The following is a 57671-nucleotide window of genomic DNA, read 5'->3' on the forward strand; positions in this document are numbered from 1 at the left end:
CCCCAGCACAAAGTTGATCACAATCGAATTCGTCAACTGCTCCACCGGGGCCACGTCGTCGGTGAAGATGGTTGTGGCGTAAAGGGTGGGTTGAAGTGTGCTGACAGCGCGCTGGAGGGCGAAGCGCAGGAGCGGGTGGGCGGTGGCGGGCAGGGCGGCCAGGTTGGCTGAAAGGTTGTCGGCGGTGGTCGGTTGAACGGTGGCGACGACGATGCTGTTGAACGTGTCGGGCACGTCCATGACGTGGACGGACGGGAAGACGGCGCGCAGGGTGGCGGCCATCGCCTCAATCAGTCGCCGGTCACTTGGGGTGCGCCCAACGTTGATCACCAGCGCCCCGTTTTCTGCCAGATGGGCGCGGGCTTCTTGAAAGAACTCGACGGTGGTGAGTTGGGGCGGGATGTAAGGCAAACGGTAGGCGTCCACGCCGACGACGGTGTAAGTGTTCGGGCTGTGGGCCAGCGCCCAGCGCCCGTCTTCGATGATGACATTCAGGTTCGGCTCGTTCATGGCAAAGTAGTCGCGCCCGGCTTGAACGATGGCCGGATCAATTTCAATGCCGTCAATTGGAATCGGGCCGAAGACGATGGTGTACTGTTTTGGAATCGTTCCGGCGGCCAGTCCGACCAGGCCCAGACTTTTCACGTCGGCGGGCGTGAAGGGCGGGGCGTTGAAGAACGGGGCGGCGAGAAAATAATCCCACGTTCCGTTGGTCGCCAAATTGTTCGGGTTGTAAACCGAGTGCAAGCCCTGGCCTTCGTTGAGCAACAGGTAGCGCGTGTTGTCTCGCTCCACGACTTGGATGAAATTGTAGGCCGACTCGGTTTCGTAGATGAGGCCGGCGATGGGTTTGATGGGGCCGGACGAGGCCACGACGGCCAACCCGGCGAGAATCAGCGGCATCCACAAGTATATCAGCGCTCGCTTGCGATCCACGCGCCAGAGTCCGATCAGGGCAATCAACAACAACAGTCCGGCAAAGAACAAATAGGTGCGCGTTGTGCCAATCGAAGGGATGAGGATGAGCACGGGCAGGAAAGTGCCGACGAGCGAGCCGAGGGTGGAGATGGCGTAGATGCGGCCCGCCGATGCGCCGACGCCGCTGAGCATTTTGGCCGAGAGACGGATGGCGAATGGTGAGACACAGCCGAGCAGGGTGATGGGGACGACAAAAAGCAGGAGCGTGGCGGCGAATGAGCCACCGGCCACCGGAGCGTTGAGCGTTTCGACGCCTTTGGCCGCCCATAACAAAATGGGGCGTGAGGCGGCAGGGATGAGGCCGACGGTGAAGGCGGCCCAGCACAACAGTTGGTAGAAGGTGCGTTCGCGCGGAGACTTGTCGGCCCAGCGCCCACCGAGGAAGTAGCCGGCGGTGAGGTAGAGCAGGATGAGGCCGATGATGTTGGCCCAGACGAGGTTGCTGGTGCCGAAGACGTTGCCCAGCAGGCGCGAGGCGGCCAGTTCGACGGCAAGGGTGGTCATGCCGGAGATGAAGACGGAGAAGAGGAGCATGGGGGTTAGAGTGAACAGTGGTCAGTGATCAGTGAAAGGCTGGCGGGATTATATCATTCTGATGTGGGCGAGGATTTTTGAGACGCCGGCCTGGAAGATGGCGGGCGGGGTGAGCAGGCTGAGGACGAGGATGCCGTCCTGGTCGAAGTCGTAGAAGTAGCCGGGGTGGACGAAGATGTTGTCCTGTTCGAGTAGTTGTTGGACTCTTTCGTCGTCGGACACTTGCGCGCCGTCATCGTCAATTTCGAGCACGGCGTACCAGCCGCCTTCGCGGAGCAGGGGGCGGCAGTTTGGAAGTTTAGCGCATTGAGCTTCAAGGAAGCGGTGGTTGTCGTCGAGGCGGGCGATGATTTGCTTTTGCATTGCTTGGCGTTGGGCCAATAACCGCTCTGCCGCGTGCTGGACGGGCGTGGCAACCGAGAGGTAGGTGTCGGCGATGAACTCGAGGCGGCTTTGGGTTTCGGCCACCAGTGAGGCCGGGCCGCTCACCTGAATCCAGCCCAGCTTGACTTGTGGCAGGCCGATAATTTTGGAGAGGCCGCTCAACACGAAGGTGAGCGCCCCCTCGTTGCCAACGGCGGTTTCGACTTGGTCTGCCGCGCTTTGATAACGGTAGTCCGAGAACACTTCGTCTACGATCAGGGCCAGGTTGTTTTTGGCGCAGAGGGCATTGAGCTGGGCAAGCTCGTTTGTTTTGAGGTAGGAGCCGGTTGGGTTGTTGGGGCTGACGACGACGATGGCTTTGGTCTTGTCAGTGATCAAATCGGGCAGAGTCTCAGTGTCAATCCGCCAGCCGAGTTTGGAGTTATAGGTTGTTGGATATTGAATGGGCCGGACGGAGTCGAGAGCCGTCAGGAAGTCGAGGAGCGGGTAACTGGGTTTAGGAACGAGAACTTCGTCGCCGGGATCGGCCAGCAGTTTGAAGAGGTGGCCGTAGGCTTCGCTGGTGCTGGCGGTGAGGAAAAGAGAATCGGGGTGGATTGTTTTGTTGCGTTGCAAGTAGTAATTGGTAATTGCCAGGCGGGCGACGGGCAGGCCGCGGGGCGTTGGCTCGTACAGCATAGCTTGCGGCTGGGTCAGGGCGCTGAGGATGTCGGCGGCGGCGTAGTCGAACCCGGCGCGGGTGGGGTTGGACTCGGCGAGGTCGAGCACTTCAACTCCGGCGGCCCTTTTGGCCTGGAGTGTTTCCATCAGGCGGTTGAGGGTGAGGTCGAAGTGGAAGCGGGAGGAGAACATGAGGGGGATTATAACCGGAGCAAACAAAAGGCCGCCGAGTTTCAGTCCGGCGGCCTAAATTAATTGGGTTGCTCAGCAACCGAATTGCCAGGCTATGGAATACACAACGCCGTGCCCGGATGTATCAGGCTGGGATCGGCGATGCGGTTAGCCCCCTGCAATTCCCGCACAGTAACCCCAAAGCGGAGAGCAATACGGAATAGCGTATCTCCGGATTGAACGGTGTAGCGCGAGACGCATGCGCCAGATGCAGTTGGCGGATCACTAAAAACGGGCAGGTTATCCGGCTGGCGATTGTAGAAAGTAAATACTGAACAGGTCCCGTTAGCTATCAGGGTGATAGCGGACGAGGCTGGACTTACCGGCACCCAGCCCACCTGCGGGGTTTCCGAGACTATATAATCGCCAGAGGCAAGTTCGTTGAAGCGCACCCAGCCAGTGCCGTCGGTGAGACCTGTTAGCGCGACCCCGCCATAAGCTGGCTTGAGAGTGATGAGCCAACTGGGCAGGCCGGCGTTATCGTAACTGTCCTTTTTGTAAACATCCAGACAGGCGAAATTGGTGCGATTCTTGAAGCGCACGTGCTCACATTCGAAAGGCCGGGTGACGGTCACGGTGAACTCGGCGGGCGTGACAGCCGTCCAGCCATCCTGCATTACTTCTGACATTACCCAGGTGCCGAGACTTAGAACGAACTGGAAGTAGCCGTTCGAATTGGTGACCTGCGTAAGTTCCTCGCCGGTGCTTGCATTGCGCGCTATGATCTGCCAGCCGCCCAGGCCCTCTTCCAGATGGTTGATTTTGTAACCATCTATACAGCCCAGCGGCTCGTTGACGAAGGTCACCTGCTTGCCAGCGCCGGGTTGGTCTAGCACGATAATCTCCTCCGTGGGGCTGATCAGTTTCCACCAAGGGTCCCGGGTCTCTTCGATAACTTTCCATTCGCCCAACGTCAGATTCAGGAAGTAAAGCTGGCCTAGGTTGTTAGTGATCCCTCTCTTGCTTGGCTGCGTTCCGTCTGGGCGAACAAGTAAGAAGCTCCAGTCTGGCACCGGCGCGCCGCGGATATCCTCTTTCTTGACCAGGATAAAACCATCGTCGCCTATCTGATGGTTGACGAAAGTCAGGCTTTGACAAGTGCCAGGCATGCGGGGCGACTCAAGCTCGATGGCTACCCTGTCGGGATAGCCCAGCGACGGTGCCCAACCAACTCTTACCTCTTCCTGGACAATCCAATCGCCAGGGGGCAGGTTGGGGAAAAACGCCACTCCTTTGCCATCGGTCACTTGCTCCCGGCTGACATTTTCTTTGGCATTGGAGGCGGTTATTTTCCAGCCAGGGAGGCCTATCTTCGTCCTGAAGTCCTGGTTACCTCCATTATCCAGCTTGGTTACGATCAGGCAGGCCAGCGCCTCCTTCTTAAAGCGTACCTGAGCGCAGTCAGAACCAATGCCGCTTAGAGTGACCTCGAACTTGTCAGGGGTATATGGTCGCCAGCCCTCAGGCTCTATAAGCTCTACAGTGTAAGTGCCCGCACTGAGGTTACTGAACAGGAATTGCCCATTTGCGCCGGCTGTTGTTGTAATGGGGTTTTCCACGGTGGGTCTGATCTTCTTAATGGTTATCACCCACGTGGCACCGCCTCGCGGCTGTTCATATTTGTCAATGATTGACCCTGAGATGCAGGTCCCGCCCTGACCGACAATTGGTGGGTTGAAGGCACTGTTTGCATCACTGCCGGTAATGCCATCCGAGTTTACAGATGTGTCGGCGGTAAGATTTGCTTGATCTGGCTTGGCGAGTGTTTGGTCGCTGGATGGACTCAATGCCACATCCAGCAATGTGCTCGATTCGGTGGATTGTTGTGGAATCTGCGTTGGCGGTGGGGCCACCGTTGCTGCCCGGATAGTGCCTGGCGACACAACAATAAACGCGCCGGCGACCAGAGCCGCTATGGTGATAGCCCCAAGAAGGAGATGAAGCGAAGACGGTTTTTTGGAACGCCTTGTGGTTTGATTCGAGCTATGTGCTCTGGACTGCCAGTTACAGCCGCATTTCCAGCACGCAGTTCGTCGAGGATGATTGAAAGCGGCACAGTTGAGGCATTTCCAGTTTTCGATGGCCATGACGGACCCCTCCCACAGGATTGACGGTTTCCCCCCTGTTTCAGAGACCTACTCATGCATTCTTATTCTATGAGTTTTCTCCACCTTCAATTGTTTCAAGATAGAAACAAGTTCTCAATATTTGGAAGGCTGTGGCAACCGAAGTCTGAATAGTCACCTGCGCCGTAGAGGAGAGCGAATAAAAAAGCTATCAGCTCTTAGTCTGATAGCTTGAAGGTGGGAAGCTGGTACCAGGCAACATCAGCTGTTCAAGCCTTTCCCCTGTTGCGCGATGATGATGTCCAGCGTGGAATTGAACATCTCCGGCGACATGTCTTCCATATCGAAAGCGTTGTAGAGAATTCTCTTGAGCTTGCAGAGCGGGCACTCTACGTTAGCCCGGTGGGCGATGTCGCATTGCTCGCAAATCACCCATGCGTTATCCAGCTTCGTATTCATTGAAACCCTCCTTGTGCCTGGTCAACAGTTTACGACAGATCGGTGTCTGTTGTTCATAGGCGAATGTCACGAGTCGGATTAAAGAATTCGCCGATGTTATAATCGCGCTCATGCCTGCCAATAAACCGCTGCCCCGCAACTGGTGGGCTTTCTTTTTGGATTATGTGACTTTCGGCGTCGGGCTGACGTTTGCCAGCCAAAACACGGTGCTTCCGGCCTTCGCCGCCACGCTCACTGACTCCAAAGTGCTCATCGGCTCGGTGAGCGCCGTCTGGCTGGGCGCATGGCTCCTGCCGCAGTTGTTCGCCGCCAACTTTCTGGCCGGCAAACCCCGGAAGTACGGTTACATGGTCTGGGGGTCGTTCATCAGCCGCCCGATCTTCTTTCTGTTTGCCCTGCTTCTGGTTTGGGGCGGGTTGGCAAAGTGGCCCTTGCTGGTGCTGGCGATTTTTCTCGTCGGCCTGGGCGTGTTTGCCGCCATTGATGCCTTCGTGGCCATTGCCTGGTTCGACCTGTTTGGCAAGGCGATGGGTTCAGCCGAACGCGGCAAGTTGATCGGCCTGGGGCAGGTGGTGGACGGCCTGGGGGCGATTGGGGCTGGGTGGCTGGTGGGTTACCTTCTTTCGGAACGCGGCCCGGCCTATCCGCTGAATTACGCCGCCATCTTTGGCCTGGGCGGCCTCTGTTTTTTCATCTCCGCCGCCGCCATCGCTTTAATTGTCGAAGTCCCCGAAGCCGTGCCCGAACACCTGCCCGTCGCCGGTTGGCGCGACTACTGGGGGCGCTTGGCCGATTTGTGGCGCGACGATCCAAGTTTTGCGCGGGTGAACATTGTGCGCCTGCTCAGCGGCCTGAGCGGGCTGGCCACGCCCTTCTACATCCTGCACGCCACCCAGCAGGCCGGCATCAACCCCGAAGCCATCGGCGCCTTCGCCGCCACTGCCCCCATCGGCTCTATGCTGGCCGGCCTCATCCTGGGCCGCGTTGTCGCCACACGCGGCAGTCACCGCGTCATTCAAATCGTCTCCTGGCTGGCCTTCGTCCCGCCGCTGTTGGGGCTGGGTCTCACCTTCATTCGGGCCACGGCGGCCCACACCTGGGTTTACGTCTTGTGCTACCTTGTCATCGGCATGATCGAAGGCTCGATCATGCTCGGCTTCTTCAACTACATTCTCGACCTGGCCCCGCCCGGCAAGAGGCCGATCTACATGGGCGTCGCCAACACCCTGGGCAGTTTGTTGGTGATCGCGCCCATCCTCGGCGGCTGGATTTTGGATGTGTCGTCTTACGGCGTCTTGTTTGGGCTGACTCTGGTCGGGGTGGCCGCCTCGGCGGTGGCCGCCATCGGCCTGCCCAAAGTCCAGCATCACGTTGAGGCTGAGATCGAGGCGGCGGAGTTGTCGGCTATCAGCGAACGGGTGTAGTCAAGGCGGCCTAAAACATCAACGCCGCCATCGTCACCCACTTCATCGTCGCATCAAAGGCCCGGTCGCGGCCCAGATAGCTGATCTCTTCGGCCAGCAGGCGCTCGAGCGGCGCGAGGTCAATTCGGGCTGTGCGCGCCACAGACTCGCCATCCACTGCCGCCCGCGCTTCGACGGACTCGGGGCTGAGGCGGGCAACGGCAAATTCGCCGCCGGCGCATTTCATCGTCAGCGATCTCAGGGCCGGGCCGTCGCTGTCGGCGACCTTCAACTCCACTTTGCTCATCGGGCAGTCGTCGCCCAGCCGCGAGAACAGCCAGCCGGCCATGAGCAAGCCTGCCTCCTCCTGAGCCTCAATCGTCACCTTTTCAATGTTATTCAGCAGGGCGCGATGTTTGGCGGCGTCGAAGAACTGGGCGAACAACTGGCGGTAGGGCGTAAGCCGCGACCAGTTGAGATCGCTCACCGAGGTTCGCGTCTTGCGCGAGCTTTCGATGTACTCGCCCAGCGCGATCAGCCCAGCGCGGCCCATCGAGGCCGAGTCCAGGATCAGCCGGTCGGCGTCGGCGGCCAGGCGGGCAAAGTCGTCGCGTTTGAAGGGCGGGCGCGGCCACCACAAAACGATGGGCAGGTCGGAGGAACACTTCAGAGGCGGCTTTGGCTTCGTCATCGGTGCTGGCCGCGGCCACCACATTGGCCACGCCGGTTCCGCCGGCAAATAGATCGGCTCCCTCATCTCGTGAAGCCGAGGCCAGCGACTTCCATAATGCTTCAAGTTCAGATTCAACTTTGAGGACTTCGGTGAGATTCGGCCCGGCCAGCGTTGCAATGGTCATAGCCGTCTCCAGCTTCGCCCGTCACGGCCCAGCATCTCGTCGGCGATCTTTGGCCCCCACGTGCCTGCTTCGTAGTTTGGCAAATCGGTCGGCGGCGAGGCGGCCCAGCCATCAATGATGGGCGTGATGAGCGACCAGGCGGCTTCGACTTCGTCGGCGCGGGTGAACAGGGTGGCATCGCCCAACATGCAATCGAGTTGCAGGCGTTCGTAAGCCTCGGGCGGCTCGGCGCCGAAGGCCGCGCCATAGCGAAAGTCCATCTTCACCGGGCGAATGTTGAACGACTGCCCCGGCACTTTGGAGCCAAACTTGAGGTCTATGCCCTCGTTGGGCTGGACGCGAATGGCCAGCATGTTCGGCTCGTGATGGTCGGCCATCCGGCCGAACAGTTGCAGGGGCGGCTGGCGGAATTGAATGGCGATCTCGGTGGCGCGCTTGGGCAGGCGCTTGCCCGACCGCAAATAAAACGGCACGCCCGACCAGCGCCAGTTGTCCACGAAGAACTTGAAGGCGGCGAAGGTGTCGGTGTTCGACGTTGGCGAGACGCTCGGCTCGTCGCGGTAGCGCGGCGCGGGTTTGCCGCCACTGCTCCCGAAATCGTACTGCCCGCGCACGGTGAACTCGCCGACTTTGTCGGGCGGGATGGGGCGCATGGACTGCAAGACCTTGAGCTTCTCGTCGCGCACGGCGTCGGCAGACATGTTGGCCGGCGGCTCCATCGCCACCAGCGTCATGAGTTGCAGGATGTGGTTCTGGATCATGTCGCGGATGACGCCGGCGGTTTCGTAATAGCCGCCCCGGCCTTCCACGCCCACGGCCTCGGCCACCGTGATTTGAACGTGGTCTACGTAGTTCCGATTCCACAGCGGCTCGAAGATGCCGTTGGCAAAGCGGAAGACCAAAATGTTCTGCACCGTCTCTTTGCCCAGATAGTGATCAATGCGATAAATCTGGCTCTCGTCGAAGACGGAGTGAACGGTCTGGTTGAGTTCGACGGCGGTGTCCAGAGTCCGGCCAAACGGTTTTTCGATGATGACCCGCACCCAACCGCCGTTCGGACTCTTGTTCAATCCCGCCATGCCAAGTTGTTTGACGATGACCGGGAAATACTCCGGGGCGGTCGCCAGGTAAAAGAGACGGTTGCCCCCGGTGCCACGTTCTTTGTCAATCCGATTCAGCAGATCACTTAATCGCTTGTAGGCTTCAGGCTCGTCAAAGTTCCCGGCGTTGTAAAAGACGCCTTGCGAGAAACTTTCCCACACGGCAGGCTGGGCGGGGCGGTTGCGCGAGAAGCTGTTGACGCCGTCGAGCATCTGCTTGCGGAACTCCTCGTCGGGAATCGGGCGGCGGGCGAAGCCGACGACGGCGAAGCTGTTGGGCAGGAGTCGTTCCAATTCCAAATTGTAGAGCGCCGGGACGAGCTTGCGCTTGGTCAGGTCGCCGGACGCGCCGAAGATGACGACCGTGTTCGGTTCCGGCGTGCGTTGCATGCGCAGTCCTTCGCGAAGTGGATTCGGTGATTGCGGATTCGCCATAGCTAACGTCCTTTTCTCACGAAGACACTAAGTCACAAAGACACAAAGGAAACTTGGTGGCTTCGTGGCTTCGTGTCTTTGTGTTTATATCAACTTTGTGTTTATATCAACTGTTTGTCGCCCACCAGCCTGAAAGATGAACGTGTTCCTGATCCGGCTCGCCTTCGTAGTGTGAGACGTCGTTGAGCAACATTAGGCGGGCGCGGGCCAGGTCACGAAAGTCGAGAATGTTGAGGCAAGCCGGTTGCTGGTCGAGCCGGTCGCGGTAGCCGCGCAGTTCAATGCCCAGATAATGCCCAATGATAAGCCGGTTGGTCGCTTTGTGCGAGATGACGAAAATTGACTGATTCGGATGGGACATGACGATCTCGCGGATGGCCGGGATGGCGCGAGCCAGCACCGCCGCGCCGGTTTCGCCGCCGGGCGGGGCGTAACCGAACGGGTCGGAGTCCCAGGCCTCCATCTCGCCGGGGTAGCGCGTCTTCACCTCAGCCCGGCTCAGGCCCTCCCAGTGGCCGTGATCGATCTCGCGCAAGCCGTCCACTGATTGCGGCTTGAGGCTGTGCGGCGCGCCAAGAATCGTCGCCGTCTCAACCGTCCGATCCAGCGGACTGCAATAGATCGCCGCCGGCTTTTGCGCCGCCAGCCGTCTAGTCAGATGTTGCGCCTGATTTCGCCCAACGTCAGAAAGTTGCACGTTCGACGCCCCGGCGAATCGATCTTCGGCAGAGGCCGTTGTGGCCGCGTGGCGGATGAGATGAACGCGTGTGGTCATGATGGGGCCTCGCCCCCACCCCCGGCCCCTCCCTCTCTCCTGAGCGAAGCAACACCGCTCAGGAGAGGGGGAGGGGTGGCCGAAGGCCGGGGAGGGGGTGAGGTCAGTTTGCCTTCTTCACCGCATGTCCGCCAAACTGGTTGCGCATGGCGGCCAGCACTTTGGCCGTATAGTCGCCGTTACTGCGGCTGTAGAAGCGGGCGAAGAGCGACAAGGTGATCACTGGCGTTGGCACGTCAAGATCAATCGCGTCCACAATTGTCCAGCGGCCCTCGCCTGAGTCGGAGACGTAAGGCGCAAGGTCGGTAAGCTCGGGATCGTCCTTCAGCGCGGCGGCGGCCAGATCGAGCAACCACGAACGAATGACGGTTCCCACTTGCCACGTCTTGGCGACGTGGGCCATATCAAGGTTGAACTCTTTCTTGGCCCGCAAAATCTCAAAGCCTTCGGCGTAAGCCTGCATCATGCCGTACTCGATGCCGTTGTGCACCATCTTGACGTAGTGGCCCGCGCCGCTCGGCCCCATGTAGCCCCAGCCTTCATCTTTCCCCGGGGCCAGCGTCTCGAAGATGGGCCGCATGTTCTCGACAACTTCCTTCTCGCCGCCGATCATCATGCCGTAACCGTTGGCTAGGCCCCAGATGCCGCCGCTCGTGCCCACGTCCACGAAGTTGAAACCTTTGGCTTTAAGCATGGCGTGACGGCGTTGGGTGTCCTTGAAGTTCGAGTTGCCGCCGTCAATCATCACGTCGCCGGGCGAAAGCAGGCTCATCAGTTCGTTGAGGGCCTTTTCGGTGACTTCGCCTGCCGGAAGCATGAGCCAGACGTGACGCGGCGCTTTGAGAGCCGCCACCACCTCTTTGAGTGAGGCCGCTACTTCGCCGCCGCCTTCCTCTTTCTTGATCCCTTCGGCGACGGTGATGTCGCGGTTGTACAACACCACCCGATGCCCGCCGCGCAACAGCCGCCGCGCCATGTTGCCGCCCATTCGGCCTAAACCGCACATTGCAATGTCCATGAGAGCCTCCAGAAGAATAGTGAGCAGTGAACAGTCAACAGTGTTTGTCACTGTTCACTGTTTACTAACTCTTCGTGTATTTGATTTCCACTTCGTCTTTGTCGCCGAGCGCCTTTTCGATGATGGCCTGCAAGTTCGGGCTAATGCCCTGGTCTTTGAGAAACTCGAAGGTCATCCGGTCTATCGTGTAGTCCTCGTCGGTCAGGCTTTCTTCTTCAAGGTGGCCTATCAGAAAGTTCAGGTCGTCGTCTGAAATGTGGCCGAGGTGAGTATTGTCGGATTTGAGATAGAGTTCAGGCATGTCGGTCTCCAATCAAAAAGGATTGAACCGCGAAGGCGCGAAGAACGCAAAGCTAATTTCCTTATTTTCTTCGTGCCCTTCGCGTCTTTGCGGTGAGATTTTTCTTTGCCTTCTTCGGCGCGAGCAGGGCGGCTACGGCGGCCAGGTCAGCTTCGGGCTTAACGCTGAGTTGAACGCGCAGAGCGCGGCGGTTGCGTGAGCGGAGCGATTGGAAGTCGCCCAGCGCCTGGGCCGCGATGAGTGTGCCAAACGAGAAGGCTTCGCCGGGGACAGCTTCATCTTTCGCAACGTTGGCAGTGAACTGGATGCCGAGGAAGTTGTCCGCGCCGCCCTTGTGCAGTTGGCCGGTGGAGTGCAAAAAGCGCGGGCCGTAACCAACGGTCGTCGCCACCTTGTATTTGTCGCGGATGGCGGCCCGAATGGCGCGCAACGTTTTTTCAGTCTTGGCGGTTCGGGCAACGTAGGCCGTCAGGGCCACATAGTCGCCGGGCTTCGTCTGCTTGAGATGCAGTTTGAGTTGAGTGGCAAAGTCGCGGCGGCCAGCAGGGATGGTCGGATCAGCAGGCGGCCATGCGACGCCGCTGGCGGCGTCATCGAGGAGCCGTTTGGTGTTGTCCTTCGACTCTTGCACGTTGGGCTGATCAAACGGGTCGCTATCCAGAGACAGGCTCGACACGGCAGTGGCGATCTCCCACCGCAAAAATTCGCCGCCCAGGTCGTAGATGTCGCGCAGGTCAAACCGGATCACCGGGTGACCCGCCTCTTCAAGTTTGGCGACGGCGCGATCATATTTGGAGTTGAGCCGCAAATAGATGAACAGCCGATCGTTGCCGTAAGCTTTGGGGTCGCCGACGGGTTCACCCTCAACCGGCACGATACCCCGGCCCTCTTTGCCGGTCGACTCGGCGATCAACTGCTCCGTCCAGTAGCCGAAGGTGGAAATGGGATCGGAGACGATGAAGGTGATCTTGTCGTGGCCGGCTTTGGCGAGCGTGCCCATGACCGCGCCGAGCCACAGGCCGGCGTTGCGGGCTGACGGAATGATATCCGACGAGGCCAGGGCCATTTCTTTGGCGCGAGCGAGAAGTTTGCCTACGTCCATGCCGAGCAGGGCGGCAGGCACGAGGCCGAAGAGCGAGAGGGCCGAGTAGCGTCCGCCGATGTCGGGCGGGTTGATGAAGACGCGGCGGAAGTTATGCTCCTGGGCCAGCTTGCCGAGCGATGTGTCCGGGTCGGTGATGGCGATGAAGTTTTCACCGGCTCGATCTCCTTTGACCGCTTTCACCTGCTCCCAGAAGAATTTGAAGAACGAGGTCACTTCGGTGGTGCCGCCGCTTTTGCTGGAGACGAGATACAACGTTTTAGCAGGACTGCTTCGCGCCAGGGCGGCGCGCACCGCGTCGGGGTGAGTCGAGTCGAGCACGCCCAGGTCAAGGCCGCCACGCGCCACGCCGAACGTCTCGCGCAGAACTTCGGGGCAGAGCGAGGAGCCGCCCATGCCGCACAGAAGCGCGTGAGTGAACCCGGCCTTCTTCGCTTCTTTGGCAAAGGTCATGAGGTCGGGAACGTGCTGGCGCATGTCGTCGGCCAGTGTGAGCCAGCCCATGCGAATTTTGATTTCGGCTTGATGCGCCGGGTCGTCTTTCTTCCACAGCGTCGAGTCTTTTTGCCACAGCCGGGCCGGAACTTTTTGGGCGTCGAGGACGGCGAGGTGAGTTTGCACGTCGGCGGCAAGCTCTGCGCCAAGTGAGACGTGCGTGCGCGCGCCTGCCAGTTCGGCCTGGCGACGAGTCTCGATGACGTTGAGCAGAGATTCGAACGACTTGAAGAAGGCGGCCACCCCGTCGTCTTCCAGTTTTTGCGTCACCCAGTTCATATCCACGCCAGCTTCGGCCAGCTTGTCCAGCAGGTCATTGGCTTCGGGCAAACCTTCGGTGAGCGTGACGCGGGCGAGGCCGTGATCCTTGAAGGCCTTGATCGTGGCCGGTGGCATGGTGTTGACTGTGTCCGGGCCGATCAAGTTGTCAATGTAAATCACGTCAGGATAGTTGGGGTTCTTGGTGCTGGTGCTGGCCCAGAGCGGGCGTTGCACCTGCGCGCCTGCCGCCTTGAGATCGGCGAACTCATCTTTATAATAGCGATTGGCGAAGAGATCGTAAGCGAGCTTGGCGTTGGCGATGGCGGCCTTGCCCTTGAGTGACTCCAGTGAAGCCGCCGTGGACGGGTCGGCTTTGATCTTGTCGTCAAGCATCTTGTCAATCAACGTGTCCACCCGGCTGACAAAGAAGCTGGCGACTGAGGCGATGCCGCTTACTTTCTTGCCAGCAGCCAGGCGGCGCTTGAGTCCGTTCAGATGAGCCGTCATCACTTCGTCGTGGCGCTCAAGCGAGAAGATGAGAGTGACGTTGACGTTGATGCCTGCGGCAATGGTCTCTTCGATGGCAGGCAGACCGGCCTTCGTCGCCGGAATCTTGATCATCACGTTGGGGTGGCCCACCGCTTTCCACAACCGCTTGGCCTCGCTGATCGTCTTCTTCGTATCGTGGGCGTACTTGGGCGAGACTTCGATGCTGACGTAGCCATCCTTGCCGCCGGTGCGCTCGTAGACGGGCCTGAACACGTCGGCGGCATCGCGGATGTCTTCGATGGCAAGCGCGTCGAAGATGCCCTCGGCGTTCTTGCCGTCGCGGGCGAGATCGCGCAGGGTGGCGTCGTAGTCGGTCGAGTTGGCGATGGCCTGCTCAAAGATGGTGGGGTTGGAGGTCAGGCCGGTGATGTCACCGTCGGCCACCATCTTTTGCAGTTCGCCGCTATCCAGCAAACTGCGCCGGATGTTGTCGTGCCAGGGGGATTGGCCGAGGTGTTGGAGGTGGAGGAGGGGAGTGGTCATAGGAATTTTCCTTTCAGCATGAGTTGCTGGCTGGCGGGGCTCTAGCTATCAAGCTAAGTTGCTCGTAGGTGTTTGAAATCTTCCGCTCTCAAAGCGGTTTTTCTCACAGGCTTTCTATTACTCAAGTCTTTGCGTATGGCAAGTATGAACTCCCCAACTGCTTTTTCTTTGTCGGCGTCTGAGAATTCCTGATCTACACCCGTTTGGACCATGTGAAGAAACCTATATGCTTTCAGAATTACATCATCGGGGCAATACAGCCAGCATAAATTCAACTGGATCAAAAAGTCCTCCTTAAGTTCTTTGCTAGCTGACGGAATGTAGAAGCCCTTTAGGCTCTTAATTAGTTCTATGTATCGTTCTTCTTTTCGCTTGTATTCCTCGTCTGTTCTCTTGCTTTTCTCATTTAAGAACCAAGTCAGCAAGCCACTTCCAACGGCGACCAGCGCACCGATAAATGTGAGGAACATACCGGTCACTTGAATTAGAGTGTCAATAGTGGATTGTGCCATAATGCTCCTCGAGATATGCTCTTATTTGAGCTACACAAGGGCGCTCATTCGTTTATCCGTTTCCCCATTCGTTGACAAGTTGCCCGTTTTTAGCCCTCGCAACTACTTTGGCTTCCTCGCCACAAACACATCCCGGCCAAACTGATCGATCACGCTCTCGGCTTGAAATCCGGCCTCGGTCAACCACTGGAGCCAATCAGCGCGGGGGAAGAGGCCGTGCAGGTGCGTCTCATGCTCAAAGTGGACTTCGCCATTTTCCCGCAACAGAAAGGCAAAATGGGTTAAGCAGGTGCTGTCTGTCGGGTCAGGGTCGTACTGCCATTCCAGGACACGCAGGGCGCGCCCATCCTCGCCATCGCGTGCGTCGTGGTCGGTGGTCGCCTTGAAGGTTTCGCGCACGTGGTCGGGAACGAACAAGGCCGCGCCGCCCGGCTTGCAATGGAGGAAGGCCGTCGCGAAGGCCTGACGCAGATCGGCTTCCGTCGTCATGTAATCAATCGCATCGTGGATAAAGACCAGATCGAACTGCCGCCCCAGCCGCGCCGAGCGCATGTCGCCTGCCAGATGTTCGCAATCGGGGTTAATGGCTCGACTGACGGCCAGCATCTCCGGCGAAATGTCCACCAGCGTCAACGTATAGTGTGCCTTGAGGTGAAAAGCGTTACTTCCACCGCCACTGCCAAACTCGACCAGGGTGCGCGCCTGGGGCGCGGCCTCTTTCAACACCTGCGCGAAGAACGTCGCTTCTTCCAGATAATCTTCAGGCGGCGACCACAGGGGCCACCAGGCGGCCAGTTCCTGATAAAGCTTGAGTGGCATGTTGTCTATGATTTGTTTGAGGGATCGTTCTTGTTGTCCTGTTGTGACCACATGGCGCCGATCCCGACGCCGATTGCCAGGCCAATTGCTACGCCAACGGCGACGTTGCCCATCGCCGCGCCAATTCCGGCCCCAATGGCAATGCCGGCGCCCACGCCCAGGCCGATTTTGCTGTTGTTGCGTTTAGGTGCAGTTGAATTATCTGGCTTTTGTTCCATGGTATTTGCCCTCCTATCCTTTTTCTTCCATCGCCTTCACCTTCCCCAGCCGCCGCACGTGTCGTTCCTCGTTGGTGAACTGCGCGCCGAGGAAAGCGTGGATGAGTTCGGCGGCGACTTCGACGCCGACGATGCGCGCCCCGAGGCAGAGCACGTTGATGTCGTCGTGCTCGACGGCTTGGTGGGCCGAGTAGGTGTCGTGGCACAGTCCGGCGCGGATGCCGCGCATTTTGTTGGCGGCCACGCACGCCCCGACCCCACTGCCGCAAATCAAAATCGCCCGGTCAGCCTTGCCTTGCTGAATGGTTTCGCCGACGGCGCGGGCGTAGTCGGGGTAGTCCACCGGGTCGGCGGTGAAAGTGCCGAGGTCGAGAATCTCGTGGTCGGCTTGCATCACAACTTTGAGGGCGCTCTCTTTGAGCGGGAAGCCGCCGTGGTCGCAGGCAATTGCTATTCTCATAACAAGCTTTGCCGCGAATTACGCTAATTTGCGCGAATTATTCCGATCCTAATTCGCGATAATTCGTGAAATTCGCGGCTGAAATTTCTGGCTACTTCTTCCTCTGCCCAGGCTTCAACTTGGCTGTGGTCTCCGCCTTTGCTTTCGCTTTAGGCCTGGCCTTTGCTTTTGCTTTGACCGGGGCAGGCGGGCGATTGGCGGCTAACACAGCCTTAGCTTTTTCAATCACGTTGCGCGGCGTGAAGCCAAACTTTTCAAACAGCACATTCGCTGGAGCCGAAGCACCATAGCCCGTCATGCACACGCAGTCGCCCTTCGAGCCGAGCCACTTGTGCCAGGGCATGGCGATGCCGGCCTCAATCGCCAACCGGGCGGTGATGTTTGGCGGCAGAACCGCGTCACGATAGTCTTGAGATTGCCCCTCGAACAGTTCCATGCTGGGCATGGAAACGAGCCTGACGTTGACGCCGTCGGCGGCCAACCCGATTCCGGCCTCGACCATCAAGCCCACTTCACTACCAGCCGCCATCAGAATAATTTCCGGCTCGCCTTCGCCGATGTCGGCCAGCACGTAAGCGCCCCTGCTCAGTTCGGTTGCGGGCGCGTAGATGCGACGGTCAAGCGTGGGCACGTTCTGGCGGGTGAAGATGAGGAGAGTCGGGCCGTGTTGGGGCGTACGATTGTACGCCCTTACAATGGCGACTCGCCACGCCTCAACCGACTCGTTAGCGTCGCCCGGCCGGATGACGGTGAGGCCGGGGATGGCGCGCAAGGCGGCCACTTGCTCGACGGGCTGATGCGTTGGGCCGTCTTCGCCGAGGCCAATGCTGTCGTGAGTGAAGACGAAGATGGCGTGGAGTTTGGCGAGCGCGGCCAGCCGAATCGCAGGCCGCATGTAATCGGAGAAGGTGAGGAAGGTGGCGGTGTACGGGATGAAGCCGCCGTGCAGGGCCATGCCGTTGACGATTGCGCCCATACCATGCTCACGCACTCCGAAGGCGATGTTGCGCCCGTCGTAGCCCCAGCCGCCGCCGACTAAACCCTGAGCGCCATCGGGCGAGCGAAGCGGCGATTGAAAGTCACCATAGCCTTTGAGCCAGGTGAAGGTTGAAGGGTTGAGGTCGGCAGAGCCACCCATGAGTTCGGGCAGAGTCTTGGCCAGGGCTTGCAGGGCGGCCTCGGAGGCTTTGCGGGTGGCGAGACCTTTGGTGTCAGCGTTGAATGTCGGCAGAGTCGAATCCCAACTGGCAGGTAGTTCGCCATTCAAACGCCGCTTGAGTTCGGCGGCGAGGTCGGGGTAGGCCTCGGCGTATTTGGCAAAGGCGGCTTCCCATTCCGCCTGCCACGTCTTGCCTTGCTTGAGGTCTTGTCGGAAATTCTCCCGCACTTCATCCGGGATCAAGAAGACGGGTTCAGTCGGCCAGCCCAGATTCTTTTTGGCGTTGATGACTTCGTCCGGGCCGAGCGGCGAGCCGTGGGCCTCGAAGGTGTCTTGCTTGTGCGGCGAGCCGTAGCCGATGATGGTGCGGACGCAGATGAGGGATGGGCGAGTCGAGTCGGCGCGGGCGGCGGCGATGGCCGCCGAGACGGCTTCCACGTCGTTGCCGTCGCTCACGTGTTGAACCTGCCAGCCGTAGGCTTCGAATCGTCCGCCGACGTCTTCGGTGAAGGTGATGGACGTTGATCCGGCCAGTGAGATTTTGTTGTCGTCGTAAAGCACGATCAGCTTGCCGAGGGCGAGATGCCCGGCCAGCGAGCAGGCTTCGGAAGTCACGCCTTCCATCAGGTCACCGTCGCTGGCGATGACGTAAGTGGTGTGGTCAATGATGGTGTGGCCGGGTTTGTTGTATCGGGCCGCCAGGTGGGCTTCGGCGATGGCGAAGCCGACGGCGTTGCTGAGGCCCTGGCCGAGCGGGCCGGTGGTGGCCTCGACGCCGGGGGTGAGGTGGCTCTCCGGGTGGCCCGGAGTCTTGCTCTCCCACTGGCGGAAGTTCATCAGGTCTTCCAGCGACAGGTCGTAACCGGCCAGGTGCAGGAGCGAGTAGAGCAACATGGAGCCGTGGCCGCCGGAGAGAATGAAGCGGTCGCGGTTGGGCCAGCGCGGGTCGGCCGGGTTGTGTTTGAGGAAGCGCGACCAGAGAGCGTAGGCCATGGCCGCCGTGCCCATCGGCAGGCCGGGGTGGCCGGAGTTGGCCTTTTGCACGCCGTCCACCGAGAGGAAGCGGATGGTGTTGATGCTGAGGGTGTCGAGGTCGGTTTGGGTCACGAAGCCTCCAGGAAATCATCTGCTCCAGCGGAGCAGTTTGTGATGTTTAGTCTGTGAAGACGGAGATGTGTTTCATCCTAATCGGAACTGAGGGAAATTTCTTTCCCTCAGTTTCCGTGTTTCCCATATTTCCCTGCGAAAATATTACTTCATCTCGCCCTTGTAAATCTTCATCATCGAACCTAGCAGGTCGAGCGCTTCGGGCCGGGGGCGCTGGAAGGAGTTGCGGCCAATGATCGAGCCGAAACCGCCGCCGTCGCGGATGGCGCGGGCCTCGTTGAGCACGGTCTCGGTGTCGCTTTTCGCGCCGCCGGAGAAGATGACGATGCGGCGGCCATTGAACGACGACTGCACCACATGCTTCACCCGGTCGGCCAAAGTGCTGACGGGGATGTTGTACTTCTCGTAGACCTTCTTGGCTTCGGCTTGCTCCACGTGCTCGGTAGAGAGTTTGACTTTGATGATGTGCGCGCCCAACTGGGCCGCGATCTGGGCCGCATAGGCGGTCACGTCAACGCCGGTCTCGCCGGCTTTGCTCAAGTCGCTTCCGCGTGGATACGACCAGACGACGACGGCCAGCCCGGCCTCTTTGGCCTCCAGCGTCAACGCTTGGAGTTGCTCGTAAAGGAAACGGCGGTCGGCAGTGCCAGGGTAAATGGTGTAACCGACGGCCACACAGCCAAGCCGCAGGGCGTCGTCTACGCTGGAGGTGATCGCGCCCATCGGGTCTTTCTCGTCGTACAACACGTCGTGGTTGTTGACTTTGAGGATGAGGGGGATGTCACCGGCATAGTCGGCGGCCACTGCTTCGATGAAGCCGAGCGGGGCGGCGTAGGCGTTGCAGCCAGCTTCAATCGCCAGTTCGACGTGGTAGCGCGGATCGTAACCGCCGGGGTTGGGCGCGAAGCTCCGAGCCGGGCCGTGCTCAAAACCCTGATCCACCGGCAGGATGACGAGCTTGCCCGTGCCGCCCAGCTTGCCGTGATTGAGCAGGCGGGCCAGGTTGGTGAGAGTGCCGGGGTTGTCGCTCCGGTACCACGAGAGAATTTCTTTGACGCGATCGGTTGCCATAGGTCGAGAATCCTTTTCCTGTTGTAGTTTTGATGGTGAGCCAGAGATTTACCGCGAAGACGCTAAGGGCGCTAAGATGATTTGAAAAGAACTTTGCGTTCTTTGCGCCTTCGCGGTGAAGTCTTTTTATTTTTCGATGAGTATCGCCCTAGCCGGAGCGCCGTCGCTGTCCTTCAACTTCAGCGGCAGGCAATAAAATTCGTAGTCGCCCGGCTCGATTGCCGACAGATTCAAGCCTTCGACGATGACGACGCCGGCGTTGAGCAGAATTTCATGTGTGGCCCGCCCCGCGCCCTTCGGCCCCACCGAAAGATAGTCCACGCCGATCAAGCCGATCTTATTCGCCACAATCCATTGTGCGCCATCGTCAGTAATTCCGGCAAAGTCGGCTCGAAATTCGTGCGGGCCAAGTTTCCAGAGATCAGAGTTGCGGGTCTTGAGCAGGACGCGCGGCGTGCCGAACGGGATTCGGGCGCGTTCGAGGCTGTCAGCGGTGATGTTGCCTTCCGGCAAGTTGAGGGCAAAGACTGTGGCCGGGCCGGTGAGCAGTTCGAGCGGCAGTGTATCCACGCCAGACGCGCCGGGGATGAAGTGGACGGGAGCGTCCACGTGCGTGCCGGTGTGACAGCCGAGCGAGAGGCGCGAGACGTTGGACGAGGCCCCAGCCGCCATATCGTTCACACGCACCAGTTCAAAGTCCGGGTTGCCCGGCCAGATGGGAATGCCGGGTTCGAGGGTGACGCTGATGTCGTGGATTTTCATCTCGTCTGCGGCCTCTCGTGCCTCGTCTGCTTCAACCTCCCCACCACCGTCCGCGCCGTCAGCTTGCCGTCGCGCTGCAAATACCAGCCGTCGCCGGGGAAGTCGGGGTTGTTGAGGCCAATGTCGTCGTGGATGGCCAGGCACCAGGGCATCATGGCCTGCAAGGGCGAGTTGGCTTCCAGCCAGTCGAACATCTTCACCATCAGCGCCGCGTGGACATCGTCGTTCGGCAGGCGCTCGTGGCCGCCCATCGAGTGCGACTCGGGCGTGAACACGCCGCTCTCGGTGGACATGATGGCGTAATCCACGCCAGCGGTCAGCCCCAGGTTTTGTTTGATGTAGAACATGGGAATCTCGTAAGCCCGCAAGCACTGATCCCAGCCCCGGCCTTGCGGGAACGGCTCGAAGTCCAACGGAAACTCGTACACAGCCACGTGCACAGCCACCCAGCCGCCACGCTTGAAGATGCTGAGGGCGCGGTTGCGTCGCCCACCGTCGGCGGCGATGTATTGCCAGAACTTCTCGTTGAACTTGGTTCCCGAAAGTTGCGGGTGCGGACGGCCATCGCCCCAGTCCACCGGAGCCATCGCGTAGTAAGCCGGGCGCGCGCCGATGCTCAATGCTTCTTCTGAGTCGGCCAGCCAGGCCTCAGCCAGCACCCGAATGCACTCCGGGTTCTGCCAGTTCACAAAATCCTTCGGGCTACTCCACTCAATATCCAAATTCGGCTCGTTGCCGATCTCGGCCCACAGGATGCCCTCGCGCACGTACTGCTTCATCTTCTCAAAGCGATCGTGGTCGAGCCGGTTGGGGAATTGGTGGCCCATTTGATAGCGGATGACGGGCGTGATTCCGGCGTCACGCAGGGCCAAGGCCCAACGGAAGATGGAACCGTCGCCGGTGTCGTTTGGCCCGGTGCTGTCGCATTGCTTATACCACTTGATGCCCATCGCCTTGAGTTCAGAGAGCCAGAAGTCCCACTTGTCGCGCGGCGGCACAGCCGAGCCAGCCGAGCCGTGCACGCCCCAGATGCGCCCATCAACTTTGCCCTTGCCCGGCGCAGGCGTCGCCGGAAGCGCGAGCGTATCAGGTTTGCTGGCCTCAATGGCGGCCTTTGTCAAATCAGCAGGTGACAGTCGCAGAGCTTCGGCAATGGCGGTCTTGCGGTCGTTGCCAAGACCGGGCAGGGCGGCGATTGCCGGGCCGGAGTAGGCGGCTTTGCGGTTGACGTAGATCGAAGTGAGTCCGGCAGAGCCGATCATGTTCTGCCAGTTGTCGTTGAACTTCGCGGCGGCGACGATGAAGGCGTTGATGACATCCTGATTCGTCGTCGGCGTTGACGACGGGGCGGCGGGCGTTGTTGGGGTGGTTGGTGGTTGTCCAGAACCCTGCGGCCCCTGCAGAGCCAGGCGACGGGCTTCCGAGATCGCCACTGAAGCAGGGACGGCTGACACTGGAACCCAGCGCACCCCGGCAAAAGCCACCGCTTGCGGCGGGCGCTCGTCGCTGAAATCGGTGATGTTCACCCGGCCATCGTCCGCCCGGCGCGGATCGAGATCGAAAACGCCGAGCGACACCCACTCATCCGACTTGGAAGACTGATCGATCTTCACCTGCCGTTCTTTGGGCTGGCCGCCTTCGTAATAGTTCACGTGATAGTCGGCGCGCTTGCTGTCGGCGTTGTCGCGCGGAATGAAAACGTCAACGCTGTAGCGGCCCGGCGCGGGCAGTTGCGGCACGTAGCTCACCGACACGTCGTTGCTGGCCGAGGTGAGCTTCCAGCGCGCGCCCCGTCCAAAAATATCGCGGAAGTCGTGCCAGGGCCGGTCGGGCGCAGACTCATAAACATATTCGGTGTAGCCACGCGGCTCGTCGGGCCAGCGGCCCATCGCGCCCTCGGGCAGTGGCTCTGCCGGGGCGGCGACCTTGCCCTGATGTTGTTGCTTACCTGCCGAAAAGTTGATGGCGGCCACGGCGGCAAATTCGGGCGCGTTCATGTGGCGGTCGCCCAAACAGAAAAAGGATAACCCGACCGCGCCACGCTTCACGGCTTCGTTGCCCTGCAAGGTGATGTCGGCGGGCGGGATGCCGTTGTACGACTGCAACATCGGAATCACCGGCTTGCCAAAGCCGGACAGGAAGCTGAAGCCCGTGTCAAGCGCCTCGGCCACCGACTTCCCAAAGTCACGCGGATAAATCATCGGGTGCATGCTGTCCATGAACGGAAGCCAGGGATCAATGTAGACGTTGAAAGGGCGGTTGCGTCTGGCGTCGAGGATGAAGCCAATGTGGAAGTTGGGGCCGAGGGCGTTGCGGATCAGAGTCATCAACTGGCGCGCGGCGTCGGCGCTTCCGCGGTAGTAATGTTGGCCGTGTTCCACGTCGAGCAGGAGCGATTTGACGCCCGGCGCTTTGGCCGCCTGAATGAACTTGTCGGCTTCGGCCTGCACATCGAGGCCGTGCGGGATGCCCCAGACGTGCGTTTCGAGGCTCCGTGACTCCATCGCCGCGACCCATTGCTTGACCATGTCCGGCCCGTTGACGGCCTTGGAGTCGTTGTCGAACTTGCTCTGCCACTCTTTGCCTTGCGAGGTTTGCAGGAACACGCCGTCCACGTTCGGCATGGAGTCCACGATTAGCCGCGAGGCGTCGCCAAGCGACTTGCGGGGCAGGAACGAGCCTTTGACTTGCACGAGATAGATTTTGCCGTCGTAGGGAGTGGGCATTTTTTAGGTTCCTTTCGAGCGAGAACTCGTCGGCTGTATTTTACTGCGGAATAGGTCTCAGAGGGTGTCCCCTGTATTGCCGATAGTGTACTGGAGATTTGAAGTTTGGCAACTTGGAGAGACAACGGACGCTTCGCGCGAATGGAACGGATTCAATCCGCCGAATTCACCAAATCGGTTGTCTCAAAAGCCGGCAACCCTCCCGTAACTTTCCCCGGAACAAGCGGCAACTTTGTATTGGGATGATTTTCTCCCCTCTCCTGCGACGTGCAGTTCGTCGTGGGACAGGGGTCGGGGGTGAGAGTCAACCCCACACCCTCTCAAACTCCCCAACACAAGGATTGCCCACCGTCGCCTCCATCGTCCCCTCCGTCAAATCAATCAGCGCCGAGAAGACGGTCTTCACGTTCGCGTCATGGCGGCAGAGCGTGGCCGGGGTTGAGTTGTGGTCGGCGAGGAAAGTTTTGAGCAGGGGCAGGGTGACGGGGCCGCCAGGGCGAGACCGTAGCAGTTCGCGGGCGCGGTCGTAGCGGCTCACCGATTTTTCGGTTTTGTCAGGATACTTCTCGTACTGTTTCATGCGCGGGTGAGTGTAGTGGTTGGTGTGAACGTGCCAGCCATCCTCAGGCAGGATTAATTCGTGGTCGGTGGCCGAGGCTTCCACACTGGCGATCTGGCCGTCGCCGGTTGAGATCAGGTTGTTGTAGGACGAAGCCCGGTCAGGGTGCAGGGCGATGTTCACCGCCTCGTCAAAGGTTCGGGCCGAGAGCAGGGCGCGGGCGATGAGCAGGCGGGGGATTCCGGGGCGCTCGTCGTTGGGCGAAAGTTCGTTGCCGGTCAGCGCCAACTTCGCCGCGTTCACGCCAATGCTCAGGAAAATTCCGCCAACGCCGATGGTGAACAGCCGAGGATGATCGGGCAAGTCCCAATCCACTGCCACCAGCTTGTCTTGCGAAGCCGGGTGCAGGTCGTTGTTGTGAGCCAGCAGAACGTGGCCGTCGGTGGCCGGGGCGCAGGCGGCAAAGTCGGAGCAACGGCTGGCCTTCTCCAGTTCAGGCTTCACCGGCTCGGGCGAGCCGCCGAAGAGTTCTTCAATTGAGATCGTGAAGAGATCGAGGAAGTCAATGTTTGCGCCCTCCGCGCCGCCGCGCAGTTCTTCGACGAGCCACGGAAAGGCGCGCTCGGTGGCGGTCAGGTAAGGCCGGGCGGCGTTTCGGTAGTCGTCCCAGCGCAGACCGTCGGGCAGGTGGGCCTGGGTTTCGGTGATCCAATCGCGCAAGGTGTCGGCGCAGGCCACGCCGATTTGCTGGCCGCAGGAATAGTGAGTGCCGGAGACTCTTAGAAGTTTGATCATAACGCGACCTCCCGCCGCAACCAAAGCAATCCACGAAGAACACGAAGCTTCACTAAGGAGCCTTAGTGTTCCTTTGTGTGACTTCGTGGATCAATCTCTTCTCTTCGCTTTGGCTTTTGGCGTCTCAGCCTTTATTAGCGCCATCTGCTTCCCGGACTCTGATTTTTTGCCGCGCGACTTCTTCTTCGGCGGTTCAGGAAGGGCCACCTCCAGGCGCGGCAGGAACGGCAGAATGGCTTCCACGGCGTCGCCGGGTTTGAGCTTGATCACGGTTCCCCCGCGAGCCGGCCTCCCCCGGCGCGGCGCTTCGTCGAACTTGCCGACGCGCGCCCCGCCTTTCGTCATCATCACCAGCTTGTCGTTTGGCGAGCCAATCGCCGCGCCCACAATCTTTGCTTTGCCCATCACCGCCATCGCCATCGTGCCCACGCCGTAGCGCCCCTGAGTCGGAAAATCTTTCAGCGGCACGCGCTTGCCCATGCCAACGTCGGTGATGATGAAGGCTTCGGCTTTCGGGTCAACGACGCTCATCGCTACAATCACATCACCCGGCTTGGCCAGCTTGATAGCCTGCACGCCCGCCGCGCCCGCGCCCATCGCCCGCACTTCGGTCTCGCTGAAGCGGATGCTCTGGCCGAGGGCCGAGATCAATAGCACTTCATCGTTGCCGTTCGATAGGCCTGCCGAGACAATCTGATCGTCTTCGCTCACGCTCATCACCTCGCCCACTTTGGACGATGGGGCCGGGAGGTCCTGGGCGGCGATTTTCTTGATCATGCCCTTCGCCGTGGCGGCAATCAAAAACGTCCCGGTGGTGGCCGCCTCTGTTTCCTCACCGTTTGTGGTTGTTCGGGCCTCGGCTGGAACGGCCACCGCCGTCACCACCCGCGCCGCCGAGTCCAGCGGGCCGAGGGCCGAGAACGGCGTGCCGTTGGCCGGGTCATCGCTTTCAGGGATCGAATAAACCGAGATGGCCGAGGTTCGGCCTTTTTGGGTGATGAGATACAGCAGGTCGCGAGTGTTGGCTTGAACGAGAGCGCGCGGGGCGTCGTCTTTGGCGGGCTTGGGTTGTTTGCCGCCATAAGCCCGTGAGAGCAGACCGGAGCGGGTGAGCGTCACCCAGGCCGTTTCGTCCGGCACGAGGTCTGCTGCTTTCATCGAGGCCCGTTTGCTGGCATCCACAATCTGAGTGCGCCGCCGGTCACTGTATTTCCGTTTCAATTCCTTCAACTCTTCGGAAATCACTTCGCGCATCAACTTGGGCGAAGCCAGCAATTTCTCAAGATGCTTGATCAACGCCTTCTTCTCTTTGTATTCGTCTTCGATCTTTTGCCGTTCGAGTTGGGCCAGGCGCTTGAGCGGCATGTCGAGAATGGCATTCGTTTGCAGTTCGCTCAACTTGAAGCGCTTCATTAATCGCGCTCGCGCTTCTTCGGTGTCTTTGGAGTTGCGAATGATGCGGATGACATCGTCCAGATGTTTGAGGGCGATGAGCAGACCTTCGAGGATGTGGGCGCGTTCTTTGGCTCGAGCCAGGTCGAACTCAGTGCGCCGCTTCACGACTTCCAGCCGGTGATCGAGAAAGACGCGCAGAGCCTGCTTAAGGGTGAGCGTGCGCGGCTCGCCGCCCACCAGGGCCAGCAGGTTGATGCTGAACGTGCCCTGCATGGGCGTGTGCTTGAACAAGGCGGCGATGAGTTTATCGGGGTCGGCGGTCTTGCTCAGTTCGATGACGATTCTCATGCCCTGCCGGTCGGATTCGTCGCGCAGGTCGGCCAGGCCTTCCAGTCGCCCGTCGCGGGCCAGTTCGGCGATGCGCTCGATAAGCGACGACTTGTTGGTTTGATACGGCAGTTCGGCGACGATGAGGCGGCTTCGCCCGCGCTCCATCTCTTCGACGTGGACTTTGGCCTGCACCACGATCTTGCCCCGGCCCGTTCCATAAGCGGCGGCCAGCCCTTCCTCTTCGTCGGTTGATTTGAGAATCACGCCGCCGGTCGGGAAGTCCGGCCCCTGAATGAACTTCATCAGGTCTTCCACCGAGACATCGTCGAGCTTCGTCCACTGCTGAAGCATGTAGAGCAGAGCCTCAATCACTTCGCCCAGATTGTGCGGCGGAATGGACGTGGCCATGCCCACGGCGATGCCGGTGGCCCCGTTGATCAACAGGTTGGGCAGGGAGGCGGGCAGAACTTCCGGCTCGGTGAGGGTGTCGTCGAAATTGGAAACGAAGTCAACCGTGTCCTTGTCAATCGTATCCAACATCTCGGCGGCGGCGCTATGCAGGCGGGCCTCGGTGTAACGCATGGCGGCGGGCGCGTCGCCGTCTATCGAGCCAAAATTGCCCTGACCGTCCACCAGCAGATAGCGCATCGAAAAATCCTGCGCCAGGCGGGCCATGGTGTCGTACACCGCCGCGTCGCCGTGCGGGTGATACTTGCCCAGCACTTCGCCGACGATGCGAGCCGATTTTTTGTAGGGCGTGTCGGGGCGGATGCCCATGTCGTGCATGGCGTAGAGAATGCGCCGCTGAACGGGCTTGAGGCCGTCGCGGGCGTCGGGCAGGGCGCGCGAGACAATGACCGACATGGCGTACGAGAGGTACGCGCTTTGCATTTCGTGTTCAATATCAACTTTGCGGATGAGGCCTGCGTCCATGAAGCACCTGGGGTTGGAGATTAGAGAATTGGAGATTGGAGGTAGCGGGAGGATTTTATCATAGTGAGGAAGCGAAAAACAAAAATGCCGCAGACTCCTCTGCGGCATCAATAACGAATAACCAATAACCCTTCTACTTGATCTCGTACGTCACACTCACCTGCAAGTTCACCTGAATTTGCCCGGTGGACACCGGCACGGGCGCGCCGCCACCAACACCGGCGGCCAACCCTTTCACGTCCGCCGCATAAATTACGGGCGGGGCGCTGGTGTATTCGCTGATGGACATCGGCCCGCCGAGAGTCACCCCGGCGGCTTTCGCCAGTTGCTCGGCGCGAGCCTTGGCGTCGGCCATGGCCTTGTCGCGAGCTTCGGCTTCGAGCTTGGATTGATCACTGACGCTGAAGCTCACGCCGTAGATGTTGTTGGCCCCGGCGGCCACGGCCTTGCCTAGCGCATCGCCCACCTTGTTGAGGTCGCGTACGGTGATGGTTACGGTGTTGTCGGCCACGTAGGTGATGTTGGTGGGCTGACCGTTGGTGTCGTAGTTCTGCTGGGCGTACACCGAGAAGTTCGCGGTCTGAATGTCTTTCTCGTCAATACCCAACTCTTTGAGGGCGGCAATGATGGCCTGCATCTTATCGGTGTTCTCGCTGACTGCCGCGCCCGGATTCTCGTTGCGGGTCTGCACGCCGACACTGGCCACGGCGATGTCGGGCGTGCCAAAAGCCACACCATTGCCGGTGACGGCGACGGTCTTGGAAGGTGATTGATCGCCTCCGCCAGCCAGGGGCGTGCCACAGGCGCTGAGGACGAGCAGGCCGACAATGGCGGCCAGAACAATTGAAACGAATTTGATTTTGTGGGGCATGTTTTCTTCTCCTGTTATTGGTTGTTTGTTACGGTTGAGACGCCGAGGGTGGGGCTTTGGTTCCCGGCTAATCACTTTCAACGGATGGCTAAACAGACGTTTGAGCCAGTGTAGCTCAGATTGAAATACTGGTGGGTCAGGAGCGCCCAACAAAACAATAGCCGAAGGAATCTGTTGAAGGCTCACCAGCATTCAACTGCGCTATAATCACGCCCATGACCGACAAAACCGCTCAATTCCTTCCCTTTCATGCCCTCAACGAGTTCATGCGCCACGATTACCGGCTGACGGTGATCCGCACGGCCCTGAACGCTCTGCCCGGTTTGCCCGGCCACTTTCGCCAGCCGATTGACAAGATGACCAAACAGGTAGTGCGCGTGCCGGGCTTTCGCAACGGGGCGCAAGCGCCGGCCTCGCTGAAAGTTGTGCCCGTCGCCGAAGCTTTTGGCAAAAGCCCGGAACTGGTGGCCGCCATTTTGGCGGCCTGGGCCGAGGCCAGGACGGATCTGCGCCAGCAGGTTTACGACTTGCTCAAGGGACGCGGCTGGGAAGTTCTGCCGCCGGAGGCCGACCGCGCGAAGTTGCCCGGCTTCCTCACCAAGTGGCCGAAGGGTGAAGACTTTGATTTGCTCAACAAAGCTTTTGCCGAAGCACACCCGGACTCTACAGCCACGACCGACGATGTGAGTTTGATGGCCGTGTGGGTAAGCGGGCGTTTGCCGTTGGAAGCGGAAGAAGAGACAACGGATGAAACGGATAGAACGGATACAATGAACACAACGAATGAATAGGCTGACAAACTAACCATGTCCTTCCGACTCAACAAACGAATCAACATCGGCAAATTCTTGCGGCTCAACATCAGCAAGAGCGGGGTAAGCGTGAGCGCAGGCGTGCCGGGCGCGCGCGTCACCGCCGGGCCGGGCGGCAAGCGCCTCACGCTGGGCATCCCCGGAACCGGCATCAGCTACGTCAAGAAGCTCGACGAGCCGAAGAAAAAGAAGACGACGACTCGAACACCACGGGCGAAGGCCGCGCCGCCCGAACCCGAGCCGGAAGAATTTGCCCCGACTCCGGTCGCGCCGACTCCCGGCCCCTTTGCGCCCGCTGAAGAATTGGCCTTCGCGCAAGGTCTGGCCGACTATCAAACAGGGAAAGAGGCCGAGTCCCTTTCCCATTTTGTGGCGGCGGCCCCGTCCGAGCCGGGCGCGGCCATTCTGGCCTCCGCCATTTTGCTGGAGCAGAATCGAACGCCGGGTCTGGCCCAGGCCGAGTCGTTGCTGGAAGGCGTGTTGGAACGCGACGAGTCCTTGCCAACGCCGCTCATGGAAAAGTATGCGCTCGACGCGTCCCTCCAGGTCAACATCACACCGGGCGTTCAAGCCAACGTGCCGCTGGGCGGGTTGGCGGCGACGCTCTTGCTGGCCGAGGTCTATCAGGCGCGCAACAAACTCGACGAGGCGATGGACGTGCTGGAAGGCGTGCAGGATGTGGTGGCTGACCCGGCCCTCACGCTCTCCATTTGCGAGTTGTACGGCCTGCGCGAAATCTGGGACGGCATTGTGGAACGCGCCAGCCGGACGGCAGTGACTGACGACGTGACCTTTGAGACGATGATCTGGTACGGGCGGGCGATGCAGGGCAAGAGCCTGCACGAGGCGGCAGTCACCATCTTCACCGAACTACTCAAAAAGAAAAAAGATCGTCGCCCCAGTTTGCTGGCCGAAGCCACCTACTGGCGAGCGATTTCGTATGAGGCGCTTGGCAAGAAGAGTCAGGCCAATCGTGAATTCCAAAAAGTGTACGCCCTCTCGCCCAACTTGCGCGATGTGGCGGCGCGGATCAGCCCGGCCAACGTTTGAGGTGAAGGGAGTCTATGCCTGCTGTTTATTTTGCCATTGGCCTGCTCAACCTGATTCTGTCCATCGTCGTGGTCGGCGCGGTGGTCCGCTTCTGGTGGCGGCACCGCCACGAGGGGTTGAGCATTGGTTGGTGGTTGTTGGCGCTGGCCTTCGGCGCGTTCGCCGTATCTGAGACATTGGAGTTCCGCCGCCTCATTTCGGACGGCGAGGCCCTCAACAACCTGGAGCTGACCTCCCGCTTCGTCTTCATGGGCATCTTGATCTACGGCCTCTCGCGCCTCTTCGACGACGTGCTGTCGGCCAAACAAAAATTGCTTGACGAGGCGCAAAACACTATCCGCTTGCAGGCGGAGGCTATGCGCCAGGGCCAGGAACTGCAACTGCTTCACAACACTCTTCAATCCTTGATCGGCACGCTGGAATTGGAAAAAGTTTTGCAGGAACTCTGCCAGTCCACCCGCGATCTCATCGGCGCCGACAGCGTCTCGGTTCGCTTGCCCACGCCCATGGCCGACGGTTTCCGTTTTGTCGTTGATTTCGCCTCAGCCCTCAAATCCAAACCCAACCGCCTCGACCCGCGCATTGATGCCCTGTGCTGGAAAGTGGTGCAGGCCGGGCGACCGGCCATCATCGAAGACGCCCCCAGCCACCCCATGTTCGGCCCCGAAGTGCCGCCCTGGCTCAAAGCCCTGGGCGCGTTTCCTCTGCGGCGCGGCCCGGAAGTGATTGGCGTGCTGACAACCGTGTTCGAGAAGCCGCGCCTGCTCACCGTCGCCGAGCAACGCCTGCTGGCGGCGCTGGCCGATCAGGCCGCCATTGCCGTGCATAACGCCCAATTGCACGAGCGCGCCGAGCGCAACGCCCGCACCGACAGCCTCACCGGCCTGGCCAACCGCCGCCACTTCGACGAGATCCTCAACGCCGAAGTCCGCCGCGCCCAGCGCAACCAGACTCCGATTTCGCTGATGATGATTGACCTCGACGATTTCAAAGTCCACAACGACCGTTACGGTCACTTGGCCGGCGACGTGATCCTGCGCGCCTTCGCCGACCTGCTCCGGCAACAGGCGCGGGTGAGCGACCTGGTGGTGCGTTACGGCGGCGATGAGTTTGTGGTCGTCATGCCCGAAACCAACACCGCCGAGGCCGAGCACGCCGCCAACCGGATTCGCGAAGCGGCCAGCCACTACAGCGTCGAATGGGACGGAGTCCACATTCCGATTCGGGCCAGTGTGGGTGTGGCCGGCTGGGAGCAGGGGCGCTTGCCGGAGCCGGAAGAACTGATCGAGGCCGCCGACGTGGCCTTGTACGCGCACAAAAATTGATGGAGTGGAAATGCTATTGTGGGATATTTTTACCCTCTTCACCCGCGTGGCTCTGTTCTCGTGGGGCGGCGGCCCGGCCTCGCTGGCCCTCATGCAACGCGAAACTACAGCCGCCGGTTGGGTGACATCGGCTGAATTTGCCGACGCAGTAGCCGTTGGCAACGCCCTACCTGGCCCGATTGCCCCCCAAGTCTCGGCCTACGTAGGCTACAAGCTGGCCGGAGTCGCCGGGGCAATCGCCGCGGCGGGGGGAACCGTTTTGCCCACTACCCTCCTGATGCTGATCATGGTCGTCTTCTTCTTCGGCATCAAAGACAGCCCGAATGTCAAAGCCATGCTCACCGCCGTCCGCCCGGTCGTCATCGGCCTGCTGGTGTGGACGGCCTACGACATGGCCGGCACCGTCTTTGGCGTCAAGAAGCTGGGCTGGGGCGTTGCCATGACTCAAGGCTGGGATAAGCTCATCATCGTGGCCGCTTCATTTGGCCTGCTCACTTTCACGACGATCAACCCGGTCTTCATCATCCTCGGCGCGGCAGTGCTGGGGCTGGTTGTCTACAGATAGCAACCACCGATTTCACGGATTACACTGATTACAATTCCCAATCCGTGAAATCCGCGGTTAAAACCCAGGAGGTCGTTATGGTAGTCACAGGAGGCGGTGGCGGAATCTCATTCCCGTTTGGCGGCGTTGCCGGGCTGTGCCTGGGAGCCTTGTTCATCCTGGCCGTCGTCTTTGCCGTCAAATACTTTTTGGACAATTGATGGCCCTGGCCGGCTCCCGCCATCTCATTATCGCCTGCGACCGCTGTGGCCGTGCCGCCGCCGAGTTCTCGCTCCTGCCGGCTTCCGTCAAAGGCGAAGGCCTATGGCAAGATCGCGACCGGCTGGAGCGCACCGATTTTATAGGCGCAGTGACCAAGTTCGGCGGCGCCGAGGAACTGACGGCGCTTTTCGAGGCCCTTCGAAGCGGTGATTACGAAGCCGCCTGCCGGTTCGATATTGATTTTGTGGCCTTCCATTGCTGGTCGTGCGGGAAGAGTTATTGCGAAGCTTGCTGGCAGATCGGCCCGCCGGTGTTCGACGAGGGGTTTTACGATTACACGCTGGGGACTTGCCCGGAAGGGCACGAGCAGACGGTGGATGATTGAACCAATCTAAGCCGGCCCCGCCTGCGGCAGGTAGTTCTGCACCAGCCGTCCCAGCCGGTCGAGATCAAACGGCTTGAAGAGGTAGTCGTTGCACCCGGCCACCATCTCCGAACAACGCTCGCTCAGTCGGAGCGCGCCGGTGATGGCGATGACGGGCATGGTTTCGGTCTGCTTGCTGGCCCGTAAATGCCGGAGCGTGTCCAGGCCGTCCATGCCGGGCATGTCAAAGTCGAGCAGAATCAGCTCCGGCAGGCCGGTGTCGGCCAGTTGGACGCCCTGCCAGCCGTTTTCGGCAAAGCAAAAGACGAATTCCCCAAACCGGGCCAGGCACAATTCCACAATGCGCCTCAGGTTGGGGTCGTCGTCAATCACTAAAACCAGGTGCGGGGAAACCTTCTGGTTGTCGGGCTGATAATTCTCATTCATGGCTGGTTATAACTATATATCGCCTTTGGGCTGAAAAAGTTACGTTTTTAGCCAAAACAAAACCACCCTTCACTAATTGGCTCAAGTGAAGGGTGGTTGTCGTTAGAGTTGCCCTATTCGGCGGCTGTGGGTTCGTCCAAAGTTGCCACTTCAGACTCGGCCCCACCTTCGATCTGGTCCTTGTCGTGATACACCCAGTAGCCCGTTCCAGCCGGGATGAGCTTGCCGATGATCACGTTCTCTTTCAGGCCAAAGAGTCCGTCCGACTTGCCTTCAATAGCGGCTCCGGCCAGCACCTTGATGGTGTGCTGGAAGGACGAGGCCGAGAGGAAGGAGTCGGTGGCCAGCGAGGCGCGGGTGACGCCCAGCAGGGCCGGGACGGAAGTAGCCGTCTGTTTGCCATCGGCGGCCAGCTTCTCGTTCATCTCTTTGAACTCGGCCCGGTCAATCAGTTCGCCGGGCAGGAGGTTGGTGTCGCCGGGGCGGACGATCTGCACCCGCGACAGCATCTTGCGGACGATGACCTCGAAGTGCTTGTCGTTGATGTTCTGGCCCTGCGAGCGGTAGACCTTCTGCATTTCAGTCAGGAAGTACAGTTCGCACGCCTCGCGGCCCAGGATGCGCAGGATGCGGTGCGGGTTCTGCGAGCCTTCGGTCAGGCTCTCGCCGGCGCGCACTTCCTGGTGATCCACCACCAGCAGGCGCGAGTTGGTCGGAATGTCGTACTCCTGCTCCTCACGAATTTCGCGGATGATGATGATCGAGTTTTCCTTGCGCTTCACCTTGCCGCCATGCTCGGCCAGCACCTGGCTGTCGCCGCGCTGGGCCAGCAGGGCGCCGTCCGGCACTTCCTCGCCGTCTTCCACTTTCACCGCCCAATTGCCGGGCACTTCGTACTCGTCGCGCAGGGTGGTGCTGTTCACGACCTTGACGACCTTCGAGCCGCCGGTCTTGTCGGCGCGAATGACTTCCACGATGCCGTCAATGTCGGTGACGACGGCCTCGCCCTTCGGCTTCTTGCGGGCCTCGAACAGTTCTTCCACGCGCGGCAGGCCGCTGGTGATGTCGCCGCCGGCGGCCACACCACCGGTGTGGAACGTGCGGAGCGTCAACTGCGTGCCCGGCTCGCCGATGGACTGGGCGGCCACAATGCCGACCGCTGAACCGACCTCCACCAGCTTGCCCCGGCCCAGGTCGCGCCCGTAGCACATGGCGCAAATGCCGCGCCGTTCCTGGCAGTGAAGCGGCGAGCGCATAAACACCTGATCAATGGACGAAGCCTGAATCTTCAAAGCGATCGCTTCGCTGACCTCTTCATTACGATTGACAAGCAACTCGCCGGTCTTGGGATCGACGATCTTGGCCGCCGCCATGCGGCCCAGAATCCGGTCGTACAAGGTTTGGCCGGCCACGTCGTCCTTGCGCCGGATGTAAGCCCCGCCTTCCGTGCCACAATCAATGCTGTTGACGATCAAATCCTGGGCCACGTCCACCAGGCGGCGGGTGAGGTAACCGGCGTCGGCGGTGCGGAGGGCAGTGTCGGCCAGACCTTTGCGCGCACCGTGAGTCGAGATGAAGTATTCCAGCGCCCGCAAGCCTTCGCGGAAGTTCGAGCGGATGGGCAGGGGGATGATGCGCCCGGACGGGTCGGCCATCAAACCGCGCATGCCAGCCAACTGGGTGATCGGGCTGAAACCGCCTTTGGTGGCCCCGGATTTTGCCATCACTGCCAGCGAGCCGGTTGGGTCCAGGTTGGCCGAAACGGCCTTCGCCACTTCGTCGCGGGCCTTCGTCCACAGTTCGATGACGCGGTCGGTCTGTTCTTGTTCGGTGAGCAGGCCGCGCCGGAATTGCTTCTCGACCTCGGCCACTTCTTCTTCGGTGCGGCCAACAATCTCGGCTTTGGCCGCCGGGACAGAAAGATCGGACACGGCAATGGTGGTGCCGGAGCGGGTGGCGTAGGCGAAGCCGATGTTCTTGATTTGATCCACGACTTCAGTCGTCACTTCACTGCCGACGACCTGATAGCACTTGGTCACCAGCTTTTGCAGGCCGCTCTTGTCGAGCAGGTCGTTTACGAAGCGCATCTCTTCGGGCAAGACGCGATTGAACAACGCCCGTCCCACCGAGGTTTCGATCAGGCGCTTGCGCGGTTTGCTGTCGGCGAAGCGCTGGCCCTGCTCGTTGTAGTGGGTGGGCAGGTAGAGCTTGATCTTGGCGTGAATGTCAACCTGGGCCAGGCTGTAGGCCATCTCCACTTCGTCCAGGTCGCCAAACACGCGGCCTTCGCCCTTGCGCCCTTCGCGCAACATGGTGAGGTAATAGACGCCCAGCACCATGTCTTTGGCCGGGCCGACGACGGGTTCACCGTCTGCCGGTTTAAGCAAATTCTGGGTGGAAAGCATCAACGTGCGGGCTTCTTCCACGGCTTTGCGCGAGAGCGGAATGTGAATCGCCATCTGGTCGCCGTCGAAGTCGGCGTTGAAGGCCGAGCAGGCCAGCGGGTGCAGATGGATGGCTTTGCCTTCGACCAGCACCGGCTCAAAGGCCTGGATGCCCAGGCGGTGCAGGGTGGGGGCGCGGTTGAGCAGAACCGGCCTGTCCTTGATCACCTCTTCCAGCACTTCCCACACTTCGGGCCGTTCCTTTTCGATAATGCGTTTAGCGCCCTTCACGTTCGAGGCGAAGTTGTACTCGACCAGCTTGGCGATGACGAACGGGCGATACAGTTCGAGGGCCATGATGCGCGGCAGGCCGCACTGGTGCAGTTTGAGCTTCGCGCCGACCACAATCACCGAGCGGCCCGAATAGTCCACGCGCTTGCCGAGCAGGTTGCGGCGGAAGCGGCCCTTCTTGCCTTTGAGCATGTCGCTGAGCGACTTAAGCTCGCGGCGGCCCCGGCGCGAGAGCGCCTTGCCGCGCTGGCTGTTGTCAATCAGCGAGTCGACGGCCTCCTGCAACATGCGTTTCTCGTTGCGCACAATCACGTCCGGCGCGCCGAGTTCGAGCAGGCGCTTGAGGCGGTTGTTGCGGTTGATGACGCGGCGGTACAGGTCGTTCAGGTCGGAGGTGGCAAAGCGACCGCCGTCCAACTGCACCATCGGGCGCAGGTCGGGCGGGATGACGGGCAGGATGGTGAGGATCATCCACTCGGGCCGGTTGCCGGAGCGGCGGAGAGCTTCCACCACCTTGAGCCGCTTGATGGCCTTCTTCTTACGTTGCTTGGACTTGGTAGTGCGGACTTCGTGCCACAGTTCCTTGCCCAGCCTGTCCAAATCCAGCGAGCGCAAAATGTCGTGGAAGGCTTCAGCGCCCATGTCGGCCTTGAACACCTGTCCCCACTTCTGCTTGAGTTCGCGGTACTTGCTCTCGCCGAGGAACATCATGTGGTGCAGGCTGATCAGCTCTTCGCGTTCCTTGTCTACGTTCTTGCGGCTTCCCGCCGACACGTCTTCGAGCGAGTTGCGAAGCTGAACGATCTGGTCTTCGGCCTCGGCCTTGACCTTTTCAACGTCCATCTTCAAGGCGTCCACTTTGACGTCGCGCTTTTCTTTGAGGGCCGTTTCGATCTCGCCCAGGCGGGCCTGGACAGCCTTATTGAGAGCAGTGAGGTGCTTGCGGGAGATGGTCTCGCCTTCATCGGCGATCACGGCTTTGGTCGGCTCAAAGTCAATCGGCTTGCGGATGGTAGTGTCCATCTTGTCTTCGAGCGACTTCTGAACCTTCTGGCCTTCTTTCACCAACGGCTCGACCTTCTCGGCTACGTCGGCTTCGTACTTCTCATTAATGCCGTCAATTTTGGCCTTGAGGTCGCTGATCTTTTTGTCGCGAGCGCCTTTGGCGGCCACGATCTTGGCGTTGATCTCGTCGGCCTGCCGTTTCTCCTCGCGTTGAATTTCCTCGTCCAGCCGCTTGAGGGCCTTCTGGCGGGCGTCTTCGTCAACGTGAGTGATGACGTATTGAGCGAAGTAGAGGACGCGATCCAGATTGCGGCGCGACACATCAAGCAAAACGCCCAGGTACGACGGCACGCGGCGGGTGTACCAGACGTGGGCCACCGGAGCGGCCAGCTCGATGTGCCCCATTCGTTCGCGGCGGACGGACGAGCGAGTCACCTCCACGCCGCACTTGTCGCAGATGATGCCCTTGTAGCGGACGTTCTTATATTTGCCGCAGTAGCATTGCCAGTCCTTTGTCGGGCCAAAGATGGCTTCGCAGAACAAACCGTCTTTCTCGGGCCGCAGCCGCCGGTAGTTGATCGTCTCCGGCTTGAGGACTTCGCCGTACGACCACGACTTGATCTGGTCTGGCGAAGCCAAACTAATTTTCAACGCGCGCAAGCTTTTAGGTTCCACTAGAGGCCTCCAGGAAAAATGATCTAAACGCTATTTATCGAACATTCGTGCTATACCTGAGACAAAGCAAAACGAGCGCATCGAGTTTATTTTTCTCGAAGCGCTCTATGTGCTGGGGAATAAGGTTGACTGAATTTTAATCGCAAACGCCCGAATGTCAATAGACGATTTCTATTAAGGTTTGATAAGAACTACCGCAAGCCTTCCATCAAGTGAACCATTATTTGCCCGGATTCAATCTTGAGAATGACCGACTTGATGGCAGGAAGCAAAAGCTCGCCGTCCGGCCCGTTCACGACATACACATCGTTGGCCCCGGTCTCCAAAATTTCGGTGACCATCCCCAGCGCCTCGCCCTCATCGGTGACAACTTTCAGGCCAATGATCTGATGGTGATAATACTCGCCCGGTTTGAGCGGGGCGGCGTCGGTAATGGCGACAAAGATGATCTCGCCCCGGAGCGATTCGGCGGTAGCGCGATCATCGTAGCCGCCGACCTTGATCAACAGTTGACTCCGGTGAAGCCGACTCTTTTCCAGGCGCAGAGGAGTGTGAGTTTCGCCGACATACACCGTTTCCACCTCGGCCAGGTGGGTCGGCGAGTCGGTGTGAACTTCAAGCAGAAGCTCGCCGCGAACGCCGTGCGGGCGAAGCACCTTGCCAACGGCCAGAAAGCGCGGTTGAGCAGTCGAGGCTTTGCTTTTATTTCGTCGCCGGGTTGGGCGATGATCCGTCGAGGTCACTCGATTTCAAGCTGAACACGTTGCCGGTCGCGGGCGGCGGCAGTGCGCACCAGCGTCCGGATGGCATTGGCTACTTTGCCGCCTTTGCCGATAATGCGGCCCATGTCCTCTTCGGCCACGTGCAGTTGAATGATGACCTGCCCGCCTTCGTCAAATTCTTTCACTTTGACCTGATCGGGGTGATCGGCTAGCGAGCGAGCAATGTAGATGACGAGGTCTTTCATAAGACAGTGAACAGCAGGCAGTGGGCAGTAGGCAGTTGACGCTTGCCTGCCTTCTGCTCACTGCCTGCCGCCTTAAAAACTAACTGGCTGTTGCCGCCGCTTCCTTGGCTTTAGCCTTCTTGGACTTGCCCTTCGAAGCCTGGCCGGTGTTCTCGTCGCGGCGGGTCTTCATATTCACAGTCCGGGCCGCCGCGGCGGCCTCGGCCTCAGCCACCAGCATCTCCAGCGCTTCGCCTTTGCGAAGCCGGGCCAGCCGATCCAACGTGCCGCTGTTTTTGAATATGCGGGCCACCGGTTCGGAAGGTTGGGCGCCATTCTTGAGGTGGTGCAGGGCGCGGGCCTCATTCACTTTGATGTAGGCCGGGTTGGTGCGCGGATTGTACTCGCCCACCACTTCCAGAAATCGGCCATCGCGGGGGTGCTCCTGCTCGGCCACCACCAGCCGGTAAACGGGCTGGGCTTTCGCGCCTTCACGGCGCAATCGGATACGAAGCATGTTGTCGAACTCCTCTTGTTCTAAATCGTTGACGGTTGCCCAGTCGTCGCCGTTTGCGGGCACTCTCCCGGAGAGTCGGCTGAAGGGAGCCGCGGGAGGTTGCCGGCAAGGGCGACATGAGCTAACGGAAATTTCTAAATAAGTCTTGCAGGCCCCGGCCTTTGTTCCGGCCAAGTTGTTTCATCATTTTCTGCATGTCGCGGAACTGCTTGACCAGCTGGTTGATCTCCTGCACCGATGTGCCCGACCCGGCGGCCACGCGCCGCTTGCGGCTGGCGTTGAGCACTTGCGGGTTATAACGCTCGTGAGGCGTCATCGAGTTGATGATGGCCTCGGTGCGGTTGAGACTGCGATCCAGGTCTTGCTGATCAATTTGGCCCGCCATCTTGTTCATGCCGGGAACCATCTCCAGCACTTGCCCCAGCGGCCCCATCTTCTTGATCTGCTTCATCTGGTCGCGGAAATCTTCCAGCGTAAACTCGCCGGAAGTTAGTTTCTCTTGCGCCTTCAACGCCTCCTGGGCATCGAAGACCGTCTGGGCTTTTTCGATCAGGCCCAGCATGTCGCCCATGCCCAGGATGCGCCCGCTCAGCCGATCCGGCGCGAAGACTTCGATGCCGTCTATCTTCTCGCTTGTGCCCAGGAACTTGATCGGCACGCCTGTCACCGAGCGCATGGAAATGGCCGCGCCGCCGCGCGCGTCACCGTCCACTTTCGTCAGGATCAGGCCAGTGAGACCAAGCTTCTTGTTGAAGCCGTCGGCGATGCGAACCGCTTCCTGGCCGGTCATTGAGTCGGCCACCAGCAGAACTTCGCCGGGCGTCGTTCGCTCTTTGACAGCCAGCACTTCGGACATCATCATCGTGTCAATCTGCAAACGTCCGGCAGTGTCGAGGATGACAACCGTATAGCCGATATCGCCGGCGTGCTTGACGGCTTTGGCGCACAGGTCAGCGGGCATGTCCGGCCCGCTGAACACCGGCACGTCAATCTGTGTGCCGAGAGTCTTCAATTGTTCTGCCGCCGCCGGGCGGTACGGATCAGCGGCGACGAGCAAGGGCTTTTGGCCTTGAGTCCGCAGCCAGCGGGCCAGCTTGGCGGCCATCGTCGTCTTGCCTGCGCCCTGCAAACCCACCAGCATGATCACCCGCGGCGGCTGGCCGCTCAGGTTCAGCTTACCCGGCTCGCCCAGCGTAGCGATCAATTCTTCGTGAACGATCTTGATCACCTGCTGGCCGGGGTTTAAGGCCCGCGACACTTCGGCGCCAATCGAGCGCTCGCGCACCCGCGCCAAAAATTCTTTGACGACGGTAAAGTTAACGTCGGCTTCGAGCAGGGCCAGGCGCACTTCGCGCAAGGCGGCATCCACGTCGGCCTCGCTTAGTTTGCCGCGCCGGGTGATTTCCTTGAAAACGTTTTGTAGCTTGTCGCTAAGGTTTTTGAACATCAGGTGACACAATGCGACGGGGCAAATGGCCCCGTCAGCGGAACGGCATTGTAACGCGGGCTAAATCATCCGTCAAGCGGCGCGCCGGGTTTTTTAGCATATAATCCGGCTTCGGAGGATGGCGATGAGAGACAAACTGCTGATGGCGTTGATTGTAGCAATGATGGTTGTTTCGGCGTGCGGCGCAGGCGAGAGCACGACTGCCGCCCCGGCGGCGACGGTGGCCGCTACTCAGGAATCGGTTGCCCCAACAGAGACGGCGGCCCCGGTTGAGCCGTCTCCGGTCGTGGAAGCGTCTGCCACCACGCCGCCTGCCGCCTCGGTCGAGTCGCTCCCGCCCGGCCCGATCACCCTGATCATGCTCGGCGACAGTTTGACTCAGGGCGACGGCGACGAGACCGGGCGCGGCTACCCGGGCCGGTTGCTCGATATGGTGAACGCCGTTCGCCCCGGTTCAACCGTCGTCAACCTGGGGCAGTCTGGGTGGAGCTCCGAGGCGTTGATTAACGGCGACCAAGGCCTCGCCAGCCAGCTGGATCGCGCGGTTGAGCAGGCGGCTTCGGCGAGCGGGCCGGTGGCCGCGTTTGTGTGGATCGGCAGTAACGATATGTGGTATCTCTACGAATACGGCGAAGGCTCGGACGAGGCCGACGCGCAAGACGTGGAACGCTTCGCCAACAACATCGAGACTATCGTCAGCCGCCTGCGCGATGCCGGGGCGGCGGTGTTTATCGCTCTGCTGGACGATCAATCGAAGCGCCCGGTTGCGCTCAAAGGTGAAGCCTTCCCCGGCACAACGCCCGACGAGCTGGCGCGTATGTCGCAGATTGTGGTTCGCTACAACACTGTGATCGGTAACACGGCAGTCAAGCACGGCGCAGTCACGGTTGACTTTTACAACACCACCATCTTCACCGACCCGGCCACGCTTTACGACGACGGCAATCATCCCAACCCAGCCGGTTACGACCAAATCGCTCAACTCTGGTTTGCCTCATTGGAGCCTTTGCTCAAATGAAAGCCGCCCGAATCCTTCTTTGCCTGACTCTGTAGTCGGGAGAGCCGCTCTTTGGAGTGGGCGCGCATGAAACTTCTCCAGGCGCTTAAAGTGGCTCCGGGTGACGTCGTCGCCTTTGTAGGCGGCGGGGGCAAGACCACAGCCATGTTCCGGCTGGCGGCGGAAATCATGGAGTCGGGCCAGCGGGTCGTTACCACCACCACCACCCGCATCTTCGCCGCCCAGACCCGCCTCGCGCCCGTTCACGTCCAATCGCTGGCCGGCTTGCAATTCGCCCTGCAAACCTCACCTCACGTTCTGCTCACCGGCGAAGTTGATCCGGTTGAAGGCAAAGCGTTTGGTGTTTCGCCGGAAACAATCCAAAATATAAACTCCCAAATCCCAAATCCCCAAATCCCAATTCTGATTGAGGCCGACGGCTCGCGTATGAGGCCTTTCAAAGCGCCCGCCGAGCACGAGCCGGTGATTCCTGATTGTGTGACGCTGGTAGTGGCAGTGATTGGTGTTGAGGTGATTGGCAAGCCGCTGAATGAGAGGCACGTTCACCGCCCGGAGTTAGTAGCCGACATCTACTCTGGCGAGACGGTGACACCGGAGATGGTTGCGGCGGTGTTGTCGAGTCCGCTCGGCGGGCGAAAGAATGTGCCTGCCGGGGCGCGCTTCATCCTGCTCATCAATAAAGTTGAGAGCGATGAGCAACTGCAAACGGCGCGAGCGATTGCCGGGCTGTTGCTGAAGGCGAGCGGCGTTGACGGCGTGGTGATTGGCGCAGTGGGGCGGGAGGGGGAGCCGGTGGTGGAATTGGCGAATGAGGAATGACGAATGGCAAATGGCAATTTGCCTTTCGTCGCAGTAGCGGCGGTCTGAAACTTTGCCGCCGTCTCGCTGTCTAATTTCGTGAACAGGAGGAAAACAAAATGAACGCAACCAAACATTCATTGCGACGCTCGCGCCGCGACCGGGTTTTCCTGGGCGTGTGCGGCGGCCTGGGCGAGTTCTTCGGCGTCAGTTCGTTCTGGTTCCGGCTGGCGTTTCTCATCGCCTTCATCCCCGGCGGCGTGCCGGGCTTCAGCCTCTACCTGTTGTTGTGGCTGATCATCCCGAGCGAGTAGAGCGATTTGCCCGCTTCGCGTCGCTCAACAATAGAAACCCGGAAGGTTGCGCGAAGCGGCCTTCCGGGTTTTGTTTTGTAATAGACTTTATCGAGAATAAGGTCAAGACCTGTCAGGTCTCGTGCAGAGTCTGAAAATTGCAGACAACTTGCTGAGACCTGACAGGTCTTCGTTTAAACCGTCGGCGCCGTAGCCGTCAAAATAAAAAACGCAGCGAAGGCGATGGAAGCGGCCAGCACCCCCACGCCGGCCCAGACAACACGCGGACTCAACGGTTCAGCCGCCTCAGCCGGGCGGCCCAGCCCGCCCAGCCACCCGCCGAGCGACGCGCCGACCCAGCCGAACCACAGCGCCGCAACTAAACCCATTAGGATCATGAGCGGCGCGACGCCGGCGTTGATGCGCGGATAAATCATCAGGGCTGGGATGGCGATCAGGCTGACCACGAGCGAGGCGGTTGCCCCGACGAGGTTGCCGCCGATCAGAGTCGCGTTTGAGTCGGCGCTTTTCAGTCGCGCCCAGTGCCAGGCGTCCATCGCCAGCGCCGCCGGGAACATGAGCAGATGCGCGTTGAGGCCCATGCCAATCTCAGAATTCCAGACGCCGAGCGCGGTGAGAAGCAAGAGGCGCATGACGAGCATGACCAGCATGACGAGCGTGGCAACCCCGGCCCGGCGCAGGGCGCGGACGGCGAAGGCACCGAAAAAGATGGAGACCGAAACGACGACGACCGGGTAGAGCCATTCGGGCCGCGACCAGAACGAGACGCGGCTGGCGTCGCCGATAGCGTGCAGGCCGTCCCACTCGGTGGTGGAAAATTGAATGCAGAACAGCAGGGCCAGAGCCATGACCAGGACGGCCAGCGCCTCTTGTAGTTGAAGGCCCGGGAGTCCGCGCCAGGCGTGGCGCGGCAAGAGTGAAAGCTGGAGGGCGATGGCGGTGAGGGTGACGAATATGGAGCCGGTGGTGAGGAAGAGATGCGGCAGACTCCAGGCAGTGATGTCGAGGCCGTAAATCTGGTGCCAGATCAGATCGGACGGGCCGGAGGCGCTGAGGTAGAAGGCGGCCAGGGCCAGCAGGCCGATCATCGGCTCGGCGCGGAAGCGTTGGCGGATACTGCCCCGCCCGCGCAAGGCGTTGAACAGGCCGCCAACGGCGAAGAGCGCCGTCAGCCCCATGCTTCCGTAGATGAGTTGATGGGGCCGCCAGAAGAAATCGTCGAGAACGATGCCGGAGCCAAACGTGCGGTGCCACACTTCATCCCAAAACGCGCCGACGACGAACAGCATGCTGCTGATGATGACCAGCACGCTGACGAGTTGACGCAGGGCAGGTGAGGCCGTTGCGCTTTGGGCGCGCGCGGGCGATGGCATGGGGCTGAGATACAGCCACCAGGTGAGCAGGCCGAACGCAAGGATCATGGCCGAGAGAACGACCAGGCCGGCGATGAACAGTGGGCCGGTTTTGACCGCACCGCCCCAGTAGCCGATGGCGACTAACAGCGCCAGAGCCACGCCGCCGATCAACAGAGGCCGGGTTTTGGGCCAGAGGTTGGTTTGTGAAGGTGTTGAAGGGGTCATGTTGGGAGTCTCCTGCACGGTGATTATAGTGCATAAAAAAGACCCTTGGTTGACCGGTGCCTCGCGCAACAACCCGACTTTATCTAAGAGCCCATCCTTGTTTACGTCTTTCGTTCGGCAATCGGGTGCGCGTTTGCGGCCTTTAGCAAAAGGTGTCAAAAGCTGTCACTTTTGGAAAAATGGTCATCAGTTGGCGAGCAAAGAGCGGCAGTAAACAAAAAACCGTCTCTCGGCGATTCTTTCGACGCCGATAAGACGGTTTGGTTGGGCCAACTACCTGGCCGAAGCTCACGTTATTGCTCCCAAACTAAAGGCCAACACAGGGAGCGGCAGAAGCCTTACAGAACAATTGGGGGAAGAACTATAACCCGCACTCCAAGACCATATTACTCCTCTTTAGCCGTCAGAAGATAGCCTCATCCGTTCTAATTTCGCTTGCCCACCTTGTCTCACTAACCACCTTTCTCCTCCGCCCAATCTCAGGTATACTTCCCCTCAACGGGAGACGCAGTCTCCCGTTTATCACGTTACGCGAGACTTATGGACACCGCCCACATCCGCAACTTCTGCATCATCGCTCACATTGACCACGGCAAGTCCACGCTGGCCGACCGGTTGTTGCACCTCACCGGCACTGTACCTGACCGCGACACGACCGAGCAGATTCTGGATTCAATGGACCTTGAACGCGAGAAGGGCGTGACGATCAAGGCCTCCGCCGTTCGCATGAGCTACACCGCCCTCGACGGCTCGACCTACGAACTCAACCTGATTGACACGCCCGGCCACGTGGACTTCACCTACGAAGTCAGCCGCGCCCTCAACGCCTGCGAGGGTGCGATTCTGGTTGTGGATGCTTCACAAGGGATCGAAGCCCAAACGCTGGCTAACCTCTATCTTGCCCTCGGCGCGGGACTCGAAGTCATCCCCGTCATCAACAAGATTGACCTGCCCGCGGCTCAGCCCGACGAAGTGGCGAAGGAAGTGAGCAACCTGCTCGGCACGCCCGAAGAGCAGATCATCAAGATTTCGGCCAAAGAGGGCCTCAACGTGCGCGACGTGCTGGAAGCGGTGGTGAAGCAAGTGCCGCCGCCCAAAGGCGACGACGCTTCGCCGGCCCGCGCTCTGATCTTCGATTCGCATTACGACACTTACAAAGGCGTGATCGCTTACGTTCGCCTTCTCGAAGGCATCATTAGCATGAGCGACGACTTGCTGTTGATGGCGACCGGGGTCAAAGTGAAGCCGGTGGAGATTGGCACGTTCTCGCCGAAGATGGTAGTGACCGGGCGCTTGACTCCCGGCGAAGTGGGCTACGTGGCGACCGGCCTCAAGACGGTGCGCGAGTGCCGAGTCGGCGACACGATCACACTGGCGGCCAACCCGGCCTCCGAAGCCCTGCCCGGTTATCAACGAGTCAAGCCGATGGTGTTCGCCGGGGTGTATCCGGTTGAGGGCGAAGACTACGCCCTGCTCAAGGACGCGCTGGAGAAATTGCAACTCAACGATGCCTCGCTTGAGTATCAACCTGAGACTTCGACCGCCCTCAACTTCGGCTTCCGCTGCGGCTTCCTCGGCCTCTTTCACATGGAGATTATTCAGGAGCGGCTGGAGCGCGAATACGATTTAGACATCATCGCCACTGCGCCCTCGGTGGAATACGAAGTGGTCACCGTCACTGGCGAGACGCTCCGGGTGGACTCCCCCGCCGATTTGCCCGACGAAGGCACGATCACCGAAATCCGCGAACCCTGGATGCGGATTCAAATTTTCACGCCCGACGAATACTACGGCACGATCATGGATTTGGTGACGAAGCGGCGCGGCATTTTTATCAGCCAGGAACATCCTGCGCCGCAACGTGTTCAACTGACCTACGATATTCCGCTCGGCGAATTGATCGTGGACTTCTACGACCAACTCAAGTCGCGCACGCGCGGCTATGCTTCGCTCGACTATCAGTTCGATAGCTACCGCGCCGACGATCTGGTAAAACTGCAACTGCTGGTCAACGAAGAGCCGGTGGACGCGCTGGCGATGATCGTCCACCGCGACATGGCTTATCACAAGGGCCAGATGCTGGTGAGCAAACTCAAGGACTTGATCCAGAGCCAGCAGTTTGCGATTCCGATTCAGGCCGCGGCCGGCGGGCGGATCATCAGCCGAGCCAACGTCAAGGCCATTCGCAAGAACGTGCTGGCCAAGTGCTACGGCGGCGACATCAGCCGCAAGAAGAAACTGCTCGAAAAGCAAAAGCGCGGCAAGCGGCGGATGAAGAGGGTGGGGCAGGTGGAGATTCCGCAAGAGGCGTTTATGGCGGTGCTGAGGCTGGGCGAGGAGTGAAGTTTTACAAAATGTGCGATTGAAATCGCGGCAACGAAGAGCGCGAAGTCCGCCTTCGCGGACTAAAATCTTGCGGAAATAGCCTGCGAAGGCAGGCTTCGTGCGGTCTGTTGGTGCGGTTTCCAACCGCCGTAGATCAAATTTGCAGAGGTCGAGCGAGGAGTGAAGGAGTTGCCTTCAGAGCGCGAAGCAAGCACTAACCACGCCCGCCACGTCGTCATCATCGGCGCCGGGCCGGCCGGGCTGACGGCGGCCTGGGAGTTGATCCGGCGCGACGTGCAGGTGACGGTCTTGGAAAAGTATCACCTCGTCGGCGGCATCGCCCGCACCGAGCAATACAAAGGCTACTACTTCGACATCGGCGGCCACCGCTTCTTCACCAAAGTAGACGAAGTGAACAAGCTCTGGCAGGAGTGGATGGGCGACGAGTTCCTTCTGCGCCCGCGCACCTCGCGCATTTACTACGACGGCAAATTTTTCGATTACCCTCTGCGCGCCTTCAACGCCCTTTTCAACATGGGCCTCTGGCGAAGCGCCCTGATCATGCTCTCGTACATCCGCTTTCGCCTTTTCCCCTACAAACAAGAAGACACTTTCGAACAATGGGTCACCAACCGCTTCGGCAAGCGCCTCTTTGAAATTTTCTTCAAGACCTACACCGAAAAAGTGTGGGGCATCTCCACCAGCGAAATCCGCGCCGATTTTGCCGCCCAACGCATTAAAGGGCTATCGTTGTTCACGGCCATTCGCAATGCGTTCTTCAAACCGCGCGGCGAGCAGATCAAAACCCTCATCGAAGAATTTCACTATCCCCGCAACGGGCCGGGCATGATGTGGGAACGGGTGGCGGAACTGGTGGCCCGGCGCGGCGGCAAAGTGTTGATGAACGCCGACGCAGTCAAAATAAAACGCGACGGCGACAACGTGATCGGAGTGGAAGCCGTCGTGAACGGGGAAGCCTGTTTCTTCCCCGCCACCGACGTGATCTCCTCTGCGCCACTTACCGAACTCATCGCCAAACTTGATCCCCCGCCGCCGCCTGAAATCCGGACTTCGATCAAGCATCTCTCGTACCGCGACTTTCTCACCGTTGTCCTGATTCTCGACAAGCCGAATCTTTTTCCCGACAACTGGATTTACATCCACAGCCCGGAAGTGCAAGTGGGCCGCATCCAGAACTTTGGCAACTGGAGTCCGTTCATGGTTCCCGACCCGAACACCTCCAGCCTCGGCCTCGAATACTTCTGCGCCGAAGGCGACGCACTGTGGCAAATGGCCGACGACGAATTGTTGAAGTTGGGCAAGCGCGAACTGGAAAGGATCGGCCTGACGAAGGGCGCAACGGTGATTGACGGCACGGTCGTGCGCCAGCTCAAGGCCTACCCGGTTTACGACGCCGTGTACGCCGAGCATCTTGAGGTGATCAAAAACTACCTGGCCGGAATCCCCAACCTGCAAACGGTTGGCCGCAACGGCCTGCACAAGTACAACAACCAGGATCACTCCATGCTCACTTCGATTTACGCCGTCGAGAACATGCTCGGCCTGGGGCGGCACGACCTGTGGGAAGTGAACACTGAACGCTCTTATCACGAAGAAGTGCGGATCAGCAAAGACCAGAAGAAAGTGGAAGAGAAGCCGGTGGATATTTTGGAAGCGTAAAGAGGGGACGCGGATGAACGCGGATTTTTCTTTCTTTATCTGCCAAACCGGCGTTCACACTTGCCCGTCGAGTATAATTGCGCGGTATTCTTTCTAAAGGCGGCAACTTGTGAAAATCAACTGGAAAGTTCTATTCGGCTTCCTCGTCAGCCTGATCTCAATCGGCATCATTCTGTGGAATGTTGACCTGGCCGAGGTGGGCAAAGAACTGGTGAAGGCCAACTACCTCTGGTTCATTCCAGCCATCATTCTGAACATGGCTGGAACCTGGGCCAAGAGCGTGCGCTGGCAGGCTCTGCTCGACAACAAAATCTCCACCTCGCGCTCGTTCTGGATCTCCAATGCCGGCAACCTGCTCAACAATGTCCTGCCGCTCCGGCTCGGCGAACTCAGCCGCGCCTACCTTGTCAGCCGCAATAGCAATGTCACCGTGATGCAGGGTCTCTCCACCGTCATCATCGAGCGCCTGCTCGACGTGCTCACAATCTTCGGGATGTTGATATTAGTGATTCCGTTTGTGCCCGCCGGCGGCTTTCTGGTGCAGAGCGGCACGGCCCTGGCCGCCATCGCGTTTATCGGCGTCGCCGGAATGTTCATCGCCGCCGCGTTGCGGACTCAGGCGATGGCGGTGGCCCGTTTTTTTCTCAAACCGTTTCCGGCCAAGCTGAGCGAGACTTTACTCAAGCAAGGCGATGAATTTTTGCTGGGTGTCAGCGCCGCCGGGGGCAAACGCCTCCTGGCGGGGATATTTTGGTCTATCATCACCTGGCTCGGCTGGGGCGGCGCGTCTTATCTCATGTTGCTCTCCTTCGTGCCGGGCGCGCAATTGAACGTGGGCATCTTTGTCACTTGCGCCCTGGCGCTTGGTCTGAGCATTCCATCCGCGCCTTCGGGTGCGGGGTTGTATGAAGCGGGCGCAGTGGCCGGGTTGGCCGTCTTTGGCGTCCCCTCCAATGTGGCCCTGGCTTACGCCATCACCGCTCATCTCCAAAGCTTCATCCTCACCGGCATCTTCGGCACCATCGGCCTCGACCGCGAAGGCGAGAGCTTCTCTCACCTGGCCTCGGCGGCCCAAACCGTGATGGCCTCGGCCCGACCCGGCGATAAATGAAGATTCTGGTCGCGCTGACTTATTATCGCCCGCACGTCTCGGGTCTGACGATCTACGTCGAGCGCCTGTCGCGGGCGTTGGCCCGGCGCGGTCACGCCGTCACCGTGCTCACCTCACATTACGAGCCGAGCCTGCCGCTGAATGAGATGATGGACGGCGTGCGGGTGGTGCGCGCCCCAGTGCTGGCCCGCGTGAGCAAAGGCGTGCTCATGCCCACCCTGACCTTTCTGGCGACCAAGTATATGTGGCAGAACGACGCCCTCAGCCTGCACCTGCCGCAACTCGACGCCAGCGGCATCGCCACCCGCGCCAAACTTCTCAACAAGCCCAGCATCCTCACTTATCACTCCGACTTGCTTCTGCCGCCGTCGTTTGTCAACCGTGTGGCGAGCACGGTGGTGAACGCCAGCAACCATGCCGCCGCGAAACTGTGCGACGCCATCTCGGCCTACACCGACGACTTTGCCAAACACTCACCTTATCTCTCGAAGTATCTCCACAAAGTGCGTGTCATCGCCCCGCCGGTTGAAATTCCCGAACCGGATGAGGAAGAGGTTCATGGTTTCGTGGAACGTTACGGCCTGCACGGCAAAACCGTGCTTGGCCTCGCCGGGCGTTTTGCGGCTGAGAAAGGCATCGAATACTTGCTCGAGGCTTTGCCGGGCATCATGACGAAGTATCCAAATGTTGTCGTCGTTCACGCCGGGCCGCGTGAGGCAATTGGCGAGTCGGCCTACTTGCGAAAGCTGGAGCCATTGCTGGAAAAGTATCGCGACCACTACGTTCACGTCGGCACCCTCAACGCCAAAGGGATGGCCGCCTTCTTCAAGGCTTGTCACGTCACAACTTTGCCCAGCATCAACAGCACCGAAACGTTTGGCCTGGTGCAGATCGAGTCCATGATGTGCGGCACGCCGGTCGTCGCCAGCGACTTGCCGGGTGTGCGCCAGCCGACGACGATGACGGGCATGGGCCGGGTCGCGTCCATTTGTGACTCGGTTGCCCTGGCCGAAGCCATCCTCGACGTGCTGGATCATCGCGAGAAGTACCTCCGGCCCCGGGCCGAGATTGCCGATGTGTTTTCGCCCGATGCCGTGGCCGCCCGGTACGAAGCCCTCTTTGAAGAACTGAAACATCGCCGCAACTGAAAACTCACCCGCCCTTAATCAATATGACTGATGATCTGCTCTGGCGACAACTCAAAGCCATGCCCGCCTTTCGCGGCTTGCTGAGAGCGGTCGAAGCGAAGTTTTACGATGGCCTGACCCTGCCCGAACCGGCGCTCGACCTCGGCTGTGGCGACGGCCACTTTGCTTCCGAAACGTTCGACCGCCCCCTCGCCGCCGGAATCGATCCCTGGTGGTTGCCGCTCAAAGAGGCCCGGGCGCGCAACGCTTACAAAGTTCTGGCTCAGGCCGACGGTACCCGACTGCCGTTTCCGGCCCAGCACTTCGCCAGCGCCGTCAGCAATTCGGTGCTGGAACACATCCCGGAGCTGGACCCGGTGCTGGCCGATCTCAACCGGGTGCTCAAGCCGGGCGCTACCTTCATCTTTTGTTCGCCGAGTGACTACTTCCTGGAGTTTCTATCCATCTCGCACTTTCTGCGGCAGGTAGGACTTCGCGGACTTGCAGAAATGTACGAACGGTTCTTTAATCGTATCTCCAGACATCACCACTGCGATTCGCCCGATGTATGGCGTGAACGGCTAGCCCGGGCCGGCTTTGCCGTTGAACGCCACTGGTATTATTTTTCGCCCGGCGCGCACGCCGCCCTGGAGTGGGGGCATTATCTTGGCCTGCCCGCCGCCGTTGCCAAAACGCTCACTGGCCGCTGGATACTCTGGCCCAGCCGCGCCAACCTGTGGCTGACCGAAAAACTCCTGCGACGCTTCTTTGAAGAAGGCAAGCAGGAGAAGGGCGCGTATATATTTTTTGTGACGAAGAAAATTCACAATGCGCCATAAATTTACGAATTGTGCATTGAGCATTGTGAATTGAGTATTCCTTATGACTCTCTGGGACGCTTACCTCATCCTCCTCTCCCGTCTCGGGCTGGCCCCGCGGCCCACCGCCGCCGACGGCTTGCCTGTGGAACTGCCAGCGTTCGAGTCGCTTCGCTCCGCGCCCGTCCTGCGTCCCGCGCGCCAGCCTATCGATCTCACCCGGCAACTTAATCTGGCCCGCTGGCTCGGCCTGCCGCTGGGGATCGCCTTTGCCCTGACTGGGCAGTGGAGCCTCTCGCAGAACCGCGAAGCGCTGGGGCAGGGCGTCCTCCTGCTGGCAATTGGCCTCGTCATTTTTGCCGTCGTCGTCTGGCGCGAATCTTTGGATTTGCGATCAGCGCCTGCCGAGACGTTGCCTCTTCTCGATCTCGCGCCGCAAGTGGAGACTCGCGTCCGCTGGGGCGTGGCCGCGCTGGCTTTGTTGTGGAGCGGCCTGACCTACTTCTTCCTCAAGAACAACGATTTCAACATCTTTGGCCGGCTCAGTTGGGCCATGAGTCTGATCGCCTGGGTCGCCGCCTTCTGGCAGGGGCCGCTGGGCCTTAAGTTGAACTGGCACTTGTTGTGGGAACGATTGTGGCGCGGCGAGTTCAACCTTCGCCTTACGAACAAGCTCTTCTTGTTCCTCCTTGTGCTGGCCGTCTCTGCCGGGTTTCGCTTTGCCAACCTGAACAGCGTGCCGGTGGAGATGACGAGCGATCACGTCGAGAAACTTCGCGATGTGAACGACATTTTGAGCAACGGCGTCCGCCCGATCTTTGAGGCCAGCAATGGCGGGCGCGAGCCGATGGAGTTTTATCTGGCCGCCATTGCCGCCAACGTCTTGCCCACCGGCCTCTCGCACCTCACCCTCAAACTGCTCACCTCCCTCGTCGGCTTCCTCACCCTGCCGTTCATCTTCCTGCTCGCCCGCGAAATCGCGGACGACGATTGGATCGCAATCCTGACGATGCTGGCCGCCGGGATCGGCTGGTGGCCCAATGCCATCAGCCGCAACGGCCTGCGCTTCCCGTTCGCGCCGTTCTTTGGCACACTGGCCTTGTGGCTCATCATCCGCGCCCTCAAGCGCCAGAGCCGAAATGATATGTTGCTGGCCGGGCTGGCGATTGGCCTCGGGTTGTATGGCTACACGCCGATCCGGGTCGTGCCGCTGGCGGCGGCAGTGGCTTTTGGGCTGTATGCGCTTCATCACTGGAACAGGGCGCAGGCCGCGAAGCTCGCCGCCTGGCTGGGCATGGCGGCGCTGATCATCGTGGCCGCGTTCGTGCCTATGATTCGTTACGCCGCCGATGCGCCGCAGGACTTCTGGCGGCGTACCCTCACCCGCGTCGTCGGCGACACCGGCGCAGAAACGCCGCCCACCTTGAGCCGGTTCCTATCGAACGAGTGGAATTCACTCCGCATGTTCTCGTGGACGGCAGACTCGGCCTGGCTGGTTAGCCCGGCAGGCCAGCCGGCGCTGGACTGGGTCATGGGTGGCCTGTTTGCCCTTGGCGTCCTTTACCTGCTCTATCGTTACGTTCGCCGCCGCCACTGGCTGGACTTGTTCCTGCTGATTTCGATTCCGGTGCTGTTGTTGCCGTCCACGATGGCCCTGGCCTTTCCCATCGAGAACCCGTCGCTTCACCGGTCGGGGGTGGCGATCCCGGTCGTATTTTTAATAGTGGCGCTTCCCCTGCGTCTGTTGGTAGAACACAGTCAATCGCTTATCACCGGGTGGCGAGGCCGTTTAGTCGGCCTGGGGCTGGTCGGCGCGCTGGTCTTTCTCTCGGCGCAGAACAATTGGGACATCCTCTTCGTCAACTATGCGCAGCAATATCGGGACTCGGTGCAGAACGCCTCCGAGTTGGGGGCGCTGGTAAAATCGTGGGCCGAGTCGGTTGGCTCTTACGACACCGTCTTCATTCGCGCTTATCCATATTGGGTGGACACGCGGTCGGTAGGCATTTATGCCGGGCAGTTCGGGTGGGACAACGCCATTCTGGATGCCGCCAAGTTGGGCGACATGGTGAACGACCCGCGTCCGAAGTTGTATATTTTGAACCGGCACGATGCCGAGAGCATTGCCCTCTTGCGGCAAATTTATCCGCAGGGCAAACTGGCGTATCGCGCCTCGACGTTTCACGACAAGGATTTTGTGACATTCTTTGTGCCGGGTATCGTGGACTTTGACGAGACCACAATCCCTCTGCCGAATTAATGTATCCACAGATTTCGCAGATTTTCGCAGATTGACTCTATCTGTGTAAATCTATGAAACCTGTGGTTTGAGTTGATTATGTCTGAAAGCACAGCCGCCGACGAAATAGAAATGCCGGGTTCCGAACTTCAGCCGCCGATGACGGGCGGCGTGATTGATTCCACTCTGGCACTCACCGAAGCCCGCGAAGTTGAACGCGCCGCGCCGCGAACTGCCAGCCTGGACTGGCGCGGTCTGGCGGTTGACCTCTTGCTCGTCCTCCTCGTCGCCGCCGGTTTGTACTTCCGCTTCAGTTGGACAAATTGGAACCAGGGCACCGACCTGCACCCGGACGAATACGGCCTCACCGGCACCCTCACTCAACTCCATATTCCCAAATCTCTGGGCGAGTATTTCAACACCCGCATCTCGCCGATGAGTCCGTATCAGAAATATGACATTGACGGCCTGCCCATCCCGCCCGACCCGGAGTACCCGGTTCCCGACAACCGCATGAGGTGGGGCCAGTGGCCGCTCACCATCATTCGCTTCGCCGCCGAAGTCACCGGCAACACCGATTACACCAAGTTGCGACTCATGGGCCGCCAGCTCTCGGCCCTGGCCGACAGCCTGTCTTTGCTGATCATTTTCCTGATCGGCTCACGTTTATACAACCGGCGCGTTGGCTTGCTGGCCGCGGCCCTCAGCGCCCTGGCCGTCATGCAGATTCAGCAGTCGCACTTTATGACGGCGGACAACATCGCCGGGACGTTCACGGCCTTGACCATGTATTTCGCCGTCCGGGCGGCGCAGGCCGTCCCCGTCACCGGAGAGCGGGCGACAGGGAAAGGGAGTCGCTATCGCGATTGGCTTTGGTATGTTCTCTTCGGCGTTTCTTTCGGCATGGCCCTGGCCTCGCGCATCAACCTCCTGCCGCTGTTCGGCGAGATTCTGGCGGCGGCCTTCATTGCTTACACCGACCGCTGGCTCAAGGCGCAAAAAGAGGGGCGCGACCCAACCAACCTGTTGATCGAAGCCGGCTGGCGGATCGCGTTGGCCGCCGTGTTTGCTTTCATCGCTTTCCGCGTCACCCAGCCCATGTCCTTCCGCGCCGAGACAGGCGACACGACCCTCTTCACGATTAAACCGAATCCGGAATGGTCGGAGAGCATGGCTGTGGCTCAGGCCGAGTCGAGCGGCATCGGCGGCGGCCCGCCCGGCGAGCAATGGACAAATCGCCCGGCGCTGATCTTCCCCTTCATCAACATGGTGATCTGGGGCATGGGCCTGCCGCTTGGCCTGGCGGCCTGGGCCGGTTTGGCCTGGGCGGCCTGGCGCTCGCTCAACACTTCAGCCTGGCGGCTTCATCTTTTACCGCTCACCTGGGCCGGCGGTTACTTCCTGTTCATGGGCACGCGCTGGGTCAAGTCCGTTCGCTACTTCCTGCCCATCTATCCTTTCATGGCCCTGTTTGCGGCGTGGGCGGTTTACGAGTTGTGGGCGATGGCGAAACGTGATAAAGACGAAGGACCGCTTCGCGAGACGAAGGACGAACGCAAACCTTCGTCTATCGTCTATCGTCTGTCGTCGGCGGCGCTCTTCGCTGTCGTCACCCTCGGCACCCTCACCTGGGCCTGGGGCTTCACCAGCATTTACCGGACTGACAACTCGCGTATCCAGGCCTCCAGGTGGATTTACCAAAACGTCCCCGCCGCTTTCAACCTGACTCTCGATACAGCCGACGGCGTTTATGTTGAGCCGATCTCTGCGCCCTTCCCGGCGCAAATCGCCGGCGACCAGCCTTTGCTGGCCGTGCTTGAACCACGCGTGAGCGGCACAGTAAATTCAGTAACAGTTGGACATGCACGCGACCTGGCCGGCGCTTCAACCGCCATCTTGCATGTCGTCCTCTCGGCCAACCCTGAAGGCACGCAACCGCTGGCTCAGACTGACGTGATCATCGAAACGGAAGACCCCGGCCTGCCGGGCGGCACGTTCATCGCGCCGCTCGGCCCCGTCCAACTGGAGAAGGGCACGCGTTATTACCTTCTCGCCTCAGGCGGGCCGGAAAACTTTTTGGAAGTGACAGGGTCGGCCATTGCCAATGAGTCGTGGGACGAAGGCCTGCCGCTGCGAATAGAAGGGCGCGACGGGTTTGGCGGCCTCTATCGTGGCCTGACGATGGAAATGCGCTGGGGCGACGACGAGAACAAGCGCCAGATGATCATCAACAACCTGACTGAGGTTGATTACCTCATCCTGCCCAGCCAGCGCGCCATCTGGAGCGCCTCGCGCCTGCCCAACGCCTACCTGATGACGATGGAATACTATCGCGCCTTGTTCGATGGCCGATTAGGCTTCGACCTCGTCGCCCAATTCCAATCGCCGATCACCATTGGCCCGCTTCAAATCTCCGACGTGGCCGGGTCTGTGGCCTGGGGCCGCCAACCCGACCTGCCGATCTCTAAAGCCGAACCCTGGAACGACAACATCTTCTCAGCCGAGGAGGCCTTCAGCGTTTACGACCACGCGCCGGTGTGGGTCTTCAAGAAGCGCGCCGACTTCACCATTGAGAAAGCCTCGGCGGTGCTTTATGCTGTTGACCTGACCCGGGTCGTCAATCAAGGGCCGCGCGAGGCCACTGCCGCCCCGACTCTGCTCATGTTGCCGCGTGATCGCGTGACTGAGCAACAGGCGGGCGGAACCTGGTCGCAAATGTTCAACCGGAACAGCCCGCTCAATGCGATTGAACCGCTGGGCGTCGTGGCCTGGTGGCTCACCGTCGTTTTATTGGGGTGGCTGGCTTTCCCCATTACCTTCGTTGCCTTCAGCGGCCTTCATGATCGCGGCTTCGCCTTCACCCGCAACGTCTCACTGTTGCTAATTTCCTGGACGGCCTGGTTGTTAGCCAGCGTTCAACTTCTGCCCTTCACTCAGTTAACGCTGTGGCTGGTGGCGCTGGCCCTGGTTCCGGTGTCGGCCTTCATCGTCTGGCGGCGCGGGAGCGAGATCAAGGCCTGGCTGGCCGAAAACCGGCGCTATGTGTTGATCGTCGAAATACTCTCGCTGGGCTTCTTCGTCTTCTTCCTGCTCATCCGGCTGGGCAACCCCGACTTGTGGCATCCGTCTTATGGCGGCGAGAAGCCAATGGACTTTTCGTACTTCAACGCCGTTCTCAAGAGCACTTCGTTCCCGCCTTACGATCCCTGGTTTGCCGGCGGTTACTTGAACTACTACTATTACGGTTTTGTCATCGTCGCCACCGTCACCAAGATGCTGGGCATCGTGCCGTCGTTTGCCTACAACCTCATTCTGCCTATGTTGTTCTCGCTCGTCGGTATCGGCGCGTTTGGCGTGGCTTACAACTTAGTGGCGAGCAGCCGGAAACCAAAAGCTGAAGAATCAATCAATAACCAATACCCAATTACCAAAACCGCCAACCCCTACTTCGCCGGCCTCGCCGCCGCTTTGCTCTTTGTGGCGCTAGGCAACCTGGGCCAGAAGGACGTGATTATGAAGGCCCTGACGCGAGCCGGGGCGGACGTTCAAACGGCCTCGCCGCTCTTTGCCGATCTTCAGCGGGCGGCAGTGGGCGCGTGGCGCATTTACGTAGAACGCCAGCCGACGCCGATCGGCACGGGCGAGTGGTATTGGAACGCCACTCGCGTCACCCCCGAAGTGACGATTGCCGAGTTTCCATTCTTTACCTTCCTTTACGCCGACCTGCACGCACACATGATTGTGCTTTCCATGTCAGTCGTCACCCTCGGCTGGATCGTGTCGTTGGTGAACAACGCCCGGAGCGGGAAGCGGCCTGGTTGGTTAGAGACGGTTGCTCTGTGGGCAATCGGCGGGCTGGCCTTTGGCGTCATCCAGCCCTCAAACTTGTCGGACTATCAAACTTACTGGCTGCTGGGGGGTGTAGCAATTTTCTATGCCGAGTATCTCAAGCACGGCAAGTTTAGCATCCGGTTCTTGATTGACGTGAGTTGGCGGTGCATACTTTTGATCGGCCTGGCCAGTGTGCTCTTCCGGCCTTACACGGCCTGGCGCGGCGAAGGCTACGGCGCAATCGAACTCTGGAAGGGCGACCGCACACCGCTCGACTCTTACATCATCATTCACGGCTTGTTCCTGTTCATCGCCCTCGGCTTCCTGCTGGTCGAGACGCGGCGCTGGATGCAAAAGACGACGCTCGACGAAGTGAGAGACTTGATCAACCCGGCCCTGTTCACGCTGGCCGTGTTTGTAGTATTTGTGATCGGGTTATGGCTTGCCGGTTACAAGGTTGCCGTCATTGCCCTGCCGCTCGTCGCCTGGACGGGCTTGTTGATGATCCGGCCCGACGCCGAACCGGAACGGCGGGTGACGCTGGCGCTGTTTGGCCTCGGCCTGCTGTTGACGATGGTGGTGGAAGTCGTCGTGGCCAAGGGCGACATTGGCCGGATGAACACCCAGTTCAAGTTTTACCTTCAGGTGTGGACGTTCCTGAGCGTGGCCTCCGGCCCGGCTCTGGCCTGGGTCTGGGCGCAGATGCCGGAGTGGGTATCGCTCAACCGCCGGGTCTGGCAGATAGCGCTGGCCGTGCTGGTTGTGGTGGCCGCGTCTTACACGGCGACTGCGGCTTCGGCCAAAATACGCGATCGTTTCCCTCAACGCACGGCGGTCTTGGACTCAACCGAACCGGGCGTTGATTGCAAAGCCATCCCTGGAATGCCGTTGCTGTACACCCAGAGTTCAGATGTGAAAGATCAACCTCACAGTTTGGATGGCATGGATTATATGCAGTGGAGCGCGCATTGCGATCAGGGCTACTACATCCCG

44 protein-coding genes (1 of these 44 running past the window's edge) are annotated in these 57671 nt (G+C 60.0%); 16 read left to right on the forward strand and 28 right to left on the reverse strand.

The window, feature by feature from the left end; translation table 11 throughout:
* From HYZ49_00005 to HYZ49_00020, 4 genes are all read right to left on the reverse strand, one after another.
* Positions 1 to 1512, reverse strand: a 1512-nt coding sequence (locus tag HYZ49_00005) for a fused MFS/spermidine synthase (GenBank protein MBI3240664.1), incomplete at its 3' end; no start/stop codon positions are given.
* Positions 1513 to 1560: 48 nt separating this feature from the next.
* Positions 1561 to 2748 carry a pyridoxal phosphate-dependent aminotransferase gene (locus tag HYZ49_00010; protein MBI3240665.1) on the reverse strand — a complete coding sequence of 396 codons (1188 nt, stop codon included), beginning with the start codon at positions 2746 to 2748 and terminating at the stop codon, positions 1561 to 1563.
* Positions 2749 to 2840: 92 nt separating this feature from the next.
* A complete protein-coding gene (locus HYZ49_00015; GenBank protein MBI3240666.1) occupies positions 2841 to 3416 on the reverse strand; it encodes a LysM peptidoglycan-binding domain-containing protein in 576 nt (191 codons plus the stop codon).
* Between the two features lie 1698 nt (positions 3417 to 5114).
* Positions 5115 to 5312 carry a hypothetical protein gene (locus HYZ49_00020; protein ID MBI3240667.1) on the reverse strand — a complete coding sequence of 66 codons (198 nt, stop codon included), beginning with the start codon at positions 5310 to 5312 and terminating at the stop codon, positions 5115 to 5117.
* A gap of 110 nt (positions 5313 to 5422) precedes the next feature.
* Here HYZ49_00020 and HYZ49_00025 point away from each other — a divergent pair, with 110 nt between their 5' ends.
* Positions 5423 to 6736: an MFS transporter gene (locus tag HYZ49_00025; protein MBI3240668.1), complete on the forward strand. Its 1314-nt coding sequence runs from the start codon at positions 5423 to 5425 to the stop codon at positions 6734 to 6736.
* A gap of 10 nt (positions 6737 to 6746) precedes the next feature.
* On the opposite strand, the gene HYZ49_00030 is transcribed toward HYZ49_00025, so the two are convergent.
* The 17 genes from HYZ49_00030 to HYZ49_00110 all read right to left on the reverse strand — a co-directional run bounded on the left by HYZ49_00030 (position 6747) and on the right by HYZ49_00110 (position 27808).
* Complete coding sequence (locus HYZ49_00030; GenBank protein MBI3240669.1) at positions 6747 to 7406, reverse strand: glucose-6-phosphate dehydrogenase assembly protein OpcA; 660 nt, start codon at positions 7404 to 7406, stop codon at positions 6747 to 6749.
* 162 nt (positions 7407 to 7568) lie between these two features.
* On the reverse strand, positions 7569 to 9107 hold the full coding sequence (zwf, locus tag HYZ49_00035) for a glucose-6-phosphate dehydrogenase (protein MBI3240670.1): 1539 nt from the start codon (positions 9105 to 9107) through the stop codon (positions 7569 to 7571).
* A 106-nt stretch (positions 9108 to 9213) separates the two neighbouring features.
* Entirely contained in the window at positions 9214 to 9882 is a 669-nt protein-coding gene (locus HYZ49_00040; GenBank protein MBI3240671.1) for a histidine phosphatase family protein, read from the reverse strand.
* 103 nt (positions 9883 to 9985) lie between these two features.
* Positions 9986 to 10900: a decarboxylating 6-phosphogluconate dehydrogenase gene (gnd, locus tag HYZ49_00045; protein ID MBI3240672.1), complete on the reverse strand. Its 915-nt coding sequence runs from the start codon at positions 10898 to 10900 to the stop codon at positions 9986 to 9988.
* A gap of 64 nt (positions 10901 to 10964) precedes the next feature.
* A complete protein-coding gene (locus HYZ49_00050; GenBank protein MBI3240673.1) occupies positions 10965 to 11201 on the reverse strand; it encodes a hypothetical protein in 237 nt (78 codons plus the stop codon).
* A 61-nt stretch (positions 11202 to 11262) separates the two neighbouring features.
* Positions 11263 to 14091 carry a bifunctional transaldolase/phosoglucose isomerase gene (locus tag HYZ49_00055; protein MBI3240674.1) on the reverse strand — a complete coding sequence of 943 codons (2829 nt, stop codon included), beginning with the start codon at positions 14089 to 14091 and terminating at the stop codon, positions 11263 to 11265.
* Between the two features lie 53 nt (positions 14092 to 14144).
* Entirely contained in the window at positions 14145 to 14603 is a 459-nt protein-coding gene (locus HYZ49_00060; GenBank protein ID MBI3240675.1) for a hypothetical protein, read from the reverse strand.
* A 102-nt stretch (positions 14604 to 14705) separates the two neighbouring features.
* Positions 14706 to 15422 (reverse strand): class I SAM-dependent methyltransferase, encoded by a 717-nt coding sequence (locus tag HYZ49_00065; protein MBI3240676.1) that lies wholly within the window; start codon positions 15420 to 15422, stop codon positions 14706 to 14708.
* 5 nt (positions 15423 to 15427) lie between these two features.
* A complete protein-coding gene (locus tag HYZ49_00070) occupies positions 15428 to 15640 on the reverse strand; it encodes a hypothetical protein (protein ID MBI3240677.1) in 213 nt (70 codons plus the stop codon).
* Positions 15641 to 15653: 13 nt separating this feature from the next.
* Entirely contained in the window at positions 15654 to 16100 is a 447-nt protein-coding gene (rpiB, locus tag HYZ49_00075; GenBank protein ID MBI3240678.1) for a ribose 5-phosphate isomerase B, read from the reverse strand.
* 91 nt (positions 16101 to 16191) lie between these two features.
* Complete coding sequence (gene tkt, locus HYZ49_00080; protein ID MBI3240679.1) at positions 16192 to 18366, reverse strand: transketolase; 2175 nt, start codon at positions 18364 to 18366, stop codon at positions 16192 to 16194.
* 144 nt (positions 18367 to 18510) lie between these two features.
* Entirely contained in the window at positions 18511 to 19437 is a 927-nt protein-coding gene (locus HYZ49_00085) for a class I fructose-bisphosphate aldolase (protein ID MBI3240680.1), read from the reverse strand.
* A 126-nt stretch (positions 19438 to 19563) separates the two neighbouring features.
* Complete coding sequence (locus HYZ49_00090) at positions 19564 to 20199, reverse strand: cyclase family protein (GenBank protein ID MBI3240681.1); 636 nt, start codon at positions 20197 to 20199, stop codon at positions 19564 to 19566.
* Positions 20196 to 22925: a hypothetical protein gene (locus HYZ49_00095; protein ID MBI3240682.1), complete on the reverse strand. Its 2730-nt coding sequence runs from the start codon at positions 22923 to 22925 to the stop codon at positions 20196 to 20198. Before HYZ49_00095 ends, HYZ49_00090 begins: the two co-directional genes overlap by 4 nt.
* Positions 22926 to 23229: 304 nt before the next feature.
* On the reverse strand, positions 23230 to 24279 hold the full coding sequence (locus HYZ49_00100) for a hypothetical protein (GenBank protein ID MBI3240683.1): 1050 nt from the start codon (positions 24277 to 24279) through the stop codon (positions 23230 to 23232).
* 90 nt (positions 24280 to 24369) lie between these two features.
* The gene (gene gyrA, locus HYZ49_00105) at positions 24370 to 26937 is read right to left on the reverse strand and encodes a DNA gyrase subunit A (protein ID MBI3240684.1); all 2568 of its coding nucleotides are present in this window, start codon (positions 26935 to 26937) and stop codon (positions 24370 to 24372) included.
* Positions 26938 to 27070: 133 nt separating this feature from the next.
* Positions 27071 to 27808: an SIMPL domain-containing protein gene (locus HYZ49_00110; GenBank protein ID MBI3240685.1), complete on the reverse strand. Its 738-nt coding sequence runs from the start codon at positions 27806 to 27808 to the stop codon at positions 27071 to 27073.
* A 215-nt stretch (positions 27809 to 28023) separates the two neighbouring features.
* Between HYZ49_00110 and HYZ49_00115 the strand changes: the two genes are divergently transcribed.
* The 5 genes from HYZ49_00115 to HYZ49_00135 all read left to right on the forward strand — a co-directional run bounded on the left by HYZ49_00115 (position 28024) and on the right by HYZ49_00135 (position 32146).
* Positions 28024 to 28599, forward strand: coding sequence for a hypothetical protein (locus HYZ49_00115; protein MBI3240686.1), 576 nt, complete (start codon positions 28024 to 28026; stop codon positions 28597 to 28599).
* A 15-nt stretch (positions 28600 to 28614) separates the two neighbouring features.
* Positions 28615 to 29670: a DUF4236 domain-containing protein gene (locus tag HYZ49_00120; protein MBI3240687.1), complete on the forward strand. Its 1056-nt coding sequence runs from the start codon at positions 28615 to 28617 to the stop codon at positions 29668 to 29670.
* Positions 29671 to 29684: 14 nt separating this feature from the next.
* Positions 29685 to 30995: a GGDEF domain-containing protein gene (locus HYZ49_00125; GenBank protein ID MBI3240688.1), complete on the forward strand. Its 1311-nt coding sequence runs from the start codon at positions 29685 to 29687 to the stop codon at positions 30993 to 30995.
* A 10-nt stretch (positions 30996 to 31005) separates the two neighbouring features.
* Entirely contained in the window at positions 31006 to 31560 is a 555-nt protein-coding gene (locus tag HYZ49_00130) for a chromate transporter (protein ID MBI3240689.1), read from the forward strand.
* A 199-nt stretch (positions 31561 to 31759) separates the two neighbouring features.
* Positions 31760 to 32146 (forward strand): hypothetical protein, encoded by a 387-nt coding sequence (locus HYZ49_00135; GenBank protein ID MBI3240690.1) that lies wholly within the window; start codon positions 31760 to 31762, stop codon positions 32144 to 32146.
* A 6-nt stretch (positions 32147 to 32152) separates the two neighbouring features.
* Here the strand turns inward: HYZ49_00135 and HYZ49_00140 are convergent, their stop codons facing one another.
* The 6 genes from HYZ49_00140 to ffh form a co-directional block, all read right to left on the reverse strand.
* The gene (locus HYZ49_00140) at positions 32153 to 32572 is read right to left on the reverse strand and encodes a response regulator (GenBank protein MBI3240691.1); all 420 of its coding nucleotides are present in this window, start codon (positions 32570 to 32572) and stop codon (positions 32153 to 32155) included.
* Between the two features lie 113 nt (positions 32573 to 32685).
* Complete coding sequence (gene rpoC / locus HYZ49_00145) at positions 32686 to 36927, reverse strand: DNA-directed RNA polymerase subunit beta' (protein ID MBI3240692.1); 4242 nt, start codon at positions 36925 to 36927, stop codon at positions 32686 to 32688.
* A 191-nt stretch (positions 36928 to 37118) separates the two neighbouring features.
* On the reverse strand, positions 37119 to 37670 hold the full coding sequence (gene rimM / locus HYZ49_00150; GenBank protein MBI3240693.1) for a 16S rRNA processing protein RimM: 552 nt from the start codon (positions 37668 to 37670) through the stop codon (positions 37119 to 37121).
* On the reverse strand, positions 37667 to 37894 hold the full coding sequence (locus tag HYZ49_00155; protein ID MBI3240694.1) for a KH domain-containing protein: 228 nt from the start codon (positions 37892 to 37894) through the stop codon (positions 37667 to 37669). Before HYZ49_00155 ends, rimM begins: the two co-directional genes overlap by 4 nt.
* Before the next feature lie 79 nt (positions 37895 to 37973).
* Positions 37974 to 38390, reverse strand: coding sequence for a 30S ribosomal protein S16 (rpsP, locus tag HYZ49_00160; protein ID MBI3240695.1), 417 nt, complete (start codon positions 38388 to 38390; stop codon positions 37974 to 37976).
* Between the two features lie 121 nt (positions 38391 to 38511).
* Positions 38512 to 39837, reverse strand: coding sequence for a signal recognition particle protein (ffh, locus tag HYZ49_00165; protein ID MBI3240696.1), 1326 nt, complete (start codon positions 39835 to 39837; stop codon positions 38512 to 38514).
* 124 nt (positions 39838 to 39961) lie between these two features.
* On the opposite strand from ffh, the gene HYZ49_00170 reads away from it, so the two are divergent.
* The 3 genes from HYZ49_00170 (at position 39962) to HYZ49_00180 (ending at position 41967) form a co-directional block, all read left to right on the forward strand.
* Positions 39962 to 40855 (forward strand): hypothetical protein, encoded by an 894-nt coding sequence (locus HYZ49_00170; GenBank protein ID MBI3240697.1) that lies wholly within the window; start codon positions 39962 to 39964, stop codon positions 40853 to 40855.
* 66 nt (positions 40856 to 40921) lie between these two features.
* On the forward strand, positions 40922 to 41674 hold the full coding sequence (gene yqeC / locus HYZ49_00175; protein MBI3240698.1) for a putative selenium-dependent hydroxylase accessory protein YqeC: 753 nt from the start codon (positions 40922 to 40924) through the stop codon (positions 41672 to 41674).
* 98 nt (positions 41675 to 41772) lie between these two features.
* Complete coding sequence (locus HYZ49_00180) at positions 41773 to 41967, forward strand: PspC domain-containing protein (protein ID MBI3240699.1); 195 nt, start codon at positions 41773 to 41775, stop codon at positions 41965 to 41967.
* Positions 41968 to 42140: 173 nt separating this feature from the next.
* Here the strand turns inward: HYZ49_00180 and HYZ49_00185 are convergent, their stop codons facing one another.
* Complete coding sequence (locus tag HYZ49_00185; protein ID MBI3240700.1) at positions 42141 to 43547, reverse strand: hypothetical protein; 1407 nt, start codon at positions 43545 to 43547, stop codon at positions 42141 to 42143.
* Between the two features lie 540 nt (positions 43548 to 44087).
* Here HYZ49_00185 and lepA point away from each other — a divergent pair.
* The 7 genes from lepA to HYZ49_00220 form a co-directional block, all read left to right on the forward strand.
* Positions 44088 to 45890: an elongation factor 4 gene (lepA, locus tag HYZ49_00190; protein MBI3240701.1), complete on the forward strand. Its 1803-nt coding sequence runs from the start codon at positions 44088 to 44090 to the stop codon at positions 45888 to 45890.
* A 171-nt stretch (positions 45891 to 46061) separates the two neighbouring features.
* Positions 46062 to 47552, forward strand: a complete 1491-nt coding sequence (locus HYZ49_00195) for an NAD(P)/FAD-dependent oxidoreductase (GenBank protein ID MBI3240702.1) — start codon at positions 46062 to 46064, stop codon at positions 47550 to 47552.
* A 109-nt stretch (positions 47553 to 47661) separates the two neighbouring features.
* The gene (locus tag HYZ49_00200) at positions 47662 to 48663 is read left to right on the forward strand and encodes a flippase-like domain-containing protein (protein MBI3240703.1); all 1002 of its coding nucleotides are present in this window, start codon (positions 47662 to 47664) and stop codon (positions 48661 to 48663) included.
* Positions 48660 to 49811: a glycosyltransferase family 4 protein gene (locus HYZ49_00205; GenBank protein MBI3240704.1), complete on the forward strand. Its 1152-nt coding sequence runs from the start codon at positions 48660 to 48662 to the stop codon at positions 49809 to 49811. Before HYZ49_00200 ends, HYZ49_00205 begins: the two co-directional genes overlap by 4 nt.
* A 23-nt stretch (positions 49812 to 49834) precedes the next feature.
* A complete protein-coding gene (locus HYZ49_00210) occupies positions 49835 to 50629 on the forward strand; it encodes a class I SAM-dependent methyltransferase (GenBank protein MBI3240705.1) in 795 nt (264 codons plus the stop codon).
* Positions 50630 to 50672: 43 nt separating this feature from the next.
* A complete protein-coding gene (locus HYZ49_00215; protein MBI3240706.1) occupies positions 50673 to 52868 on the forward strand; it encodes a glycosyltransferase family 39 protein in 2196 nt (731 codons plus the stop codon).
* A gap of 78 nt (positions 52869 to 52946) precedes the next feature.
* Positions 52947 to 57671: the 5' portion of a glycosyltransferase family 39 protein gene (locus HYZ49_00220; protein MBI3240707.1), read on the forward strand. It continues 417 nt past the right edge of the window; 4725 of the gene's 5142 nt are visible here — the first part of the coding sequence; it begins with the start codon at positions 52947 to 52949; the stop codon falls past the right edge of the window.

This window comes from Chloroflexota bacterium (assembly GCA_016197225.1).
Classification (GTDB): Bacteria; Chloroflexota; Anaerolineae; order Anaerolineales; family VGOW01; genus VGOW01.

Coding starts and splice junctions, on each gene's coding strand:
- HYZ49_00010 (MBI3240665.1), bottom strand. CDS start 2,748: ATGTTCTCCTCCCGCTTCCACTTCGACCTCACCCTCAACCGCCTGATG.
- HYZ49_00015 (MBI3240666.1), bottom strand. CDS start 3,416: ATGTCAGAAGTAATGCAGGATGGCTGGACGGCTGTCACGCCCGCCGAG.
- HYZ49_00020 (MBI3240667.1), bottom strand. CDS start 5,312: ATGAATACGAAGCTGGATAACGCATGGGTGATTTGCGAGCAATGCGAC.
- HYZ49_00025 (MBI3240668.1), top strand. CDS start 5,423: ATGCCTGCCAATAAACCGCTGCCCCGCAACTGGTGGGCTTTCTTTTTG.
- HYZ49_00030 (MBI3240669.1), bottom strand. CDS start 7,406: ATGACGAAGCCAAAGCCGCCTCTGAAGTGTTCCTCCGACCTGCCCATC.
- zwf (MBI3240670.1), bottom strand. CDS start 9,107: ATGGCGAATCCGCAATCACCGAATCCACTTCGCGAAGGACTGCGCATG.
- HYZ49_00040 (MBI3240671.1), bottom strand. CDS start 9,882: ATGACCACACGCGTTCATCTCATCCGCCACGCGGCCACAACGGCCTCT.
- gnd (MBI3240672.1), bottom strand. CDS start 10,900: ATGGACATTGCAATGTGCGGTTTAGGCCGAATGGGCGGCAACATGGCG.
- HYZ49_00050 (MBI3240673.1), bottom strand. CDS start 11,201: ATGCCTGAACTCTATCTCAAATCCGACAATACTCACCTCGGCCACATT.
- HYZ49_00055 (MBI3240674.1), bottom strand. CDS start 14,091: ATGACCACTCCCCTCCTCCACCTCCAACACCTCGGCCAATCCCCCTGG.
- HYZ49_00060 (MBI3240675.1), bottom strand. CDS start 14,603: ATGGCACAATCCACTATTGACACTCTAATTCAAGTGACCGGTATGTTC.
- HYZ49_00065 (MBI3240676.1), bottom strand. CDS start 15,422: ATGCCACTCAAGCTTTATCAGGAACTGGCCGCCTGGTGGCCCCTGTGG.
- HYZ49_00070 (MBI3240677.1), bottom strand. CDS start 15,640: ATGGAACAAAAGCCAGATAATTCAACTGCACCTAAACGCAACAACAGC.
- rpiB (MBI3240678.1), bottom strand. CDS start 16,100: ATGAGAATAGCAATTGCCTGCGACCACGGCGGCTTCCCGCTCAAAGAG.
- HYZ49_00085 (MBI3240680.1), bottom strand. CDS start 19,437: ATGGCAACCGATCGCGTCAAAGAAATTCTCTCGTGGTACCGGAGCGAC.
- HYZ49_00090 (MBI3240681.1), bottom strand. CDS start 20,199: ATGAAAATCCACGACATCAGCGTCACCCTCGAACCCGGCATTCCCATC.
- HYZ49_00095 (MBI3240682.1), bottom strand. CDS start 22,925: ATGCCCACTCCCTACGACGGCAAAATCTATCTCGTGCAAGTCAAAGGC.
- HYZ49_00100 (MBI3240683.1), bottom strand. CDS start 24,279: ATGATCAAACTTCTAAGAGTCTCCGGCACTCACTATTCCTGCGGCCAG.
- gyrA (MBI3240684.1), bottom strand. CDS start 26,937: ATGGACGCAGGCCTCATCCGCAAAGTTGATATTGAACACGAAATGCAA.
- HYZ49_00110 (MBI3240685.1), bottom strand. CDS start 27,808: ATGCCCCACAAAATCAAATTCGTTTCAATTGTTCTGGCCGCCATTGTC.
- HYZ49_00115 (MBI3240686.1), top strand. CDS start 28,024: ATGACCGACAAAACCGCTCAATTCCTTCCCTTTCATGCCCTCAACGAG.
- HYZ49_00120 (MBI3240687.1), top strand. CDS start 28,615: ATGTCCTTCCGACTCAACAAACGAATCAACATCGGCAAATTCTTGCGG.
- HYZ49_00125 (MBI3240688.1), top strand. CDS start 29,685: ATGCCTGCTGTTTATTTTGCCATTGGCCTGCTCAACCTGATTCTGTCC.
- HYZ49_00130 (MBI3240689.1), top strand. CDS start 31,006: ATGCTATTGTGGGATATTTTTACCCTCTTCACCCGCGTGGCTCTGTTC.
- HYZ49_00135 (MBI3240690.1), top strand. CDS start 31,760: ATGGCCCTGGCCGGCTCCCGCCATCTCATTATCGCCTGCGACCGCTGT.
- HYZ49_00140 (MBI3240691.1), bottom strand. CDS start 32,572: ATGAATGAGAATTATCAGCCCGACAACCAGAAGGTTTCCCCGCACCTG.
- HYZ49_00155 (MBI3240694.1), bottom strand. CDS start 37,894: ATGAAAGACCTCGTCATCTACATTGCTCGCTCGCTAGCCGATCACCCC.
- rpsP (MBI3240695.1), bottom strand. CDS start 38,390: ATGCTTCGTATCCGATTGCGCCGTGAAGGCGCGAAAGCCCAGCCCGTT.
- ffh (MBI3240696.1), bottom strand. CDS start 39,837: ATGTTCAAAAACCTTAGCGACAAGCTACAAAACGTTTTCAAGGAAATC.
- HYZ49_00170 (MBI3240697.1), top strand. CDS start 39,962: ATGAGAGACAAACTGCTGATGGCGTTGATTGTAGCAATGATGGTTGTT.
- yqeC (MBI3240698.1), top strand. CDS start 40,922: ATGAAACTTCTCCAGGCGCTTAAAGTGGCTCCGGGTGACGTCGTCGCC.
- HYZ49_00180 (MBI3240699.1), top strand. CDS start 41,773: ATGAACGCAACCAAACATTCATTGCGACGCTCGCGCCGCGACCGGGTT.
- HYZ49_00185 (MBI3240700.1), bottom strand. CDS start 43,547: ATGACCCCTTCAACACCTTCACAAACCAACCTCTGGCCCAAAACCCGG.
- lepA (MBI3240701.1), top strand. CDS start 44,088: ATGGACACCGCCCACATCCGCAACTTCTGCATCATCGCTCACATTGAC.
- HYZ49_00205 (MBI3240704.1), top strand. CDS start 48,660: ATGAAGATTCTGGTCGCGCTGACTTATTATCGCCCGCACGTCTCGGGT.
- HYZ49_00210 (MBI3240705.1), top strand. CDS start 49,835: ATGACTGATGATCTGCTCTGGCGACAACTCAAAGCCATGCCCGCCTTT.
- HYZ49_00215 (MBI3240706.1), top strand. CDS start 50,673: ATGACTCTCTGGGACGCTTACCTCATCCTCCTCTCCCGTCTCGGGCTG.